The organism is Microvirga sp. HS2 (assembly GCF_055792805.1).
The window spans coordinates 1-44723 of record NZ_JBVVAJ010000037.1 but is presented as its reverse complement, the minus strand read 5'-3'; the positions used below and the strand labels follow the sequence as shown (position 1 = coordinate 44723).

General features: G+C 58.7%; 37 protein-coding genes and 5 pseudogenes. 34 read left to right on the top strand and 8 right to left on the bottom strand.

Annotated elements, in window-relative coordinates; genetic code table 11:
- Positions 1-507: 507 nt before the first annotated feature.
- Positions 508-729 (bottom strand): annotated as a pseudogene (locus ACS5Q0_RS22950) (IS6 family transposase); the annotation flags it as partial.
- A 74-nt stretch (positions 730-803) separates the two neighbouring features.
- Here ACS5Q0_RS22950 and ACS5Q0_RS22945 point away from each other — a divergent pair.
- The 4 genes and pseudogenes from ACS5Q0_RS22945 to ACS5Q0_RS22930 all read left to right on the top strand — a co-directional run bounded on the left by ACS5Q0_RS22945 (position 804) and on the right by ACS5Q0_RS22930 (position 5065).
- Complete coding sequence (locus ACS5Q0_RS22945; RefSeq protein WP_473128968.1) at positions 804-2234, top strand: NAD(P)(+) transhydrogenase (Re/Si-specific) subunit beta; 1431 nt, start codon at positions 804-806, stop codon at positions 2232-2234.
- A gap of 283 nt (positions 2235-2517) precedes the next feature.
- Positions 2518-3369, top strand: a complete 852-nt coding sequence (locus ACS5Q0_RS22940) for a sulfite exporter TauE/SafE family protein (protein ID WP_473128967.1) — start codon at positions 2518-2520, stop codon at positions 3367-3369.
- A 133-nt stretch (positions 3370-3502) separates the two neighbouring features.
- Positions 3503-4202, top strand: a pseudogene (locus ACS5Q0_RS22935) (IS6 family transposase).
- 419 nt (positions 4203-4621) lie between these two features.
- Positions 4622-5065, top strand: coding sequence for a hypothetical protein (locus ACS5Q0_RS22930; protein ID WP_473128966.1), 444 nt, complete (start codon positions 4622-4624; stop codon positions 5063-5065).
- A 15-nt stretch (positions 5066-5080) separates the two neighbouring features.
- Here the strand turns inward: ACS5Q0_RS22930 and ACS5Q0_RS22925 are convergent, their stop codons facing one another.
- Positions 5081-5389 carry a hypothetical protein gene (locus ACS5Q0_RS22925; protein WP_473128965.1) on the bottom strand — a complete coding sequence of 103 codons (309 nt, stop codon included), beginning with the start codon at positions 5387-5389 and terminating at the stop codon, positions 5081-5083.
- A gap of 6 nt (positions 5390-5395) precedes the next feature.
- On the opposite strand from ACS5Q0_RS22925, the gene ACS5Q0_RS22920 reads away from it, so the two are divergent.
- On the top strand, positions 5396-6805 hold the full coding sequence (locus tag ACS5Q0_RS22920) for an amidohydrolase (protein ID WP_473128964.1): 1410 nt from the start codon (positions 5396-5398) through the stop codon (positions 6803-6805).
- Between the two features lie 108 nt (positions 6806-6913).
- The gene (locus ACS5Q0_RS22915) at positions 6914-8425 is read left to right on the top strand and encodes an amidohydrolase family protein (protein ID WP_473128963.1); all 1512 of its coding nucleotides are present in this window, start codon (positions 6914-6916) and stop codon (positions 8423-8425) included.
- 108 nt (positions 8426-8533) lie between these two features.
- Here ACS5Q0_RS22915 and ACS5Q0_RS22910 read toward each other — a convergent pair whose 3' ends face one another.
- The 3 genes and pseudogenes from ACS5Q0_RS22910 to ACS5Q0_RS22900 all read right to left on the bottom strand — a co-directional run bounded on the left by ACS5Q0_RS22910 (position 8534) and on the right by ACS5Q0_RS22900 (position 12181).
- Complete coding sequence (locus ACS5Q0_RS22910; protein ID WP_473128972.1) at positions 8534-9229, bottom strand: IS6 family transposase; 696 nt, start codon at positions 9227-9229, stop codon at positions 8534-8536.
- 444 nt (positions 9230-9673) lie between these two features.
- A pseudogene (locus ACS5Q0_RS22905) lies at positions 9674-10495 on the bottom strand (IS110 family RNA-guided transposase); the annotation flags it as partial.
- Positions 10496-10501: 6 nt separating this feature from the next.
- The gene (locus tag ACS5Q0_RS22900) at positions 10502-12181 is read right to left on the bottom strand and encodes an IS1182 family transposase (protein ID WP_473128962.1); all 1680 of its coding nucleotides are present in this window, start codon (positions 12179-12181) and stop codon (positions 10502-10504) included.
- Between the two features lie 104 nt (positions 12182-12285).
- Between ACS5Q0_RS22900 and ACS5Q0_RS22895 the strand changes: the two are divergent.
- Positions 12286-12375 (top strand): annotated as a pseudogene (locus ACS5Q0_RS22895) (IS5-like element ISMex42 family transposase); the annotation flags it as partial.
- A gap of 84 nt (positions 12376-12459) precedes the next feature.
- Here ACS5Q0_RS22895 and ACS5Q0_RS22890 read toward each other — a convergent pair.
- Positions 12460-14658 (bottom strand): malate synthase G, encoded by a 2199-nt coding sequence (locus ACS5Q0_RS22890; protein ID WP_473128961.1) that lies wholly within the window; start codon positions 14656-14658, stop codon positions 12460-12462.
- 118 nt (positions 14659-14776) lie between these two features.
- Here ACS5Q0_RS22890 and ACS5Q0_RS22885 point away from each other — a divergent pair, with 118 nt between their 5' ends.
- On the top strand, positions 14777-15676 hold the full coding sequence (locus ACS5Q0_RS22885) for a LysR family transcriptional regulator (protein ID WP_473128960.1): 900 nt from the start codon (positions 14777-14779) through the stop codon (positions 15674-15676).
- 622 nt (positions 15677-16298) lie between these two features.
- Complete coding sequence (locus tag ACS5Q0_RS22880) at positions 16299-17000, top strand: GntR family transcriptional regulator (protein WP_473128959.1); 702 nt, start codon at positions 16299-16301, stop codon at positions 16998-17000.
- 186 nt (positions 17001-17186) lie between these two features.
- Here ACS5Q0_RS22880 and ACS5Q0_RS22875 read toward each other — a convergent pair.
- Positions 17187-17321: pseudogene (locus ACS5Q0_RS22875) on the bottom strand (integrase core domain-containing protein); the annotation flags it as partial.
- Positions 17322-17779: 458 nt separating this feature from the next.
- On the opposite strand from ACS5Q0_RS22875, the gene ACS5Q0_RS22870 reads away from it, so the two are divergent.
- From ACS5Q0_RS22870 to ACS5Q0_RS22780, 19 genes are all read left to right on the top strand, one after another.
- Positions 17780-18706: an allantoinase PuuE gene (locus ACS5Q0_RS22870; protein WP_473128958.1), complete on the top strand. Its 927-nt coding sequence runs from the start codon at positions 17780-17782 to the stop codon at positions 18704-18706.
- Positions 18618-19157, top strand: coding sequence for an ureidoglycolate lyase (locus ACS5Q0_RS22865; RefSeq protein ID WP_473128957.1), 540 nt, complete (start codon positions 18618-18620; stop codon positions 19155-19157). Before ACS5Q0_RS22870 ends, ACS5Q0_RS22865 begins: the two co-directional genes overlap by 89 nt.
- An 84-nt stretch (positions 19158-19241) precedes the next feature.
- Positions 19242-20831 (top strand): ABC transporter substrate-binding protein, encoded by a 1590-nt coding sequence (locus ACS5Q0_RS22860; protein WP_473128956.1) that lies wholly within the window; start codon positions 19242-19244, stop codon positions 20829-20831.
- 124 nt (positions 20832-20955) lie between these two features.
- The gene (locus ACS5Q0_RS22855; protein ID WP_473128955.1) at positions 20956-22002 is read left to right on the top strand and encodes an ABC transporter permease; all 1047 of its coding nucleotides are present in this window, start codon (positions 20956-20958) and stop codon (positions 22000-22002) included.
- Positions 21999-22880, top strand: a complete 882-nt coding sequence (locus ACS5Q0_RS22850; protein WP_473128954.1) for an ABC transporter permease — start codon at positions 21999-22001, stop codon at positions 22878-22880. The genes ACS5Q0_RS22855 and ACS5Q0_RS22850 overlap by 4 nt, the downstream gene beginning before the upstream one ends.
- Positions 22877-24541, top strand: coding sequence for an ATP-binding cassette domain-containing protein (locus ACS5Q0_RS22845; protein ID WP_473128953.1), 1665 nt, complete (start codon positions 22877-22879; stop codon positions 24539-24541). Before ACS5Q0_RS22850 ends, ACS5Q0_RS22845 begins: the two co-directional genes overlap by 4 nt.
- Entirely contained in the window at positions 24541-25458 is a 918-nt protein-coding gene (locus ACS5Q0_RS22840) for an NAD-dependent epimerase/dehydratase family protein (protein ID WP_473128952.1), read from the top strand. The genes ACS5Q0_RS22845 and ACS5Q0_RS22840 overlap by 1 nt, the downstream gene beginning before the upstream one ends.
- A 25-nt stretch (positions 25459-25483) precedes the next feature.
- Entirely contained in the window at positions 25484-26239 is a 756-nt protein-coding gene (locus ACS5Q0_RS22835) for an SDR family NAD(P)-dependent oxidoreductase (RefSeq protein ID WP_473128951.1), read from the top strand.
- Positions 26240-26265: 26 nt separating this feature from the next.
- The gene (gene hydA, locus ACS5Q0_RS22830) at positions 26266-27678 is read left to right on the top strand and encodes a dihydropyrimidinase (RefSeq protein WP_473128950.1); all 1413 of its coding nucleotides are present in this window, start codon (positions 26266-26268) and stop codon (positions 27676-27678) included.
- Positions 27679-28201: 523 nt separating this feature from the next.
- Positions 28202-29467: a glycerate kinase type-2 family protein gene (locus ACS5Q0_RS22825; protein ID WP_473128949.1), complete on the top strand. Its 1266-nt coding sequence runs from the start codon at positions 28202-28204 to the stop codon at positions 29465-29467.
- A gap of 117 nt (positions 29468-29584) precedes the next feature.
- Positions 29585-30559, top strand: a complete 975-nt coding sequence (locus ACS5Q0_RS22820) for a D-2-hydroxyacid dehydrogenase (RefSeq protein WP_473128971.1) — start codon at positions 29585-29587, stop codon at positions 30557-30559.
- A gap of 247 nt (positions 30560-30806) precedes the next feature.
- Positions 30807-31499, top strand: a complete 693-nt coding sequence (locus ACS5Q0_RS22815) for an IS6 family transposase (protein WP_473128970.1) — start codon at positions 30807-30809, stop codon at positions 31497-31499.
- Positions 31500-32793: 1294 nt separating this feature from the next.
- Positions 32794-32967, top strand: coding sequence for a hypothetical protein (locus tag ACS5Q0_RS22810; RefSeq protein ID WP_473128948.1), 174 nt, complete (start codon positions 32794-32796; stop codon positions 32965-32967).
- Between the two features lie 2 nt (positions 32968-32969).
- A complete protein-coding gene (gene repC / locus ACS5Q0_RS22805; protein ID WP_473128947.1) occupies positions 32970-33947 on the top strand; it encodes a plasmid replication protein RepC in 978 nt (325 codons plus the stop codon).
- 320 nt (positions 33948-34267) lie between these two features.
- Complete coding sequence (locus ACS5Q0_RS22800; RefSeq protein ID WP_473128946.1) at positions 34268-34516, top strand: WGR domain-containing protein; 249 nt, start codon at positions 34268-34270, stop codon at positions 34514-34516.
- A gap of 370 nt (positions 34517-34886) precedes the next feature.
- Positions 34887-35063 carry a hypothetical protein gene (locus ACS5Q0_RS22795; protein ID WP_473128945.1) on the top strand — a complete coding sequence of 59 codons (177 nt, stop codon included), beginning with the start codon at positions 34887-34889 and terminating at the stop codon, positions 35061-35063.
- A 16-nt stretch (positions 35064-35079) separates the two neighbouring features.
- Positions 35080-35241 (top strand): hypothetical protein, encoded by a 162-nt coding sequence (locus tag ACS5Q0_RS22790; protein ID WP_473128944.1) that lies wholly within the window; start codon positions 35080-35082, stop codon positions 35239-35241.
- A gap of 26 nt (positions 35242-35267) precedes the next feature.
- Positions 35268-37049: a relaxase/mobilization nuclease domain-containing protein gene (locus ACS5Q0_RS22785; RefSeq protein WP_473128969.1), complete on the top strand. Its 1782-nt coding sequence runs from the start codon at positions 35268-35270 to the stop codon at positions 37047-37049.
- 234 nt (positions 37050-37283) lie between these two features.
- A complete protein-coding gene (locus ACS5Q0_RS22780; RefSeq protein ID WP_473128943.1) occupies positions 37284-37982 on the top strand; it encodes an IS6 family transposase in 699 nt (232 codons plus the stop codon).
- Positions 37983-38071: 89 nt separating this feature from the next.
- On the opposite strand, the gene ACS5Q0_RS22775 is transcribed toward ACS5Q0_RS22780, so the two are convergent.
- A complete protein-coding gene (locus ACS5Q0_RS22775; RefSeq protein ID WP_473128942.1) occupies positions 38072-39010 on the bottom strand; it encodes a LysR family transcriptional regulator in 939 nt (312 codons plus the stop codon).
- 215 nt (positions 39011-39225) lie between these two features.
- Between ACS5Q0_RS22775 and ACS5Q0_RS22770 the strand changes: the two genes are divergently transcribed.
- From ACS5Q0_RS22770 to ACS5Q0_RS22745, 6 genes are all read left to right on the top strand, one after another.
- Entirely contained in the window at positions 39226-40350 is a 1125-nt protein-coding gene (locus tag ACS5Q0_RS22770; RefSeq protein WP_473128941.1) for an ABC transporter ATP-binding protein, read from the top strand.
- Between the two features lie 81 nt (positions 40351-40431).
- Complete coding sequence (locus tag ACS5Q0_RS22765; protein ID WP_473128940.1) at positions 40432-41415, top strand: ABC transporter substrate-binding protein; 984 nt, start codon at positions 40432-40434, stop codon at positions 41413-41415.
- A 75-nt stretch (positions 41416-41490) separates the two neighbouring features.
- Complete coding sequence (locus ACS5Q0_RS22760; protein ID WP_473128939.1) at positions 41491-42420, top strand: ABC transporter permease; 930 nt, start codon at positions 41491-41493, stop codon at positions 42418-42420.
- Entirely contained in the window at positions 42417-43223 is an 807-nt protein-coding gene (locus tag ACS5Q0_RS22755; protein WP_473128938.1) for an ABC transporter permease, read from the top strand. The genes ACS5Q0_RS22760 and ACS5Q0_RS22755 overlap by 4 nt, the downstream gene beginning before the upstream one ends.
- Positions 43224-43381: 158 nt before the next feature.
- On the top strand, positions 43382-43813 hold the full coding sequence (locus tag ACS5Q0_RS22750) for an ester cyclase (RefSeq protein WP_473128937.1): 432 nt from the start codon (positions 43382-43384) through the stop codon (positions 43811-43813).
- 191 nt (positions 43814-44004) lie between these two features.
- Positions 44005-44397, top strand: a complete 393-nt coding sequence (locus ACS5Q0_RS22745; RefSeq protein WP_473128936.1) for a hypothetical protein — start codon at positions 44005-44007, stop codon at positions 44395-44397.
- The last annotated feature ends 326 nt before the right edge of the window (positions 44398-44723 follow it).

Sequence of the window (44723 nt, the reverse complement as noted above, 5' to 3'; positions counted from 1 at the left end):
GCGGCGGAACACTGCAGCCCCTTCGGTCCAGTCCCATTACAGAACCTTCCTCCCTACTACGGGCTGCTCCGCCCCTGTGCCCCGCATCGGTACTCGGGTCCTTGCGGTTTTTGCCGCTTGGACGTCTCCCTTGGCAGCGGGACGACAGGTTCTCACGTTCCGTACAAGAGCCTGATCCGGCTTCACGCCGCCTACATGCCGGATGTCGCTCGGGCGGTCTTCAGGACAGCCCCCGAACTGATCCCGGGGCCTCGACGACTTCCCGGTTTTGACATCACCTTTGGCATTTCGACACGTCATCAGCGGTTCGCTTTCGCTCGCCTCTCCGGATTGTACCTGACGGGACTTCAGCCCCGCCTTTGGCTGCAACGCTCACCACGGTCGCTCTTGACGGCCGCAGCTTGCAGGGGTTTGAGGCCGACACCTGACTGCAGACCTCGAGGGGCCAACCCTCATCTCTTGTACAGCTCCACATCTCCTCCTTCAGAAATGTGTTCGTGACACACCGTCGAGATGCCACCTTCTGGTGACCGGGCGCCTGCGCCGATTGAACTGCTCCAGCAGGAGCGGGGCATAGTGGACGGTCCAGCGATGAATGGTCGTGTGGTCAACGGAGATGCCGCGCTCAGCCATCATCTCCTCGAGATCCCGCAGACTAAGGCTATAAGCGAAATACCATCTTACGCACAGCAAGATCACTGAGCGGTCGAAATGACGTCCTTTGAACATCGTGCACCTCCGGAGCTGACCGGAGGCATAGACCGAACGCAGTTACTGATGGGTTTGCAACAAATCCTCTCCCGATGAGCTTTGGTCTTGTCTCCGCCGCCTATGTGGCGGCCGCCATCCTGTTCATCCTCTCCCTCGGTGGCCTGTCGGGCCAGGAGAGCGCCAAACGCGCCGTCTGGTACGGCATGGCCGGCATGGCGCTCGCCGTGGCCGCGACCGTGCTCGGTCCCGGCGTCGGCAACTACGCGGTCATCGCTGTCATGCTGGTGATCGGCTCCTGCCTGGGCTGGTACGTGGCCAAGAAGGTCGAGATGACCGCGATGCCGCAGCTGGTGGCAGCATTGCACTCCTTCGTCGGTCTCGCGGCCGTGTTCATCGGCTTCAACGCCGACCTCGAGCTCACCCGCGTGCTCGCCCTCGACGAGGCCTCGCGGCAGGCGCTCACCGGCTTTGCCGGAGTGCTGGCGCACAAAACCGGCGTGGAGATCGCGATCCTGCGGGTGGAGGTGTTTCTGGGCGTGTTCATCGGGGCGGTGACGTTTACCGGCTCGGTGATTGCGTTTAGCAAGCTCGCCGGCAAGGTTGATGGCAAGGCTCGCAAGCTGCCTGGCGGCCATGGGTTGAATGCAGTGGCCGTCTTGGCTTCGCTCGTCCTGCTGGTGCTGTACGTCAACGGTGCTGGTATCTGGGCTTTGGTGGCGATGACCCTGCTGGCGTTCTTCATCGGCTACCACCTGATCATGGGCATCGGCGGCGCCGACATGCCGGTGGTGGTGTCGATGCTCAACTCCTACTCCGGCTGGGCCGCCGCCGCGATCGGCTTCACCCTCGGCAATGACCTGCTGATCGTCACCGGTGCTCTGGTCGGCTCCTCGGGTGCGATCCTGTCGTACATCATGTGCAAGGCCATGAACCGCAGCTTCATCTCCGTGATCCTGGGCGGGTTTGGCGCCACCACGGGTCCGGTGATGGCGATTGCCGGCGAGCAGATCGCCATCGATGCCGATGGCGTGGCCACAGCCCTGGAGGAGGCCGATAGTGTCGTGATCGTGCCCGGCTATGGCATGGCCGTGGCGCAGGCGCAGCAATCGGTGTCGGAGCTGACGCGCCGACTCCGGGCCAAGGGCAAGAGCGTGCGCTTTGCCATCCATCCGGTGGCCGGCCGCCTGCCGGGGCACATGAACGTGCTCCTGGCTGAGGCCAAGGTGCCCTACGACATCGTGCTGGAGATGGACGAGATCAACGACGACTTCGCTGACACCGACGTGGTGATCGTGATTGGCTCGAACGACATCGTGAACCCGGCCGCCCAGGAGGATCCGAACAGCCCGATCGCCGGCATGCCGGTGCTGGAGGTGTGGAAGGCCAAGCAGGTGTTCGTCTCAAAGCGCGGGCAGGGCACCGGCTATTCCGGGATCGAGAACCCGCTGTTCTACAAGGAGAACACGCGCATGTTCTACGGCGACGCCAAAACCAGCATCGATCAACTCGTGCAGGTGATCTGAAGCTCACCGTCGAAAGGATCGTCTTGATGATTCTTCTCCGCCGATCCAATGCGCCATCGCTTAAGATCCTGTTGCTGCCGGGGTAGGGTGATCGCGCCTCCTATGTGACCGGTGCGAGCATCCGGGCTATCGGTGGCCCCGTCCGCTCCGCGTAACAGGTACAATAAAGAGTTGCTGCTCGGCTCCATGCCGAGCACAAATAGTGTGCTGTTTACTCAGGCCTCCACTCGTATCCGTAACCTGCCGTACCCCCAAGAACGCGGTTTATTTGACGAGAAGTCCAGTGTTCGACATTAGTTTGTACAACTTGGCCTGGCTCGTGGTCGCGCTGCTCGCGGCCGGCGCTCTCACCGGGCTCCTCGCGGGCGTATTCGGCGTCGGCGGCGGCGCGGTCGCGGTGCCGATCCTCTATGAGCTGTTCCGGATGCTCGGGGTGCCGGACGAGGTGCGGATGCCGCTCTGCGTCGGCACGTCCCTCGCCATCATCATTCCCACCTCCATCCGCTCCTTCAATGCGCACCGCGCCAAGGGCGCGGTCGACATGTCGATCCTGAGGGTGTGGGCCGTGCCCGTCGTGCTGGGGGTCGTGGCCGGCAGCTTCATCGCGCGGTTCGCGCCGGCCGAGCTGTTCAAGGGCGTGTTCGTGGTGGTGGCGGGCATCTCCGCCATTCGCCTGCTCTTCGGCAAGGATACCTGGCGGCTCGGCCTCGACATGCCCGCCAAGCCGGTCATGGTGGCCTATGGCGGGCTCATCGGCGTGCTCTCCGCGCTCATGGGGATCGGCGGCGGACAGCTCTCCAACCTGTTCATGACCTTCTACAACCGGCCTATCCATCAGGCGGTGGCGACCTCGTCCGGCCTCGGTGTCCTGATCTCGATTCCCGGTGCGATCGGCTATGTCTATGCGGGCTGGCCGCACATGGCGGATTACCCGAACGTCGTCGCCTTCCAGCCGCCCCTGGCGCTGGGCTACATATCGCTGATCGGTCTTCTTCTCTTCATTCCCACCAGCACCTGGATGGCGCCCGTGGGCGCGCGGCTCGCTCATCGCCTTTCGAAGCGCCGGCTCGAAGTCGCCTTCGGCATCTTCCTGGTGCTGGTCTGCGCCAGATTCGCTGGTAGCTTAATGTCTTGAGGGTTCTGTCGTAAATCCTGACTGAAGTTGAAGGGCAGTAACGAACTTCGCTCAGCTTCATACTGCGAGCAGTTTGATCGGCACTGTTAGGGGAGGTGCTGACAGATAAGATTGATGCGCGGTAGCATACGGAATGCAGCTCGTCTCTTCTGCTTGTCACAAACTTCCACCCGAGAGCATCCGGCACGCTGTCTAGCTGCACATGCGATTCACCATCAGCCACCCAGATGTTGCGGAGCTCCTGTCCGAACGCGGGCTGGAGATTTCGTGCGAGACCGTCCGATGGCGGGTCCTCAAGTTCGGATCTGCCTTCGTCCGCAACTTACATCGGCTACGGCCTCGTCCGACAGACACTTGGCAATATTTGGACGAGATTGTCGTCTCCGTTCAGGGGCAGTGCATGTATCTCTGGCGAGCCATTGATAGCAATGGGCGAGATCCTGGACATTCTCATACAGTCTGGGGGAGATAAAGCAGCCGCCCTAAAACCTATGCGCACACTGGTGAGGAAGCAGGGTTTCGCAGCAAAAGTGCTCGTGACCGATAAACTGCCGTCCTATCGAGCAGCACTCCGGGAACTCGCTTTGACAGCTCACCATGAGCAAGGCTTGCGCAAGAACAAAAGGATAGAGAACTCGCATGAGGTGATGCGACGACGCGAGCGGAAGATGGAGGGCTTCAAATGATCCGGACTGGACCAGCGTCTCCCCTCAGTCCATGCCTCGGACTACAAAACCTTCAGCCATCAACTCTACCTCATTTCCCGCCGCACCCTACGCCTCTTCAGAGCTGCAGCAGCGGAGCAGTGGACGAATGCAGCTGCTGCCGCTTGAAGAGGGCTGAGCTCCTAGCTTCTCGGCAAGTTCAACCCGTTCTCATGATAAGGCCCCCTCAGAGAGCGGGTGATATGCGTCCTCCGAAGTGAAGTCTAAACGGGGATCGAGCCTTTCTGAATGAGTTCAGAGAGAAGCGCGACTGCTCCCGCCGTCCAGACCTTCCAGGCCAGCTCTGTATGTATGTCCAGCCATGCAAGTCGGACATGAGCAGAGAACACTCATGTTGTATTTCTCAGAATCTACGATCGCAGCTTGACATTGCTTTGCTTAAAGCTTCAAATATCTCGAAAGACAGAAAATATTGGGGCTGGGGCAGTTCGAGATACCGATTTACAAGTGCAGCCGAAACCCAATTCGGGCAGGTCGGGCGCTTGGAGAACTGGACACGTGCAATTAAGGGATCAGGAGGTCTCACCATGTTGCGCTCAACCAAGATTTTCTGCCATGAGGTTGTGCCTCAACTCGATCGCCGCGCCGTTCTGGCCGGGCTCGCAGGTCTCATCACTCTCACCCCTCTCGCCAGCGCCCATGCAAAGGACGAACTGCCTCTGGCCAACCTTGTTGGACCCGATGGGCAGGCTTCCGAACTCGCACGATCTATGACAGGCCAGACAGTCAGGATCCGGGGCTATCTGGCACCAAGCCTCGATGGACGTGAGTTCGCCCTCTCCGAATCCTCGCCAGGTGCCTGCCAGCTCTGCGGCGCGATCCATGATCCGGGTGCGACGATCACAATCCGTTCCGCTTCCACCGAAGGCGCTCTGCCGATCTTCGAACCTGTCCTCGTTGAGGGCCAACTCGCGGTGACCGGGCCAGCCGCTACAGTAGTCCTGTTAGACGCCAAGACGCGCACGCTCTGAGCCTGCACAGTTCTCCTACTCGAGAGACCAGGAACGTCCATCATGATCAGCATTCGTGCGCGTCACCTCTTGACCGCCAGCTTTCTGCTTGCCGGCTCCCTGCTCGCTGGATCGGCCTGGGCACAGCCTGCCGATCTTATCCTTCACAATGGCAAGATCGTCACCGTCGACAAGAACTTCACCACCACCGAGGCTGTGGCTGTCCGCGGCGATCGCTTTGTTGCCGTTGGCGATAATGCAACCGTGCTCAAGGAGGCCGGTCCCAATACCCAGATCATCGATCTCGACGGGCGCACCGTCGTGCCGGGCCTGATTGATACTCATCTCCACATGTCGATGGCGGCCTTGAACCGGCCCGCCGTTAAGCTGTTGGAGGCTCGCTCGGTTGACGACGTGAGGAAGCTGATTGCCGAGCGCGTCGCCCAGACGCCGCCGGGCCAGTGGGTGATCGCCTCATCCGGTTGGCATGAGAGCCTGCTCAAAGAAGGACGCCTCCCGACCCGCTATGAGCTCGATGAGGTCTCGCCCAACAATCCAGTGTTTATCCCCCGCGGCGGACACGTTGTCACCGTCAACAGCAAGGCCCTTGAGCTTGCTGGGATCAAAAAAGACACTCCTGATCCGAAGGGCGGGGTGATCGTCCGGGATCCAGCGACCGGTGAGGCCACTGGCGTCCTTCTTGAGACGGCTGCGTACTTCGCTCGCCGTGCTCTCCCGCCGCCTCCCTCGCCCGCCGAGCACACACGCCTTCTCAGGGAGGCCATGCGAGAGCTCAACAGCTATGGTCTTGTCTCTGTCGTCGAGCCCGGAATTGATGAGCGCACCATCCAGATCTATGCGCACCTGCGCGACGCTGGCGCGATGACAATCCGCACGGATCTTCTCTATCGTGCCCTCACCAAGGAGCAGGTGCAGAAAGGTCTCGCACAAGCCTCACTTCGCTCCGATGACATGCTTCGGTTTGCTGGAATCAAGTATCCGCTCGATGGCGGCGTTGAGGGAGCACGCCTTTATGAGCCCTATCAGATTGTGCCGGGGGAACAGCCGGACCCCAACTATCGCGGCGTCCTCCTTCTGCCGCCAGGAGGAGAGGATGAATACGTCGAGGGCCTTAAACTCGCCGCTGCGGCCAAAGTCCAGGTCCAGACCCACGCCGTGGGTGACGAGACGATCGACGTCATCGTGCGCTCCTATGAGCGGGTTAATTCCGAGATGCCGATCAAGGACCTGCGCTGGACGATCATGCATGTCTTCCTCCCAACCGAGAGCGCGCTCAAGAAGATGAATGAGTTCGGCATCATGGCGACCGCACAGGACCACGCGGTGCTTCTCGGGCACAACCAGCGGCGGTGGTGGGGCGACAAACGATCAGGCTATGCCATCCCAATCCGTGCAATGCTCGATGCAGGTGTGCATGTCGGCGGTGGAACCGATGGCCCGGTTGTTCCTGTGGATCCGTTCCTGTCGATGTGGTGGATGGCAACCCGTGGTACGCTCAATGGGTATCAGCTTGGGCCAGAACAGGCGATCACAGCCCGGGAAGCACTTCAGCTCTACACCATCAACAACGCCATCGTCATGGGTGTGGAGAAGGACAGGGGCTCCATAGAAAGTGGCAAGCTCGCAGATCTGGCCGTTCTGTCCCAAGATATCCTCTCCGTACCGCCACAAGAGATCCGGGACACCAAGGCTTTGATGACTATAGTGGGCGGAGACATCGTCTACCGGTCAGGGATCTAAAGGCTAGAGGCACCCTCGCGGCCTGGCGAATCCAGCGCGGTCATGGCCCGGCAATGAGCCAGACCGCCTTTCAGATAACGTTTGGTCAAAATAATGGGAGGACGAGCGATGGCAGACATCTCACGTAAGCGCGGGAAAGCCGGCCCAGGGAACATCGGCCGCCGTGATCTCCTGCGCGGCGCAGCCGCAATTGGTGTCGCCGCAACCGGGATCGTATCTGCGGGTTCGGCAACCCGGGCCCAAGGCTCTACAGTCGGCCGCGGAGACCCAAGCCGTCCACTCCTCATCCGGGGCGGTCATATCCTCTCGATGGACACGGCCGTCGGGGATTGGGCTCAAGGTGACGTGCTCATCCGGGACGGCCGGATCGTCGATGTCGGCTCGAGACTGGATGCACCCGGCGCCGAGATCATCGATGCCTCGGATACGATCGTCATGCCCGGGTTCGTCGATACGCATTCCCATCTCTGGAATGCGTTCTTGCGCGGTTCTGTGAGGGGCGACGACAGAATCCGCGGGTACTTTCCCACCACCAATAGGGCAGCTCCATTATGCACGCCTGATGATGCCTACACATCAGCTCGGCTCGCGAGCATGGAGGCCGCTCTCTCAGGCGTCACCTGCATCAACAACTTCTCGCACAACACCCGCTCCGTGGCGCATGCCGAAGCCGAAATCCGCGCATCGATGGACGTCGGCACGCGAACTCGTTTTTCCTACGGAACGCCTGGTCGAGGAGAAAAGCTCGATCGTGATGGTGTCGCCAAAGTGAAAGAGCAATGGGGCTCGGAGACCGGTCTCTTAAAACTCGGCGTGAATCTTCAACTTCCTCCAGCGGAAGTCCTCATGTCAGGTGGTGAGGATGCCAACTTTGTAGAGGAGATTGAGTTTGCGCGAGCGCACGGTCTGCCGATCTCACTGCACTATGGCAACACCGCACACGGGCTCGTCAGCTTTCTCGACCGGCGCGGTCTGCTTGGTCCGGACATTCTGATGATCCACACCCAAGGGTTCACGCCCGAAGAGCGGGCCACCATGGTCGCCAGAAACGTGCAGTTCTCGATGTCGCCAGCCATTGAGATCCCGTATTCAACTGTCCGGAACGGCTACATCCAGTTCGCGGAGCTGGAGCAGCTGGGGGCGAACCTCAGTCTCTCTGTAGACGCTTCTAGTGCCTCGGCAAACTACGATTTCTTCACCGCTATGCGTGCATTGCAGTGGTCGCATAAGCAGCGGTCGGACGTGGACAGGACGCTGGAACCAAAGCGGATCGTCGAAATCGCGACAATTGGCGGGGCGACAGCTCTTCAGCTCGATCAGGAAATCGGATCGTTAACATCGGGTAAGCGGGCTGACATCATTCTCATCCGAAAGACCGACATCAACATGGTGCCGGTGATCGACCCCTACTACTCCCTCGTATATTCGGGAGGACCAGGGAACGTGAAGACTGTCATTATCGACGGCAGCATCGTGATCCGTGACGGGAAACATAAAACACTGGACATTTCCGAGGTGGCCAGGGCAGCCGACCAGGCGGGTCGCGCGATGCACGCGAAGCTGGAACAAATTATCGAAAGCGGCAAGGAAGACAGCGCCGGCATGAATAGAAAGGGCTGACAGATCGCCAGTGAGAGGCGCAGGGAAGACGTCGTGCTCTCGTCTGCGCACTGGTTGCGTCGCAAATTTGGAGCAGAGACGCGAAGATGGCCGACGCTCCGTTACAGGTCAGGCGGCAAGCAAATCGAACTGCTCTGCCAGTGAAGGCTGCGGACTGCAGGTATACTTCGCCTGTCCTTTCCGCATCATGTGTACCATCTCAATGCCATCCAAGATCGCCCGAGCGGACGCCATCGATTTGAATCCGAGCATCGGTCGAACCCGCCGCTTAATAGCGCGATGATCCTGTTCGATACGATTGTTGAGGTAGCGACTCTGCCGGATTCGGATTGGCTTCAGTCCGCGTCTTGACCGATCCTGGAGCCGGTCAGTGGTATCGCAAGATAGGATCGCCTCGTTCGTTTGGCTGCCATCGATCACGATCTGCCCGGGCCGGCCGTGGCGCTTGAGCGCCTTGCGCAGGAAATGCTTGGCCGCGGTGAGATTGCGCCGCTCGCTGAACCAGAACTCGACCGTATCGCCATTGCTGTCGATGGCGCGGTAGAGATACGTCCAACACCCGCGGGCATTGATATAAGTTTCGTCGATATGCCACCTGCCGATGACCGAGCGCTTGCGCCGATTGAACCGCTCCAGCGATTCGGGCGAGTAACGAACAACCCAGCGATGCACCAACGCGTGGTCGACCGAGACACCCGGCTCCGCCATCATCTCCTCCAGATTACGGAGGCTGAGATTGTAGTCCAGATACCATCGGACGCAGAGCAGGATCACGGATCGATCAAAATGCCCGCCCTTGAATATCACGCACCTCCAGAGCCTCCGGATGCGTATACCGAACTGAGTTACCGGTAGGTTTGCGACATGTGTGGACGCCCAGCAAAACGCAAGAGAAATCTTCAGGTTTGATGAAGCGCGTGGTCAGATGCGGACATGTGTGCGGCCTCACATGGGGATTTGTGAGTCAACGTTTTTCAAATCAGGTCATCCGTCGATCTCCAGCGTCCGTTTTGGATCTCAGGTCTAAGCCCTTGCATGATCTGGACCGCTCCCAGTCCAGTTCAACCTCACATTCGGTCGCCGCTCAGGTCGGCTGCACCACGATCCCGCTTGCGGCGGAGAGGGCTCAGGAGGACGCGACCCTTCTTTGCTACGGCGTTTTCAGGCCAAGCCGCACATCGGTTCGTCCACCTGGATCCACCGGGATCAATCACACCCGGAAGATTGGAGTAAGGGGAGCACCGGGAGCTAGGCTGTCTTTATGGCCGCGCCCTCAATCGCAACCCCGGCGGTGACATACTTCCACAGCGCGATCAGGAGCTTTCGGGCCAGAGCCACGATCATCGTTTTCCGACCGCCGCTGCCCTGGAGCTTCACACGCGCTTGGAACCATTGGGTCAGCCGGGAGTGCGGCTGATGGCGGATCCAGAGCCAGGCCAGCTGGATCATGGTCGTTCGCAGCCGTGGATTGCCCGCTTTCGAAATGCCTTGCTCATGGCTGATAGACCCACTCCGCCACGGCGTGGGAGCCAATCCGGCATAAGCGGCGACCTGCTTGCGACTGGAAAACGTCCGGAACAACCCCTCCGACCAGAGCACATGGGCAAACTCCGCCCCGAAGCCCTTCAACTCCATCAACATTGCCGTCGCGGTGGGAGCCTCACGGCTCTGCTGCGTCGGAGACAGCACGACATCCCGCTCAGCCTCTACGGCGCTGATCTGTTCAAGGGTCAGTTCAAGGCGATCCAACTCGCGGCTGATCTGAGCCTTCAGCTGCTTGGGCAAGGGGCGGCCATCTCCGCTCCGCAGATCGTCAAGGCGGGTGCGGCGGTTACGATGCAGAGGTTTGTAGTCGCGGATACCCTGCGCGAATAGCAGCCCCTTGATGCGATTGACGTGTTGAACCCGTTCGGCAATGAGGGTCTGGCGCTCCCGACCAACGCGGCGGCGGTCCTCCTCCTCAGGTGTGGGGGCGTGGACCATGGCACAGACGCGCGGCTCACCGCGCTTGTAGGCCAGCAAGGTGCGCACCAGGGCCTTGGAGTTGCTTCGCTTTTGATACTGCTGGCGAATTCATCATGCTGGGACGGGAGCCATCATGAGCCTGGTAAAGGCGGATTGCCGGGTTCGTGCGAGCGGCGTGCCAGCGAACCAGGCCCCTAATCGGATGAGGTTCATGGCCGCCGCCGTCAGTACGTGTTGCAGATGTGTTTTGGCGAGGCCGAGATAGCGCGAGCGCCGCAGATGCAGGACCCGGACGCCCGCTGAGATCGTGCCCTCGATGCCAGCCCGCCACTGATATTCTCGTGCGAAGTTTGGCTGTGCTTCACGATCCCGAGCCGCCTCCAGCGTCTCGTGTTCCTCGCGTGGTCGGAGCGTGAGCAGGCGCCGCCCGCTTCGGGTATACTGTGTCTTCAAGGGACAAGGTCGACAATCTGTTGTCGAGAAGCGGACTTTGAACGCGGTTCGCCCCTGATGGTAGTCGGGGCTCCAGCTCTTGCTCTGATGCCCGGCCGGGCAGGTCGCGACTTCCCGCTCCCAATCGAGGAGGAAGTCCTGCACCGTGAAGCCTTCTCCTGAACGGGCCTGCCACTGATAATCCTTGGGAGCCGGCCCTAAAAGCGTGACGCCTTTCTTCCTGCTGCCCACAAGCTGGTCGGCCGCGACATAGCCGGCATCGGCCAGATGAGTCTCGGGCAACAGGCCCTTGGCTTCGAGCGCCGCATGGATGTCTTCGAGAGCGTCGCGATCAACGACAGGGGCCGGCGTGGTCTCCACATGCGTGATCAGGTGCGGTCCGCCCTCGTCGCATGCCTCGGTCAGATGCACTTTGTAGCCAATCCAGATCGTTGATTGCTTCCTGGCGTAGTGCACCTCCGGATCATAGGGCGAGGCGAGCATCAGCAAGGAGGGTGGAAACCCCTCCTGGTCAGTCCGCCACCGCATCCGAAGTGGCGCCTCAGTCCCTGTGGCCGGAGCATTGTCGATCAGGCAGAAATTCTGGAGCCACGCCTGCCGCAGCAACTCAACGGCCGGGATCTGCCGCAGCCATATCGGCGCGTCAGGAGCCATGATGGCCGCAAGCAACTGATCACCATCGCGACCGATCTGCTCGGCATGGGCCCGCCGCTTGGCCTCGCCTTGCGGCACTTCATGATCGCCAGCTCGCCGGTCATATCGCTCCAGCCAGGCAGGTTCGGCTTGAGCGCGCAGCCACTCGGGAGCCACTGTCGCCAAGACATTCAGGGCAGCCCGCAGCGTCTCGGTCACACATTCGAGGCGGTTCAGGAAGCGGACGGCACCGAGCACATGGGTGGAGTCGGTGCGCTGCCGGCCCCGGGCCTTGAGTAGCTTCAGGTCACGGCACAGCGTCAGGAGAGTGTCGAGCAGATGCTCCTCCGCGCCGCCTGCCACGAGACGGCCGCGGAACTCGCTGAGAACCGAAGCGTCGAAGCCAGGATCGGTCAGCTCCAACCCCAGCAGGTACTTCCAGTCGATGCGACCGCGGACAGCATCGGCCACCCGCCGGTCGGAGAGGTTCTCGGCGAACTGGAGCAGAGTCACCAGCGCCAGCCGCCACGGGCATTCCGCCGGTTGTCCGCGTTGGGCGAAGAGCGGCGCGAACTGAGCGTCGGTGAAGATCGTTCGAAGATGGTTGCGCAGGCACAGATAGGGATTGCCCTGGGGAAAGGCTGCACGGGCGACGGTCGCGGTCGAAGTCGGAACATCACCACTCACGGTTGGGCGGAGCGACATGGAACCCTCCAGATCTGGACCCAAGCCCCTGCAGCCCCAACGCTGACCGCGCCTCAACCGCTCCACCGGATAATGAATTCGCCAGCAGTATCTGTTCCGAAGCAAGACCAGTTGCAACCCGCTACGAGAAGACGGCCTCATCGTTCATGGGCATACTCTGTCTCGCCGCTGCTCTCGACTGGCTCAAGACCTAACAGGCCGTAGGTCTAGGTCACCAAGCTCTGCCGCGCTTGTTGAGGTCCTGCCGGTGGTCAAGGCGGTAAAGTCGCAATCGGGTCCTACGTCACGCCCGCCGCCTTCGCCTCGCGGCGGCGCTCGTGGAGAATCCATTCGGTATAGCCGTTGGGCTGCGCCGCGCCCTTGAACACCAGATCGCAGGCCGCCTGGAAGGCCGGGCCGTCAAAGCCGGGCGCCATCGGCCGGTAGAGCGGATCGCCCGCATTCTGCCGGTCCACCACTTCCGCCATGCGGCGCAGGGTCTCCATCACCTGATCCTGGGTCGTGATGCCGTGGCGCAGCCAGTTGGCGACGTGCTGGCTGGAGATCCGCAAGGTCGCGCGGTCTTCCATCAGGCCCACATCGTGAATGTCCGGCACCTTCGAGCAGCCGACCCCCTGGTCGATCCAGCGCACCACATAGCCGAGAATGCCCTGGCAATTGTTGTCGAGTTCCTGCTGCACCGCGTCAGGCGCCCAGTTCGACTGGGACACCGGAATGGTGAGGATGTCGGACAGCTTGGCGGGCGCGCGCGACTTCAGTTCGGCCTGACGCTCCTGCACGTCCACCTGATGATAGTGCAGCGCATGCAACGTCGCGGCGGTCGGCGACGGCACCCAGGCCGTGTTCGCTCCCGCCCGCGGATGGCCGATCTTCTGCGCCATCATATCCGCCATCCGGTCGGGCGCCGCCCACATGCCCTTGCCGATCTGCGCATGGCCAGGCAGACCGCAGGCCAGGCCCACGTCCACGTTGTTGTCCTCGTAGGCCTTGATCCACGCGGTCGACTTCATGTCGTTCTTGCGGATCATCGGGCCAGCCTCCATCGAGGTGTGAATCTCGTCGCCCGTGCGGTCGAGGAAGCCCGTATTGATGAAGAAGATCCGCTCGCTGGCTGCCCCGATGCAGGCCTTGAGGTTCACCGTGGTGCGGCGCTCCTCGTCCATGATTCCCATCTTGAGGGTATTGCGGGCAAGCCCCAGCATGTCCTCGACGGCGGCGAACAGGTCGCTGGCGAAGGCCACCTCGTCCGGCCCGTGCATCTTGGGCTTGACGATGTAGATCGAGCCCGTGCGGCTGTTGCGGAACGCGCCCGTCCCCTTGAGATCGTGAATCGCGATCAGCGCGGTGACCGCCGCATCGAGAATCGTCTCGGGAATGTCCTGCCCCGCCTCGTCCAGAACCGCATCGGTGAACATGTGGTGGCCCACGTTGCGCACCAGCATGAGGCTGCGGCCATGCAGGCGCACCTCGCCGCCGTTGGGAGCGGTGTAGACGCGGTCCGGATGGAGCTTGCGCTCGATCACGCGCCCACCCTTCTCGAAGCTCTCGATGAGGTCGCCCTTCATCAGCCCGAGCCAGGTGCGGTAGACCTGCACCTTGTCCTCCGCGTCCACGGCAGCGACGCTGTCCTCCAGATCCATGATGGTGGAGATGGCCGATTCGATCACGAGATCGGCGACACCTGCCGCATCCTCGGCTCCGATGGGATTCGAGCGGTCGATCTGGATGTCGAGATGCAGGTTGTTGTGGCGCAGGAGAACGGACGAGGGATTGGCCGCGTCACCCTGATAGCCGGCCAGCTGGGCCGGGTCCTTCAGTCCAGTCTCGCTGCCGTCCCGGAGCTTCACCACGAGAGCGCCGCCGCGAAGCGCATAGCCCGCAGCATCCTTGTGGCTGCCATTGGCGAGGGGCGCGGCCTGATCGAGCAGCTCACGGGCGTAGGCGACCACCTTGGCTCCGCGCACCTTGTTGTAACCGCCCGAACGCGTGGCGCCGCCCTCCTCGGGAATCGCGTCCGTGCCGTAGAGGGCATCGTACAGGCTGCCCCAGCGGGCGTTGGCGGCGTTGAGCGCATAGCGGGCATTGGAGACCGGCACCACGAGCTGCGGCCCGGCGATGCGGGCGATCTCGTCGTCTACGTTCTGCGTCCTGACGGAGAAATCCTCCGGCTCTGGCAGCACATAGCCGATCTCGCGCAGGAAGCGCTCGTACCCGGCCGGGTCGAAGGGCTGTCCGGCGCGGGCGCGGTGATAGTCATCGATCTGCGCCTGGAGCTTGTCACGGATGGCCAGGAGCTCGCGGTCGCGCGGCGCGAAGTCCCTGACGAGGTCGGCCAGGCCTGTCCAGAAGGCCTCGGCCCCAATGCCTGTGCCGGGCAGGGCCTCCTGTTCAATGAAGCCGTGGAGCGGGCGAGCCACCGAAAGATCAGCGAGCGGGTTGTAGGACGGTGAGCTGTTGAGGGGCGATTGATGACTCATTGTTGTCTCCGGCACCCAACTTCCAAGCACAGGTTGGTTTTTCCACGTCATTGCTACCCTGCCAGTCTTGTGAAATGAATGGACAAAGACCCGAAACACTTTCTCCGCAAAATTGACAATGCACGATCAAAGCGATCTGGAGATTTATGAGAGCGTTGTCCGCACCCAGAGCATGACCCTGGCCGGCCGGGAACTCGGGCTGTCGACAGCCGTCGTTTCGAAGCGCCTCAAACGGCTGGAGAACCGGTTAGGAGCCCAGCTTCTCCACCGCACGACCCGCCACGTTGCCCCAACAGAGACCGGGCGAGAGTTCTATCTGCGCATCGCACCCATCGTAGACTCGATCCGCGATGCCGAAGCTGCCGCTTCACAGGGAATGCGGCTGCCCCGCGGAACACTTCGCCTTTCGGCGCCGACCTCGTTTGGCAGAATGCATGTGGCGCCGCATCTATGCGATTTTGTCAGAGGCCATCCCGGCCTGAATATCGATCTTGAGCTTTCGGACGAGTTCGTGGACATCCTAGCTGGACAATACGACTTAGCCATCCGGATTGGTGAGCTCAAGGACTCCCGGCTCATTGCACGACGGCTGGCGCCGGTCCGGCGTGTGCTCTGCGCTGCGCCCACCTATCTGGACCAGGCAGGACGTCCCGCAACGATCGGTGACCTTACCCAACACATTTGCCTAGCCACCAAACACCAGAGCCCTCTGCGTCTGCAGGGACCGGAGGGAGCGGTTTCGATTCCCGTGAAGGGGCCTCTCCAGACCAATTCGAGCGAAGTTGTGCGCGAAGCAGTAATTGCGGGACTGGGTATTGCTCTTCGATCCACTTGGGATGTCGGGTCAGAGCTGGCATCCGGTGCCCTGGAGGTGGTGCTCCCCGAGTATCATGCCTCGGCGAAGGTGGGTGTTTATGCGATTTATCCCCAAGCGGAGTTCATTCCAATAAAGGTAAAGTCATTCGTCGACTTCCTGCATAGGCTCTACCGAAGACCGTACTGGGAGGAGGCAGAGTGACTGATACCTTTCAACCCTTCTTCAGCGGATCTTGAGAGCTTCCTCAAGACGGCCCGAAGGCGGCGAGACCGCGGGCTGGCCCGCCTCAACAGCATGTACGGCTTGCTACGTTGAGAACCCGCTGTGGGGCAATGGATATGCCGGCTGCCTTGGTGTCAACAACACGGAACGCAACCGATGGAACGCACGGCCCATGCTCCGCGACGAGTTCGCTACATAGGTGTCCATCTCCTTATTAACGATGTAGTTCATATCTGAGGCGAGCTGAGGCTGTCGGGTGCTTCTCCAGCAGCAATGGCCGATCGTTCCACCACGTCGTTGACGGTACCTTTCAAAGGGTTACCGGCACATTGAGAAAGCCCTTAAGCAGCTTGGCAACAGTATAGCTACCACGTGTGGCCATCTGCGACTGAACCCGGGCAGCCTCCCAATCCATCGAGGGGTCCTCATTTTCGACTGCAAATGTAACGACGCGCGTGTGATTCCGCGAGAAATTAGCTATGATATTTTGCTTGTTATGTGTATTATGATCACATTACATATTTGCATGCGGCTGAGCATTAATACATTGTGATCTATGGAATCCTTACCTAAACGAACGATGGGCGCACTTGAGACATCTATGACAGTCAAGGAAATGAACATAAGGACGCGAGGGAAGCATCCGATTGAGGATCTCATTTACGACCGTTTTATCGATGCGATTACCGATAAGCATCTCCGCCCTGGAGAACACCTTAACGAGGTGAAGCTTGCTGAAGCCTATGGAGTGCCCCGATCACGAGTCCGGCGAGTTCTTGAGCGCCTTCGCGACGAGGACGTTGTGGTCTTCGAGCTTAACCGTGGAGCTTTCGTTTGCCGTCCGACAGTTGAGGATGCCCACCATGTTCTTGAGGCGCGTCGCGAACTCGAGTGTATTGTCGTTAGATTAGCTTGCCAGCGCGCGACTCCAAATGACATCGCGCGTTTGCGCCTTCATCTGGAGGAGGAGCGCAAAGCATACCTCGAGCGCGATCCCAGATCGTACCGTATAGCGGGTAATTTCCACTTTCTGATTGCAGAAATAGCTGGCAATCCAGTGTTTGAGAGAATGCTGTCTGTCCTCATCCGTCGGGGCATCCTAATCCAATCGGTGTATGAGCGAAATAATCGCGTTCTCTGCCTAACGCATGAGCATTCAACCCTAGTTGAGCATATTGCAAATAACCGTCCGGACGAAGCCGCTGCAGAAATGGCTCATCACTTCGAGCATATTATTTCCAGTCTCGAGCTGTCTGAGAATCGGCGCCTAGAGGTCGATGTCTACGAATTTCTTCAGACTTGAGGCCCACTCGGCGGCTTCCCAGGCGCTACCGATCAGAATTGGTGCGATCTCTACCAGCCGTCGAGGGCGGTCCGTCCACTCAATACATTCCTAGGGCTTTGACGGAGCTGCGATGCCAAATGATCACGAGCTTACGCATTGCGTAACAGGTACATTCACGAGGCCGGCGAGTAGCCTCTGTAGATCCTACTGCATGATTGTGGACGTGGGAAGTTGTTGTGCGACAACTTCCAGTATGACGGGTGTGGGCGGCCGGTAGCCTAAAGATGACTGTGGCTGCACGCGATTGTAGTACTCTCGCCAGGCGCCGATGATCACCTGAGCCCCCTCGAAGCTCTATAAGACCTCCAGCCTCAAGCGCTGGTCCCGGAACTCGGCTCCGAGATCGTAGCCCCCTTTCAGGCGAGCGCGAAAGTCTTGCCTTGGGCGAAGTGCACCCCGATCGGGTGCAACTTGGCGATGGCCTGCTCCGAACCGAACCTCTTCTTCGGCATTGGTAACTCCTTGATTCTAGATCCATTCTCTCAATCAGCCTGGTCCCATTTCACTCAGTCAAGTCACTTTGGCATATCCAAATCGCTCTCTTATCCCACTCAATAGCGATGCCGTGGTGACGAAAAGGCCTTTTGGCAGATGTGGGCGTGGTCTTCAGAGTAGGCGGACAACAAGGCATATAGACTTAAGAATATAAGCGTTGAGGATGGCTTGACGGGAACCAAATCATGAGAGCACACTCAAAGTGCACGCAATTTTGCGCACAATTTTGATGAAGGTGTGAAATGCCGCTACTATCACCGTCTTGGCCGGAACGCGATCTTGTCGGGTACGGAGAGAGACCGCCGACCGGACTATGGCCAAACGGCGCACGCCTCGCAATCAATGTGGTCGTTAACTACGAGGAAGGCTCCGAGCGCTCTTTCGCGATGGGGGATCCAGATCAAGAGCCGATGACAGAATGGGGCAGCTATGCTTTTCCAAAAGACATCCGGAACCTCGCGATGGAATCCATGTACGAGTACGGTTCACGGGTTGGTGTCTGGAGAATCCTTAATTCCTTATCCGACGCCCAAATTCCTGCAACTTTCTTCGCTTGCGCTGTCGCCTTTGAGCAAAATCCAGCAGTGGCCCGTGCCGTAGTCAAGGCAGGCCACGAAGTCTGTAGCCATGGCTACCGATGGGAGGAAGTTTTCCGTCTGACGGAAGAAGAGGAGCGGAGGCATATTCAGCTCGCCGTCGAGTCATTCGAGAAAACGTGCGGTACGCGCCCCATCGGATGGTACTGCCGATATGGAGCCAGCGTTCGGACTCGCCGTCTCATCGCAGAGGAAGGCGGCTTCCTCTATGATTCCGACGCCTACAACGATGATGTTCCTTACTTCCAAATGGTGGAAGGCCAGCGACGCCTTATTGTTCCCTATACCTGTGACGTCAACGATATCCGCTTCTGGAACTCGCCGGGTCTGTCCCAAGCCGAAGACTTTTTCGCATACATGAAAGAGACTTTTGAAGTTCTCTACGCGGAATCGGCCAAAGGACCGCGCATGATGTCGATTGGTCTACATCCGCGCATGATCGGGCGGCCCGGCCGCATTCGATCCCTCAAGCGCTTCTTCGATTATGCAAGGCAGTATACCGACGTCTGGTTCGCGACACGGGCCGATATCGCGAGAGCTTGGATCCAGCGGGAAGGGGCCAACGATGCATGAGGTAGTTACCGAGCCCATCAGTGTGGACAAGTTCCAAGCATTTGGGGACGTGATTTTCGATGCACCGTCTAGTGTGACACCACGGAATGGTCGGCCGGGTGCCGCAGCAGTTCTTGAACTACTTACCGCAAAAGGACCTTCGAACGGAGATCGCCACATCGTGGCATTAATGGAACGCCACCAGCATTCAACGCAAGCGTTCTTTCCCCTTCAGGTCAGCTCCTATCTTGTCGTGGTTGCGACAGGGACCAAGGATGGGAGACCGGATCTTTCGACGCTGCACGCGTTCCGCGTGCCGGGAACCGCCATCATACAATACCACGCTGACACTTGGCACATTCCAATGACTACTCTCGGAGGAACGGGTCTGTTCGCTATGCACATCCACAGGGATGGATCGGCCGGCGATTGTGAATTCATTGAAATTTCCCCAGTCGAAATACGGCTGTAGTGCGACGTTCCCAACTACGTTGGGCAACACCACCGGCGGCAAGCCGGCTTATCTGAGATCCAACTCTCAACAGGAGACACTGTGATGAGCTTAAAGAGATGGTCACTTACGCTTTCCGCCCTTGGTGTCGCAATTCTGACGACGACATCTACCGTCTCGGCGCAAAGCGCCAGCGAGACATTGATTGTGGCTGGACCACGGACACCGGAGTCTCTGGATCAAGAATATCCTCCGACGGAAGCCGGGCACGAGGCGCGCCGCAATATCTTCGAGCGACTCCTGGTTTATGGCATGAAAAAGGATGACAGCGGCGCCATGCTCGAGGATTTCTCTAAAATCGAAGGCGCATTGGCGGAAAGCTACGAACTCTCCCCTGATAACAAGTCCATCACTTTTCATCTTCGCAAAGGCGTCAAAAGCGCGGCCGGCAACGAGATGACGGCGAACGACGTCATGTGGACCTTTGAACGCGGCTGGAACATGAAAGCCACCTTCCACTGGTACATGACACAGATCTTGAAGATTGAAAGTTTCGACGCGTTCCAGAAGATCGACGACTATACGGTAAAGGTGACAATTCCCAATCCTTCGCTGCTTCTGGCTCGTCTTTGGGTTAACAACGACCTCGGCATCATTGACTCCGCTGAAGCAAAAAAGCATGTGACGCCTGACGATCCATGGGCGGGACGGTTCCTCTCGACTGACTCGGCGTCCTTTGCGCCTTACCATATCACTCGGTTCGCTCCGGGACAGGAAGTGATCTACGAAGCGAACCCCAACTACTACCGCGGTGCAGCCAAGCTGAAGAAGGTTATCTTCCGCGAAATGCCGACCTCCTCCAATCGGCTTGCGGCTCTCCAAGCGGGATCTATCGATGTAGCGGAATGGCTTACACCACGTGAGATCGCACTGGCATCCAAGGTCCCGTCGATTAAGGTCTGGCAGGTCTTCGGCAACTACACGCACCGCCTGGAAATGAACAATACCGTGCCTCCATTCTCTAAAGTCGAGGTCCGCCAAGCCTTGAATTATCTGGTGCCTCGCCGCGAGATCGAGTCGAGCGTCTACATGAACACTGCTCGGCCTACCAAGAGCGTAGTATCGGAGATCTATCCAGCCTACACCGAAGAAAAGTTCACCTATGAGGATAATGCCAGCAAGGCGAAGGAACTCTTGGCAAAGGCCGGCTATCCCGAAGGTTTCAAGACTGAGCTCGGTTATCGCACAGGAGAGCCCATTGAGGAGCAGATCGCCGTCATCCTGAAGACAGCTTTCGCACGAGCGGGCGTCCAAGTGGACCTTGTCAAACTGCCGGCCTCAAGTCTCGTGGAGCGCTACACCAAAGGCACGATGCCAATGTACTTCATCCGTGATATGGCGATCGTTCCGGATGCGGCCTACGTTGCAAACCTCTTCATTAACAGCAAGTCGATGGTCAACTTCGCAAAGTACAATAACGAAGAAGTCGATAAGTTAATCAACAATGCACTGACATCCACCGACGAGGCCTCTCGGGTGGCTGATATGAAACGCGTCCAGGACATTGTCATTCAGGAAGCACCCTGGGTATTCCTCTTCAATCCAGGGTATCAGCTTGCCGTCGGTTCCAAGGTAAGTGGCTTCTCCTGGTATACGCCAAACAGCAACAACTGGTACGATTTCAGCAAAAAGTAACCGAACGCGTGGTGCATCTCACCCTGCACAATTCGTTTGCCCGAACGCGGGATTAGGGGCGCAAGCGCCCCGATCCAACCTATAACGTCGCTTATTCATCCATTCTCGATCGTGGAGATCATACATGATCACAGCAGTTCGACGGGGGTGGCAGACGCTCCCGCGAAGCCTTCAGATCATTCTGTCGCGCCTCGCGCTCGTCGTCCCTCAAATGTTTGGTGTCCTTTTCGTCACCTTTTTTTTAATCCGACTGCTGCCTGGCGATCCCGCAACTCTGCTCCTTGGCAATATGGCGACACCGGAGGCTGTGGCACAATTGCGTGATCGATTAGGTCTTAATGACAGCATCTGGGCACAGTTCGTGGCCTATTGCAGCAACGTTCTGCGAGGCGACCTCGGCATCTCAATCTTCACTTCTAATCCGGTAACGGTCGACCTTATGGACCGCGCGCCCGCCACACTTGAACTCATCTTCTATGCGATGATCCTCACTGTGGTCCTTGGCGTCCTAATTGCAATCATCTCGGTCGTCCGTGCCGGTGGCGCTGTCGACATCGGTTCGCGGATCTATGGTCTCGCCGCAGGCGCAATTCCCGATTTCTGGATCGGGCTCATTCTGATCTACGTCTTCTTTACACTCCTCGGATGGGCCGCCGCCCCATTCGGCCGCATCGATGCACTACTCTCCGCGCCACCTTACGTCACCGGATTCTACACTGTCGATGCGCTCTTGGCTGGTGATCTGGAGACCTTTATGTCCGCAGCGGGACGGCTACTTCTGCCGGTGATCACGATAGCTACGGTCAACGCCGGTGCCTTGATGAAGATGACACAGAGCATCTTTTCCAGCGTTTGGCGGAGCGATTTTGTTCGGCATGCTCGCGCCTGCGGCGTTCCGGAAAACGTCATCGTACGAGCTGCGCTTCGCAACAGCCTGCCGCCGATCATTACGATCGTAGGCTTCCTCGTCGGCTTTCTCCTTGGCGCAGCCGTTCTCGTCGAAACTATTTTCTCGTGGGGCGGGCTTGGACAGTATGCAGTTCAGGCAGTCATGAGCAGCGACTATCCTGCACTGCAGGGTTTCATTCTGGTAGCTGCCGCCTTCATCCTGATTGTCTACCTCATCGTGGACATCCTCTATGAACTCGCCGATCCGAGGATAAAGATATGATCCGTCTGCCCCACGCACTCCGTCGACCGGCAGCAGTTGTTGGTCTGGCACTGCTCGTCCTGCAAATTGTCTTGATTGTTTTGGCGCCTACACTCAGTCCCTATTCGCCGGTGGAGGCTGACCCGCTCTCGGCCCTACAACCGCCCTCGCTGGCGCACTGGTTTGGAACAGACATCACAGGCATGGATGTCCTGTCGCGAGTCATTTTCGCGACACGGATCAACCTCCTGATCAGCGTCTCGTCAGTCGTCCTTGCGTTCGCGGTCGGCGTCCCGCTCGGCCTCCTCATAGGATATTATCGCGGCTTTGCCTCGAATCTTGCAATGCGGATCTTCGACTTCGTGCAGGCCTTCCCGATCTTTGTCTTAGGGATGGCGCTGGTGTCCGTCATGGGCCAGGAGATTTGGAACGTTGCGATCGTATTGGCGATCCTCTTCATTCCAATCTTTGCCCGTCTGATCCGTGCTGAGGTCCTCTCATTGCGCGAACGTCCGTTCGTCGCGGCTGCCCGCTGTAGTGGAGCGAATGATTTCGATATCATGTTCCGTCACCTCCTTCCCAATGCCTTGATGCCGGCTATGGTGCAGGTCTCCATCTCAATCGGCATGGCAATCCTTCTTACCGCAGGTCTTTCCTTCATCGGTGCAGGAGTTCGTATGCCGACGCCGGAGTGGGGGCTGATGGTATCGTCAGGGGCGCAGCAGATGATCCTGGGCGTCTGGTGGGTCTCCCTCTTTCCTGGCCTTGCCATTGTAGTCGCCGTGTTGTGCTTCGCGCTTCTCGGCGACGCAATCCGTGATCTCCTGGATCCCATGAAGGCCGGGAGAAAAACCGACGCGACTGTCCCAGCTCTCCCCGTTTCTGGAGAAGCCCGATGAGTGATTGCATGCCAATGTCACACGAAGCTCTACTCCGAGTTCGGGATCTGTCCGTCGTTTTCGAGGCGCAGGAGAGCGAGAAATTAGTTCTTCAACATGTCTCGTTCGACCTTGCTCCCAACGAAATCCTCGGCATTGTCGGGGAAACCGGCGCCGGTAAGTCTGTTCTGGCGAGAGCCATGATTGATCTCCTTCCTCCGGGCGCGCGTCGTACTCACGGCCATATCGCTTTAGAAGGCCGGTCTCTCGACGAGATGAGTGTGAAGGAGCGGCGCGCCTTACGCGGAGGCCAAATCGCACTTATCGGCACAAACGCAAAGGCGTTGCTCGATCCTGTCGAGACTGTCGGCAATCAGATTGTCCGGGTACTTCGAGCCCATCGTCGGATCTCGAAGACGGATGCCTGGAAGAAGACGATTCAGCTTCTAACGGATGTTGGGATCGTCAATCCGGAACAACGGGCACGCGCTTACCCACACGAGCTATCGGGCGGAATGGCACAGCGTGTTGTGATCGCAATGGCACTGATCACAGAGCCGAAGATTGTTCTAGCCGACGATGCCACACTGGGCTTGGATGCTACCGTTGCCGTTCAGGTCCTCGATATGCTCGTGGCGCGCTCACGAGAGAGAGGTGTGTCTGTCGTCCTCATCACGCATGATCTTGGCATTATCGCTCATTACTGCAATCGTGTGGCAATCATGCAGAGCGGTAAGATCGTCGAAATGCGTGATGTTTCGAGCTTCCTTCAGAAGCCGGAGACGCGATATAGCCAGGAATTGTTGGACGCTGCGAAGGCAAGACCGGTTCCCTCGGTGAGATTGGAAGGGTCCAGAGGGAAGCCCCTTCTCGAAGTTTCGGATCTCGTTAAGGTGTTTCCAGGCAGCCGGCCTGGAGAGACAGTGCGGGCTGTTGATGGCGTCTCCTTTTCAGTGAAGCGCGGCGAAACGTTGGCACTTGTTGGCGAGAGCGGCTCGGGCAAGACGACTATTGGTCAGTGCCTAGTTCGCCTTCTGCAGGCGACGGGTGGTAGCATCGTCTTTGACGGGCGGGATGTTACGCAATGGTCGGAAGGGCAATTCAGGCCCCTGCGCCGGCGAATCCAGATGGTATTTCAGGAACCCTATGTCGCACTGAATCCACGCTGGCGGGTGCGCCACCTTGTCGGGGAGCCACTCCGCATGCTGGAAAAAACGTCCTCTGCCGCGCGTCTCCGGCGTATTCATCATGTGCTGGATCTCGTGAACCTGCCATCACACTATGTAGACCTGTTTCCGCACGAACTCACCGCCGGAGAGCAGAAACGTATCGGTATGGCTCGTGCCCTCGTCACTGAGCCAGATTTCGTGATCTTCGATGAACCCACGACCGCGCTTGATATTCGTGTCCGTGGTCAGATCATCGATCTCGTGCGTGATTTGCAGAGCCGGATGCAGCTCTCAGCTCTGTTTATCACCCACGATCTCAACTCCGTCCGCTCGCTTGCGCACAATGTCGCCGTCATGAACCGGGGAAGGATTGTGGAAACCGGTATGATGGAGGATGTCTTTTCGGCTCCGAAAGATCCTTACACGGCAAAGCTTTTGGCAGCTGAGCTCCCCATCGAACATGAGGCTTCAATCCGGAATGTAACACCAACGCTGCGGCAGGGAGCACTTTAGTGAAGGATAGACCCATTTTAGTTACGGGGGCGTCCGGCTTAATCGGTCAGAAGGTGCTCTCTCGGCTAGCGGCTGAAGGGCGTAAGGCAGTTGGAATTGATCTAGCCGCCAAACCGGGAAATCTTCCCGTCTTAGTCGCGGACCTTGGAGACGTCCATCGCCTTCATGCTATCGCCGAGCAGGAACACATAGGCTCTGTAATCCACTGTGGTGCCGTATCGGGTCCAATGGTGATGATTGACAATCCCTATGGGATTGTGCGGGCTAACGTGGTGGGTACCGCAAATGTCATTGAACTTTCGCGGGTCCGCCGAATGCGGCGCGTCGTGTTCTGCTCCTCCACCAGCGTCTATGGCCCTACGCCTGAGCCGGTGGAAAGCTCGGGGGTGGTAGAGACCTCAATGCTTCGCCCTTCCCGTGTCTATGGAGCGACCAAGGTTGCTGCCGAGCAACTCTTGGCTGGCTACCGTCAGCAGCATGGCCTCGATGCAGTCGCCATTCGTCTCTCCTGGGTCTACGGCCCCGGAAGGACCACGGACTGTGTTATCCGCACCATGATCGAGAACGCACTAGCGGGCCGGCCAACGCGCTTGGCTTTCGGGCGTGACTTTCCGCGGCAGTTTATCCACGTTGAGGACGCCGCTGATGCGCTGTTGAAGGCGCATGATGCCGATATTTGTCCGGCCCCGGTCTATACCGCGACCGGAGATCGTTTCCTGACAATCGGAGAAGTTGCGGATATCGTAAAGACGGTCCTTCCCGGTGCCGACATTTCGGTCTCACCAGGACCGGATCCTGTCGACGACTTCCAGCACCGGTTTGATACGACGGCCATCGCGCGAGATCTCGGCTTTCGCCCTCGGTACACACTCGAGGCCGGGATCAAAGCTTACGCGATCTGGCTAGCAGCTTGCTGAAATCGAATCTATTTAGGAGATGATGATGAAAGACTTCAATCTTGCTGGACGCACTGCACTTGTCACAGGTGGTAGCCGCGGCATTGGTGCGGCCATTGTCGAACTTTTTGCGATCCATGGCGCGAAGGTTGGCTACTGCCAATATGGTGACGATAAGAACGCCGTGGCGCTAGCAAGTCGAATGGATGAAAAGAGAATTTCGGTTGCTCACACTATCTGCGATGTATCTAAGGAGGCAGATGTGGAGGAACTCGCTGCCTGGAGCAGAAATACACTTGGTCACGTCGATATCCTGGTCAACTGCGCCGGGATCGGAGGCGACCTGCTGTTCGAGGATGTCACGGTCGAGGCTTTCGACAGGATGATCGCAGTTCACCTTCGGGGAACATTTCTGGTAACCCGTCAGTTTTATCCGGCCATGGCAGAGCGTAGTTGGGGACGAATTATCAACTTCTCTTCGCAGCTTGCCTACAAGGGCGCACCTGGCCAGTCTCACTATTGCGCTGCTAAGGCCGGTATCGTTGGCTTCACGCGTGCTCTCGCCTATGAGGCGGCTCCTAAAGGCGTGACGGTTAACTCGATCGCGCCTGGCCCGGTCGAGACCGACATGCTAATGGGGTTGACTGACGGGTGGCGGGCGATGAAGCAGGCTCAGCTGCCGATCGCGCGCTTCGGTCACGTAGACGAGATCGCACCAACGGCTCTGCTCCTCGCCTCAGAGGCTGGCTCCTTCTATGTTGGACAGACGCTTTCGCCCAACGGCGGTGATGTGCTGCTCTGACGCGATTGGAGCTAAGGAATTTTCCAATGTATGATCTTGTTATACGTAACGGTCGTGTTGCGACTGCGTCGGACGTATTTCAGGCCGATGTTGCGATCCGTGATGGTCGCATTGTGCTGATTGGCGAGAAGCTGCCCGATGGGCGTGAGACGATCGATGCGGGTGGTTGCTTGGTGTTGCCCGGAGGTATTGACAGTCACGTTCATCTTTCCCAGCCTTCGGGTGAGGGCATCATGATGGCCGACGATTTCGAGAGCGGAACGCGATCGGCGATCTTCGGCGGCAACACCACCATCATGCCCTTTTGCCTTCAGCAGAAGGGCCAGGGTTTGCGCGAAGCCCTGAATGCCTACCACGCCCTCGCGGAGGGAAACTGCTACACAGATGTGTCCTTTCACCTCATCCTATCCGATCCGACGCCAGCGGTCCTCGGCCAGGAATTGCCAGCATTAGTGGCGGATGGCTACACCTCGTTTAAGGTCTTCATGACATACGAGGGATTGCGCCTGAATGATGCTGAGATCTTGAAGACCATGGACGTTGCCCGACGCACCGGAGCCCTGGTTATGGTGCACTGTGAAAACGAAGATGCTATCCGGTATCTGATCGGCCGGAAAGAGGTAGAGGGCGATGTTGCCCCGCGCGCGCACGCCACTACTCGGCCGGTGACCGTGGAACGGGAAGCGACGCACCGCGCCTTGTCACTCGCCGAGATTGTAGACGTGCCCGTTGTTATCGTCCATGTATCGAGCGGTCCGACAATCGAGGAGATAGCACGGGCGCGGAGCCGGGGCCTGAAGGTCATTGGCGAGACGTGTCCACAATATCTTATGCTCACGGCCGATGATCTCGATGGCATGGACTGGGAAGGGGCAAAATTCGTCTGCTCACCCCCACCGCGCGATGCCGCGAGCCAAGCGGATTGCTGGCGCGGTCTCGAAACCGGGGTCTTCGACCTCTTCTCCTCCGACCATTGCCCATTCCGCTACAACGATCCGGCCGGCAAGCTGAACCCGAAGGGGCGCACAAGCTTCCGGCATATCCCGAATGGCATCCCCGGTGTTGAGACCCGGCTACCGATTTTGTTCTCAGAAGGGGTGATGAAGGGACGTATCGACCTGCCTCGTTTCGTTGCACTGACGTCTACAAACCACGCGAAGACCTACGGTCTAGATACGAAAGGACGAATTGCGGTCGGAATGGATGCCGATATCGCGATTTGGGATCCGAACATCCGCCGCACCATCCGCCACGCTGAATTGCACGATGGAGCTGACTATTCTCCTTACGAGGGCCTCGAAGTTCAAGGATGGCCCACAACTGTTGTTCTCGGCGGGAAGGTAGTAGTGCGCAACGGAGAACTCACCGAGGCAGAACCTACTGGGGTTTATCGCAGTCGGAGTCTTCCGAATCTTACCGGTAGTCACCGACAGGCTTAACGAGGCTTTCCACCTTCTGGTGGTGTTGACGGTCCGCGCTCATCGAACTGGTCCAGTGGGTGGACTAATTTTCAGGAGGCTAGCCATCAACTCGAGATGCACTGATAGCAAGGATGCATTGATCCGCGTGAGTGAGCTGCCGGCGGCCTTCGCGCCCTCGGTAAAAGCGATCAGGCCACCTGGATTGATCGCTGCGGGGAGAGCAAGAAAGCCATGACCGCTACCGTTGCATCCTTCATCTATCGAATTCCTAATGTCTTCGAGCTCAGGGGGAATTCGCTTTCCAGGCTTCCTTCGCCCGTGAAGAGCCTAGGTTGCACCAGTGTTCATTTAGTTCGAGATCCGGATACCGCTAATGCCGTTTTGTTCGATGGTGGCGTCGGCGCACTCTCTAGTGCAATCAGTCCTTTCGCAGTGACAGATGGGGAGAGCGATCCGGATGTCCACTTCGTTAAACGGCGCACTGATGACATCGTTTTTGCAGTGTCGCGGGTGGGCTCCTCCTGTGGCTGGAGATGATGAGATGATTGACTTAGATCCGCGATCGTTCCTGCTCGCTTGCTTCGACCGAGCCGTGAAATCCTGCCGCCCGGCGGACATCATGGCTTCCTTCCTGCCGGCTCCCCCGGTAGGAAGGACAATTGTCGTCGGCGCCGGCAAGGCTGCAGCTTCCATGGCGGCAGCTCTCGAAAAGCTCTGGACTGGGCCGCTCGAGGGCATGGTCGTGACGCGGCATGGCCATGGTGCGGAATGCGAGCGCATTCGCGTCATTGAGGCGGGTCACCCGAACCCTGACGAGGCAGGCGGAAGAGCGGCGAGCGAAATGCTCCGGCTGGTTCAAGGGCTCGGGCCGGACGATCTGGTGCTGTGTCTTCTGTCCGGGGGCGGATCATCCCTGCTCATGCTCCCGCCGTCTGGCGTGGCCCTTGCAGAGGTGAAGACGGTCAACTCGGCCCTCCTGCGAAGTGGCGCTCCGATCCACGACATGAACCGGGTTCGCTCGGTCGTATCGCAACTCGGCGGCGGGCGCTTGGCGGTTCGGGCATGGCCTGCGCCTGTCGTCACTCTCGCAATCTCGGACGTGCCCGGAGACGATCTGGCGACGATTGCGTCAGGACCGACTGTCGCGCCAACATCCTCGCCAGCCATGGCGCTTGAGGTTCTGGAACGTTACGGCGCCAAGATCCCCGAGAGCCTCTTGGCTTATCTAAGATCGGATCGGGCGCATCCTCCATCGCCTCAGCATCCCGCGTTCTCGGCAGCTGACTTCCGACTGATAGCGTCCGGCACATTCGCCCTTAAGACTGCGGCGAAAGTTGCTCAGGATGCCGACATCGAAACGCTGATCCTCGGCGATGCCATCGAAGGAGAGGCGAGGGAGGTCGGAAAGGTGCTGGCAGGCATCGCCCGCTCCATTCGCCAGGGGCAAACGACAATACGGTGTCCCTGCCTCGTTCTATCAGGAGGCGAGACCAGTGTCACCGTGACGACACAGGGTCGGGGCGGCCGGAATACGGAGTTCCTCCTCTCGTTTGCGCTTGCCATCGATCGCGTGGATGGCATCGCAGCCATTGCGTGCGACACGGACGGCATCGATGGTTCCGAGGGCAACGCGGGGGCCCTTGCGGACGGCACCACGGTGGAGCGCGCCCGTGCGGTGGGGGTCGATGCGCGCGAGCGGCTTGCAGGAAACGACGCCTATAGCGTTTTTGAGGCCACCCGGGACCTTGTTGTCACAGGTCCTACCCTCACGAACGTGAACGATTTCAGAGCAATCCTAATCCTGTGACCGAACGTGGGCGCTGCGATCGATCTGTCTACGCGATCGTTCCCCGCCTCGCCTATGTCGCGCAACGCGCTTTCACCTCCACACAGAGAACATCATTCAAGAGAGGTCGGCATGAGCATGCCCCATCATCACTCCCGGGTTGTCTTTCTTGACACGGGAACCTTTCCCAGCGGCATCACTATTCGCGATCTCAGTTTTCCGCATGAGTTCGTCTTTCACGAAAGAACATCGGCTTATGAAGTGGCCTGCCGGATTGCAGAAGCCGACATAGTCGTCACGAACAAGGTGCCTTTGCGGCGCGAGGCCTTGAGCCAGGCGCCAAGACTGAAGTTCATCGCTGTTGCTGCCACTGGTTACGACGTTGTCGATCTAGACGCCTGCAAGGACTTCGACGTGACGGTGTCCAATATCCGGAACTACGCCATCAACACCGTTCCGGAACATACCTTTGCGCTCATTCTCGCCCTGCGCCGCAGCATTACCGCATACCATCGCTCGGTGGCCGCGGGTGATTGGCAGAAGTCGGGGCAGTTCTGCTATTTTGACTATCCGATCAACGATTTGTCGGGTTCCACATTGGGAATCATCGGCGACGGCGTGCTTGGCCGGGCGGTTGCCGATCTCGGCCGTGCCTTCGGTATGCGCGTGCTGTTCTCGACATACAAGGGCGTGTCCGGCATGGGGCCTCTCTACACCCCGTTCGAGGATGTGCTTCGACAAAGCGACATCATCACGCTTCATGCGCCTCTGACGCCCTCAACACGTAACATGATCGGCGCTGCGGAATTCGCATTGATGGAGCAGCGTCCTCTGTTGATCAACACGGCGCGCGGAGGCCTCGTGGACGAGAATGCTTTGTCTGAGGCGCTGATCGGCGGGCAAATCGCCGGAGCAGGGTTTGATGTCGTGACCGCCGAGCCGCCGCCCGCCGACCATCCGTTCATGCGCCTTCTCGATCGGCCGAACTTTATTCTGACGCCGCATGTTGCTTGGGCCAGTCGTGAGGCGATTCAAGGACTCGTGGATCAGTTAATCGAGAATATTGAGCTGTTTCAGCAGGGTATACCACGCAATATCGTTAACGCAGCTTAGGACAACTGATTGTAAACAAGTGCTTAATCCTGGGGTTTGATGGTGCAATCTTTTCGACTGAGTGGAAGGAAGCACTTAAAGGCACTGTTGCAGCAACTTGAAAGGGCATAACGAAACCGGTCGAACGGGTCACTCTGGCATCAAGGGCACTGTCACGGGAACAGCTGACGGACCACAGCGGGAAGTGTCGCAAACGGTTCAGTAACTCAGTTCGGTCTACGCCTTCGGCAAGCTCCGGAGGTGCATGATGTTCAAAGGCCGCCATTTCGATCGTTCGGTGATCCTGCTCTGCGTCCGCTGGTATCTGGCTTACAGCCTCAGCCTCCGGAACTTGGAAGAGATGATGGCCGAGCGGGGCATCTCCATCGATCACGCAACCATCCATCGCTGGACCGTGCATTACGCACCGCAGTTGCTGGAGCAGTTCAATCGGCGCAAGCGAGCCGTCAGCCGGAAATGGCACATGGACGAGACTTACATCAAAGTTCGAGGTCAATGGAAATACCTCTACCGTGCCATCGACAGCAACACGATCGAGTTCTGGTTCAGCGAGAAGCGTAATTTGATCGCCGCTAAACGGTTTTTGCGCAAGGCGCTCAAGCGGCACGGACGGCCTGAGCGGATCGTGATTGATGGTAGTCAGACCAACAGGGAAGCCATCTTGTCCTGTGATACGACAGATCGGCTCCAGGATCGATCAAAGCACGAACTGAAGCCGATCGGCATCCGACAAAGTGCCTATCTGAATAATCGCATCGAGCAGGACCATCGGGCCATCAAGCGGCGGGTCCGGCCGATGCTTGGCTTCAAGTCAACAGCATCCGCTCGGGTGATCTTGAGCGGTATCGAGATGGTTCACATGATGCGCAAAGGACAGGCGAAGTACGCCTGCAATCGATCGGCATCCTTGGCCGAGCAGTTCGAGCTGCTCGCCGCATAACCGAATACGAACCGTGCTCGGATCTTTCTGTCCGCAGCCAGAAATTGCGACAGAGCCGGCCTGTTTTACCCGGACTGCGCCACGAACCCCATTCAGGGTCAGCACCTCGACTATCACTGGAATGGCACAACCGTTGATCTCTATCGTAATGCCAACACCGGCCAGGTCTTCCGAATTGTGTAAAACACGACAAAATCAGCTTTGAGCTGCTCCACTCTCATAAGTGGCAGAGATCCCGGACATGAGCGATGGCGGACATCTGGGAACTCGCAGCTCCTGTCAGGCTAACCCAAATATTCACTGGGCTTTGGGGTTCCGCCCGTAATCGTTAACCATATTCACGCAGCCGTTCTCGAATCATAAGACAGAGACGCGAATCGAACTTCAGGACGAATACTGCGCGACTTCGAATCTAGTGCGTAACTTGGAATCGCTCGGAACCGGGCTTTTACATACGAATTGATTCGGCCCTTTCAGCTAAATGATTCTGGCTAAAGAAGTTTCCCACTGCTGAATCGGTCTATTGTGAATGGATTCTTGACGCGCGACTCCACAGCCGCCTCAGAATCGGTCAACACTCGTATCGCTACGAGTATCATGGACGATCGAAATGGCTGATGCAGCAAGTCGCAAGCGAGCCCAACGTCTCCGTCAGACCCGTCGGGAAAGGGGGGACCGCGAAATGAATGTCTGGGTCTCTCACCTGGTTGGAACTGCAATTGACGAGGCTGTCGCTAGCGGCCGCTATCCCTCACGCCAAGTCGCCATCGCCCATGCCCTTGAAGCCACCTTTGTTCGGAAGGAGCCAAACACGGTGACGTAAACCAGGCAAAGCAAAAGGCCCACGAAGCTGGAAACTTCGAGGGCCTTTGGAGCTACCGAGGGATCGGCAACAGGAAAGATTCAGCCCCTTCCTTATGTCATCCCGACATTCCGAAGTCAATGAACATCGGTTTCGGTGGACGCTCTCGCTTTGCCCTGACGAAGAATGCGTCTGAGCTTCCAGCGCTGTCCTCGAGACAGCGCCAGTGGGTCAGACCAGATGAGATCGCAACAGAGGAGAAGCGCCACGGCGTGACGACGTAGGAAAAGCAACGGCCCCCGAAGCGCCAACTTCGGAGGCCGTGGAAATCAGTGGGACTTAGAAGACCCGAACAACTTCAAAGTCCCATACAGCGAATCCGGTGTCAACGGGGAAACGCCAATTTCTCCGGACAGCTGAGCTTTGCCTATCGCCTCAAGAGCCCCACTGCTTTTGAGAACGGACACGCTTGGCCTGAACAAGGTCAACACCATGACAGTGCATCAATCGACAACCCCCTTCGGCCGGCGGCCCCTGTCGCTAGCCATGGTCGCTGCGCGAGCGATCTCAGAGGCCGGGCCGAAGGACGCCCTGGCCGAGAAATGGAAGGTCTTCGACAACCTTCGGGAGGCCAAGGCCGCTCTCGGCATCTCGGATCCGACCTGATCGTGTTCCCGTCCAACAAGGCCCTGACGTTCCGGGCCAACGGCATGTCGCCGGCGACCCTGCGGCGCCACCTGGCGGCTCTCGTTCAGGCCGGCATGGTGATCCGGCGCGATAGCCCCAATGGGAAGAGGTACGCCCGGAAAGGGGAGGGGGGCTCGATCGAGCAGGCTTTTGGCTTCGACCTCTCACCACTCGTGGCTCGGGCCGCGGAGTTCGAGAGCCTCGCTGAGGCGGCTCGGGCCGAAAGGAAGGCGCGATATCTTTTGCGGGAAGAAATTAGGGTGCTTCGTCGCGACATCGGCAAAACCATTGCCTTCGCGATTGAGGAGGATTTGGCCGGCCCGTGGAACGATCTCCTGGTGCGGTTTGATGCCGTCAACGAGACGCCGCCCCGCAACGCCGAAACACCGGTTCTGGAAGCGATCGCAGCCGATTTGCGGACTCTTTGGGCCGATGTGGACAATACACTGAAAACTCAGCTTGAAACTCAGAATATGAGCGCCAGTGAGTCTCATTATGAGCGTCACTATCAAAATTCAAAACCAAACCCTCTTTTAGATTCTGAACAGAGCTTCCAGAAGAAGCTGGAAGAAACTTCGGCGCCAGACCCTGAAACCAGGAAGCCTCCCATTCGCGCTTTCTCCCTGAGTTTGGTGTTGCAGGCCTGTCCCGATATCGCGATGTACACGAAGGGAGGGCAGGGGATCTCCACCTGGCGCGAACTCATCACTGCGGCCGGTGTCGTGAGAGGGTCCTTGGGGATCAGTTCATCAGCTTGGGAGGACGCTTGTGTCGTCATGGGCGAGGAAGACGCCGCGATCGTGATTGCCGCGATCCTTCAGCGGTCCGAGATGATCGTGAGCGCTGGGGGCTACCTGCGAAATCTCACAGAGCGAGCGCGAGAAGGTAAATTCTCCGTCGGGCCCATGGTCATGGCTCTTCTTCGCGTCGCTGCCACGGATGGGAGGAAATCAGCATGACGCACCTGCCGCGACTCGGGAGAGGGCGGCTGAGACACGCGCAAGTCATCTGTAGAACGGCTCTCCCTTGTTCAGGGGCTTATAGACCTCCATAAGGAACTCAACTCGTGCTGAACGAGGTTGTTGCCGAGCAATCGATACCCTTTGCCAGAGGGCGGGCAGGGCTATGGGACTGTTCCAGTCGGTAGAGGTCGGGTTCGGCTTTTAGAGCAGGAAGCAGGCGCAACGGTACGATCCATCACAATCGTGAATCGGTCAGCCTGTGAAGGATTCCAGTCTTTCATTGGACCTAGAGGCAGCGGATCACGACACTTGGGCCTATGTCCGAAAAGCTCAACGTCCTCGTCTTGGAGCGCTGTGACACATCACAGAACGTTTCACGCTTTTACGTCTTGCGCATCGAGCCGTCGCTCTTCGGTGACCCGACCTTGGTCCGGGAGTGGGGCCGAATTGGCCAGCGTGGACGCCAGCGGATCGAAGTCCATCAAACAGAAGACAGGGCGGCGGAAGCCCTCGAATCCTGGCTCCGCCGCAAGCAACGCCGCGGCTACCGAGTCCGCCGCCTGTAGATCAAAATCGTCTCCGTCTAGGTCGTGATGACCTGCAGGCGACCTCGTGGCGACCTGACGCTAGATCAAAATGACCTACCGGCAGGTCATCGTGATCTACCGGGAAAGCCACAAGTGAAAATTTGCAACACTCCTGCCGCTTGTTGGGATCTTAAAAGGCTCGCGCATGGTGCCGCGTTCCGGCCGGGCTCGCAGGTTCCGCTGCGGGAAGTTCGGATCGATGCGCGGTGATCGTTTGTTTTATGCCTCCTCTCACCCGATCCTCCGCCTATGGGAGCTCTCATCCCGTTAGCCAGGAATGGGCTGTGCTACGCCCGCAGCTGGTGAGGAGGGAGCTTCCGTCTCAAGAGGCCTTGCGAACGGAGCCACCATGACGAACAAGCCTAAGATCCAATTGTCAAAAATCACCTCGTTCCGCCTCTCCAAGGAGGAGAATGCGATTGCTCGTCAAGCGGCTGAGGCGCGCGGCCAGGGCCTGTCGACCTTTGCCCGCGCCGCAACCTTGCGAGCGGCCCGCCTCCCGGCGCCGGCGGCGTGGCCCGGGTGACAGGACGCTGGCGCTCTTGCTTAGCGAGATGGGCCGGATTGGAGGCCTGCTGAAGGTCCTCACGCTTCAAGCGAAGGACGGCAAGGCCGACATGGCGGCCGTCGATGCGGTGCGGAGCGAGTTTGAGGCGCTGCGGAACTGGGTCCTTGATGCCGTGACCGAGGAGGAGGCCGCTTGACCCCCTCCCAGCTCATCATTGAAACGGTGGCGCACGGGCGGACCTGCCGCGACACGGAGCATTTGTACGCCCACCTCTTCAAGGAGGAGGGTCAGACAGTCCGCGTCGTCGCGATGGAGAACGTTGCGGCCAGCACCGCCCAAGAGGCATTCCGGATCATGGAACGGATGCGGGATGGACCGAAGAAGGCCGAGATCGCCTTCCACCACATGCCGATCAGCCCGTCCCGGCGGCTTGCGGAGGAACAGCGGGATCAAGTGGTGCAGCGGATCCTGGAGGCCCTTCGGGCGGAGGAGCATCCGTGGGTCCTCTTGGAGCACGACGGGAAGAAGCGGTCGATCGCTGACGCTGCCGATCACCACTTTCACTTGGTGCTGGGCCATGTTGGACCGGACTTGAAGGCCCTCGACACACGGGGATCCTACGCCAGACTGGAGGCCGTGGCGCGTTCACTCGAGCTCGACTGGGGGGTGCAAGTTCTCACCCCCACACGGCGCCACAAGGCTGTAGCGGCAGCGGCCTGCAGCCTGGGTCGGGAGGACGTCGCCGCAGCTGTGAAGGCGATGATGCCGAAGCATCCTGAGGACCTGCCTCGCGCAGCCATGTCGAGCCGGACCCGCGCGAGGGCCGCACGCAATGGCATTGATCTGCCACGGGAGCGGGTGAGGATCGCCGCGGCGTACAGCAGCGCCAATGCGGAAAGGACCGCTCGCGCCGCCATCGAGGCTCTCGGCTTCAGCCTTGTCAGAGGGGCGAAGGAGGATGTCTGGCTGGTGATGAAGGATGATATCCCGCTGGGTGCGCTCGACCGGCTTGCCCGCGCAAAAAGGAAAGAAGTCGCAGCTCGCCTGGATGGCATTCAGCATGCCGATGACGTGGATTCATCGCCTGCTGCGGCCATTCTGATCGAACCGGCTCTCTTGGATCAGACCGGGCCGGATCTTGATCAGCATGACGTCGAAGCGCGTCATAGCCAGCTGATTGACCCTTCCGCCGGTGATCCGGTGAGGTCCGGTCCTTCAGGTAAGAGGCATCCCGCAGATGCCGAGGCTCCGACGACCTGCTTATCTCCCATCCAGGCGAGTGCCGAGGAAATCCAAGAGGCTGGCTTTCACGCAGGGGCGGAACGTGAGGCTGTCGAAAGCGGCTCCCCCATGACTATGATACCGTCCGACTTGCCGGAAACGAGCGATCAGCATGCCGTGGCAATTGGTGACCTTCGTCGCCAAGTCCGCGAGCGAGTGAGGGGCATGCAGGAAGTTCTCCGGAGGGCTCAGGAGCCGCACCCTGTTCCGGCGGCACTCTTTATGGCGCAGGCCGAATTAGAGACTGCCCGCAAGGCTCGCGATCGAGCCAACCGGACTGTGACCCAACTTGAAGAAGAGCTTGGGCTGCTCCGAGACGGGAAGCCGGTTGTCTTCTGGGCCCGGTTCAGAGGCGCTGGCCGGCAGCATCTGGTGGCGATTGAAGAGGCTGAATCGGCGCTGGCCGAAGCTCAGAGAAACCATGCTGAGGCAGAGCAGAGGTTGCATGACAGGAGCCAAAGGGTGAAGAAGCTGAAGCAAGCTGTCGAGCGCGATAATGCTCCGCATCATCGCGAACGGGAGGCCGCTGTCGAGGCCGCGAAGGCGGCGCTGGTGTGGCTGCGGGACGCCGAGCAGGCTCTCGAGAGCAATCCTGCACTCGCGAGGATGAACTGGGATGCCCTCGAGTGCGCCGTCGCTCAGATGCGGTTGGACATGGTTCAGTCCAACCCTGATGGACAATCCTGCGATTTGGGGGATGGTCACCCTAGCATGAGGTTCTGACACCGAAGTTGCTGCAACACCTTGTACATCAATCGGGACACCTTAAACTGATCGTTTGAAAACAATCGGTGAGGGCCTGTGGACAGGGCTTGCCTTGGAGAACTAAGGCTTCTGAGCGAGAATGGGGGCGGCAGCCATCAGGAAAGCTGCCAGCCCCCTCTCTTATAAGGATCCGTTGCAAACCCTTCAGTAACTCAGTTCGGTCTACGCCTCCGGCACGTTCCGGAGGTACATATGTTCAAAGGCCGCCATTTCGACCGCTCGGTGATCCTGTTGTGCGTCCGGTGGTATCTGGCTTACAGCCTGAGCCTGCGGGACTTTGAGGAGATGATGGCGGAACGCGGCGTCTCCGTTGACCACACGACCATTCATCGCTGGACCGTCCACTATGCTCCACTGCTGCTGGAGCAGTTCAATCGGCAAAAGCGAACTGTCAGCGGCAAATGGCATGTGGACGAGACCTACATCAAGGTTCGTGGGCGGTGGATGTACTTGTACCGTGCGATCGGCAGTAGCGGCAACACGGTTGAATTCTGGTTCAGCGAGCGCCGAAACCTCACGGCCGCCAAGCGCTTCCTGCACAAGGCTATGAAGCGGCATGGTCGGCCTGAGCGGATTGCCATCGACGGCAGCCAGACCAACCGCGAAGCGATCCTGTTGTGTGACACCGCCGATCGGCTTCAGGATCGGTCGAGGCGCAAGCTGAAACCGATCCGCATCCGGCAAAGTGCCTACTTGAACAATCGCATCGAACAGGATCACCGCGCCATCAAGAGGCGGGTGCGGCCGATGCTCGGATTCAAGTCGATGGCATCCGCTCGGGTGATCTTGGGCGGCATCGAGATGGTTCACATGATGCGCAAACAACAGGCGAAGTACGCTTGCAATCGGCAGCCGTCGCTCGCAGAGCAGTTCGAGCGGCTCGTCGCATGAGCGCTTCATAGATCACTCTAGCATCTCTTTATCCATTGCCCAAGATTGCGCCAGAACCGCACGACAAGGTCGCAATTACATTTTGATGCCTAGCAACTCGGTGGGCGGGCCTGCTCCTGCGACTCAGGGTCGGGATCTGCCCGGCAGCAACGTTCAAGCCACGACCGGAACACACGCAAGGGCACGTCGCCCTCCTTGCGCTTGGGCCAAACCAGCCAATACGCCTCGCGCAACGGCACCGCCTGCTCGAAGACCGGCACAAGGCGCCCCTCAGATATTTCGTTTTGGGCGAGATAGTCAGGTAACAACGCGATGCCAAGGCCTGCGATCGCCGCCTGTATCATGATGGAAAACTGATCCATCAGCATTCCGGTGGTTGCCACCGGCTTTGCGCCTTGGCCACGAAACCAGTCGGCCCAGGCATTGGGAAGCGAATCGAGCTGCAGCATCGGAACCCCCTCCAGATCCTCCAGACGTTCCAGGCGATGCGTTTCCACAAACGCGGGCGAGGCGCAGGCCGTTACTTTCTCTTCGAAAAGCTTGAGGTAGTTAACCCCCTCCCAGTCGTCCAGGCCACAATAGATGGCGGCGTCGAAGACTTCTCCATCAAAGTCCAGTCTGCCTATCCGCGTCGCCATGTTCACCAGGATTCCAGGGTTCTCGCCCATAAAGCGTCCTAAGCGAGGACCGAGCCAGCGCGATGCGAAGGTCGGGGGAACCGCAAGCGTCAGCGTTCCGCCGTCAGGATTGGCCACCAGCGACATGCTGGCCCGGTGAATGATATCAAGAGCACGGGCAACTTCGCGCTGATAAGTGAGTGCGGTGGCGGTCGGGATCAGGCGCCGGCGGTCGCGTGCGAACAGTTTTCGATCCAGTTGCTCTTCAAGCGTCAGGATCAACCTGCTGACCGTACTTTGCGTCAGGTTGAGTTCCGATGCAGCCGCCGTGACTGAGCCATGCCTGACAACCGCGTCCAGGGCGAGGAGCAAGCTTGTCGAGGGAAGAAACCGTCGCTGTCGCATCATCATTCATTTTCTACATGCTTTCATTCAGAAAACACGTTTTTTTTTACTCGTACTCGCCTATTAACATCGAAATATGAATGCATTTGTTCCGTTTGCTGACCAGAGACCACCGCCGCGGGCAAGGCAAGCGCGGCCCGCCCGGCTAAAGGGCTCTAGTAGTGGGCGGAGAGCGAAAACTAAAGCCGGGCGTGAAGGTTCCGGTCGGGAGGGCATGCAGAGTGATCAATAGCAGACTCAAATCCGCCAATTCCGAGTCCGCCCGAATCCCGCAGGGAGCCAATGTCTCTCTAAGCTCCCTTGTCAAACGGTACGGGAAATCTCCGACGCCGGCGGTCCAGAACGTCAGCCTGGAAATCAAGTCGGGTGAGTTCGTTACGCTTCTGGGGCCGAGCGGTTCTGGCAAGACCACGACCCTGATGATGATCGCCGGGTTTGAAACCGTGACGTCTGGCGAAATCGTGGTTGACGGCAAGCCGATAACCGATCTGGCGGCCCACAAGCGCGACATCGGCGTCGTATTTCAGAGCTATGCCCTGTTCCCGCATATGACGGTGCGGCAGAATATCGAGTTCCCATTGAAAATGCGGCGCTGGAATGCCGGCGATATCGCCCGTGCCGTGGCGGCGTCGCTGAAGCTGGTCCGGCTTGAAGAATATGGCGACCGGTTTCCCTCACAACTCAGCGGTGGCCAGCAGCAGCGTGTGGCGCTAGCGAGGGCGACGGTCTTTACGCCGAAGCTGCTGTTGATGGACGAGCCCTTGAGCGCGCTGGACCGACAGTTGCGGCAGGCTATGCAGATCGAGATCAAGCGAATTCAGCGCTCGCTCGGCATCACCGTCGTCGCGGTGACGCACGACCAGGAAGAAGCATTGACGATGTCCGATCTCGTCGTCGTCATGAACGATGGCAAGATCGTTCAGACAGGAACAGCGAACGAGATCTACGAGAGGCCAGAGACCGATTTCGTCGCGAACTTCGTCGGCGAAACCAATCTCCTGTCGGGCGTGGTGGTCGAGCAGCGGAATGACGGCTCGGTGGTCAGGACCAATGACGGCATCATATTGACGACCGCGGCCAGACTTACGATCGACAGCAGGGCCACTTTGTCGATCCGCCCTGAACATATCAGCGTTTGCAATAATCAGTCGGCACCCGGCTCGGAAAACCGGTTCCAGGCCAATGTACTGGAGTGGGTCTATAGTGGGGCAACCACAAGAGGAATTCTGGAGCTGGGAGACACGCATCTGATTGCGCGTGTTCCGGGGGCGGAAGCATTGCGGGCCGGGAAGGTGGAGGTTTGCGTGGACCCTGCCCGCGTCATTGCTGTTCGAAAGGAAAATTGAGCAGCTGGACAGCAACATTTTACGTGTTCGAAAAAGGGAGAGCAGAGCATGATACGTTATCTGAGAGGGGCAGTCGCCCTTATGGCCCTGAGCGCCGCGTCGCCGGCGCCTGCCGAAGACCTGGTTGTGGCGGCGACAGGCGGTGCCTTTGAGGAGACGCTCAAGAAGGCCTATGTCACGCCGTTCCAAGAGGCGACCGGACTCAAGGTCGTGATGGCAAGCCAAGACAGCACCGTCGGGCCGCTCAAGGCGCAGGTGGAGGCCGGCAATGTCAAATGGGATGTCGTCTTTCTAGCACCTATCGACAGCGAGGTCGCCAAGGTGGACGGCCTCCTGCAGCCGATCGACTATAACGTCGTCAAAGCCGAGGGGCTGCGCGAGGGCGCGGCGAAGCCGGAGCGGCTCGCCGCCCTTTACTCGGCGTCCGTCGTCGCCTGGAATTCCGGAGCGTTTAAGGGTGTCGAAGGACCGAAGGCGCTGTTCGATCTCAAAAACTATCCGGGCAAGCGTGCGATTAGATCAAGCACCCCCTATGGCATCTTGGAGATCGCCCTGCTGGCCGACGGCGTGAGCGCGGAGGATCTCTACCCTCTGGACCTCGACCGTGCCTTCGCCAAGCTCGATGAGATCAAGGACGAGATCATCTTCTATACCGCCAATGAGCAAGGGGTTCAGCTTCTAGCCTCTGGCCAGGCCCAGATCGGCGTCATCCCGAACGGGCGCGCCTTCAAGGCCAGTTCAGATGGTCTCAACATAAGCTACACCTTCAATGGCGGCGTCAATTTCATTGATTACTGGGTGGTCCCGAAGGGTGCGAAAAACCCGGAAAATGCAATGAAGTTCCTGAATTTCGTCACGCAGGCGAAGGGGCAGGAAGCTGTCGGCAAGGTAATGGGCTATGGCGGCAGTAACCCAGCTGCGGATGAAACCTATTCGCCCGACCACCTGAAGCACATGCCGACCGCGCCCGAGAATTTGAAGGGCCTCATTACGCTGGATTCTGACTGGTGGTCGAAGAACCTGAAGTCGGTGTTCTCACGCTGGCAAGCCTGGATCGTCCAGTAGCAAACGCCCCATCGCCGGGCCCGGACCGCCTGCCGCAGGGTCTTCCCGACGGCAGTCCGGGTCTGGTCGCTGACCATGAACGGCGCTGAAGAAAAGGGTTCCGACATGAAAACTCAAAATCTTTCAAAGCCGATTGGGCGCTACCCAGATTTCAGGAAGTATCTCGGCAGGGCGTCCGCATCGCCATGGATACTGCTGGCGCCGATCTTCGTGCTCTATGCGCTGGTTCTGGTGTACCCGCTGCTGTGGTTGCTCACCAAAAGCTTCATGACGGCATCCGGCTTCGGTTTGCAGAACTATGCGCAGGTTTTTGAGACGTCGGTTTTCGCCAACGTCGTCTACAGGTCTTTCGTCATCGCCCTCGAAGTGACGGCCCTGTGCGTTCTGCTCGGCTACCCTCTGGCCTTTGTCATCCACCATGCGCCGCCGAAGCTGCGCGTCATCATGACGGCGGCGGTCGTGTCTCCCGTGCTGGTCGGTGCGCTGATCCGGTCTTTTGCGTGGATTGCGATCCTCGAAAACCGTGGCGTTATAAACTCCACCTTCATCGCTTCCGGCATCGTGGATATGCCGGTGCCACTCGTCTACAACAGGGTCGGGCTGATGATAGGCATGGTCAATGTCATGCTGCCATTCTGCGTCCTGCCGATGATTGCGAGCATGAAAAGCGTCGACCCGCGTCTCGTTCCCGCCGCAAAGAGCCTCGGCGCTTCGCCGCTGCGCAGCTTCCTGCGCGTCTTTCTGCCGCTCAGCATGCAGGGGGTCAGCGCGGGCGCGCTGCTGACTTTCCTCCTATCTCTGGGCTTCTACATCACCCCGGCGCTTCTGGGCGGGCGAAAGGACTCGATGATCGCCCAGATTATCCAAGTGCAGGTGATGAATCTTGGGGAGTTCAACACTGCCGCCGCGATGGGCTGGCTTCTCATGGTCGTCACCATTCTCCTTCTGCTGGTTTATGGGCGGTTCTTCAGTCTCAACACCCTGTTCGGGAGCAGCGCAAGATGAACAGAAAATCGCTGAACGTCTCGTGGATCCTGCTATATTCCTATGCAGGCATCGCCGTCATCTTCACGCTGCTGCCAGTGCTGATGATATTCCCCTTCGCATTCAATTCCGCGCCATATCTTGCATTCCCACCGCAAGGTTTTTCCCTGCAGTGGTTTGCGGCGTTCTTTCGCGAGCCGACGTGGCTCAACGCCGCCATCAAGAGCTTTGAAATCGCCGTGGCGACGACAATCGTGTCGGTGATATGTGGAACGTTGGCTGCCTTCGCAGTGGTGCGAAAGAAGATGCGGTACGGCAACACGATTTCGATTTTCCTGCTGTTTCCGATGATCGGGCCGCACATCACCTTTGCGATCGGCATATTCGGCATATTCTCGCGCCTGAACCTTACGGGAACGACCGCCGGCCTTGCTCTGGCGCATAGCGCGATGGCCGTTCCATTCGTCTATATCAATGTTGCCTCGCGTCTTTCGACTTTCGATGCATCGCTGGAGCGAGCCGCCCAAAGTCTCGGCGCCTCGCAGGTGCAGTGTTTCCTGCGCATTACCGCGCCCATCATCGCTCCGGCGATCATTGCGGGCGGTGTATTTGCTTTCATCATCTCGTGGGATGAATTCATCATCACGTATTTTGTCGCTGACACCAGCACGCAGACTTTGCCTTTGCGGTTCTTCTCCGGAATCCAGTACGGCGTCGACGTAACGGCCGCCGCTGCTGCGGTTCTGGTTCTCTTCGCCCTGGCGCTAGGCGTCGTCCTGTATCGCCTGACCACCATCTGGATAATCCGGGGCAAGCGGGGTTAGCCAGCGATGCAACTTCAAGACTGAAGACCTTGCCGTTCCTGAACGGAACGAACACCGGAAAAAGTTCCGCAAAGAACCGCTTGTCAGGATTCTGCCTGCAACAAGAACGGACACTCTTCACTACACAATATAACCAACAGAAAGGTAAATAGAGTATCATGAATGCTGATAATAACATTCAGACCGTACTCAATTCGATAGATGTGATCTTCAACAAGGGACAATTGGATAGAATCCCCGAGTTTTATTCGCCGGAGTTCCGGTCGCATCAGGGCGGCGGCTACGGGATAATGTTGTGGGAGCCCGGGTGGGACGGACTGCACAAGCACGTATCGGAGATCAGGAAGATGTGGCCTGATTATCACGAGGAGATCGAACTCATCTTCAGTGCGGGCGAGCTTGTCACGGTGCGGATGAATCTCACTGGAACCAGTCTGGGTGACGGGGCGCTGCCGCATACCGGCAAGTCATTCAAGGTGAAGGACATGATGATCTGCCGTGTCGTCGATAACAGGCTGGTCGAACAATGGGGCCTGACCGACAATTATTCGAGGTTGATTCAGCTGGGCTATATTAATCCAGTTGTATAGGCGCGACGCAGGCTGGGTAGCGCGGCATGTCCTGCCGCGTTACCCAGCCGGACAAGCAAAAACTGGCTAGTGCTGCAGTGGTGAAGGCTGCGTCGACATCATCCTGGCTCGTCTGCAAGGAGGCGACAGGCACTAGACCTATTTCTGCACTGCGCTCTTGAACATTCTCACTACCTGCCGAGGTCAAGATCATGAAGTTGAATCATTTCTCCAACCGGGTCGAAGACGCGCATTTCGACATTGTCGTGGAAATGCTGAAGACTCAACTTGAATTCATTGAACTTCGCCGCACCGAAAGGTCCATTTGGTTGCGACAGGCTGGGGCAAATATTGATCTGCAATTCTCACGCAGCAATGTCGTCCACCGCGACGCGGACAAGCGAGGATCGCAAGTGGCGTTCCTAAGCAAGACACCCCGCGCGGATCTTGAACGACTCGCGGCCTGGGTACGTAGCAAGGGACTGGACGCGACACTGGGTCAGTGGTCCGACAGGGAATTCTTCTTGGATGTTCCAGCAGCCTTCATTGATTTCGTGATAGAGGCGATGACGCCCGATATGGCCGAGTACGACACTTCCATCTAGGTGTCTGATCCCAGGGTTTGATGGTGCATTCTTGTCTAACCGAAAACTCTCACGTTCACTGGTCCAACTTCGTGGGAGGGGACCACTCGCTACCCACCTCCACCGCCTACAAGCCATGGCGGCATGGATAGTCGCGGCAAACGTGCTCGCCTGAGGCTAGCGAAAGCAGGGCTTATCGCGGTCTCCTCAGGTTACCGTGACATTGATCCGCCCCCATGGAGGGGTCCGGTTGGAATGTTAATGGAGTGATGGCCTTTCCGCCAGCACGGATGACGCAGTTGGTTGAGGGTTGGGCGCTGCTCGCACCGACATGGCCGGGACGAACA

Excerpts from the sequence above, each read along its gene's own strand:
- ACS5Q0_RS22850 (WP_473128954.1), top strand. The coding sequence starts at position 21,999 with ATGATCCGTCTGCCCCACGCACTCCGTCGACCGGCAGCAGTTGTTGGT.
- ACS5Q0_RS22800 (WP_473128946.1), top strand. The coding sequence starts at position 34,268 with ATGTCCGAAAAGCTCAACGTCCTCGTCTTGGAGCGCTGTGACACATCA.
- ACS5Q0_RS22880 (WP_473128959.1), top strand. The coding sequence starts at position 16,299 with ATGACAGTCAAGGAAATGAACATAAGGACGCGAGGGAAGCATCCGATT.
- ACS5Q0_RS22780 (WP_473128943.1), top strand. The coding sequence starts at position 37,284 with ATGTTCAAAGGCCGCCATTTCGACCGCTCGGTGATCCTGTTGTGCGTC.
- ACS5Q0_RS22920 (WP_473128964.1), top strand. The coding sequence starts at position 5,396 with ATGTCGATGGCGGCCTTGAACCGGCCCGCCGTTAAGCTGTTGGAGGCT.
- ACS5Q0_RS22845 (WP_473128953.1), top strand. The coding sequence starts at position 22,877 with ATGAGTGATTGCATGCCAATGTCACACGAAGCTCTACTCCGAGTTCGG.
- ACS5Q0_RS22925 (WP_473128965.1), bottom strand. The coding sequence starts at position 5,389 with ATGAGTATCAATCAGGCCCGGCACGACGGTGCGCCCGTCGAGATCGAT.
- ACS5Q0_RS22825 (WP_473128949.1), top strand. The coding sequence starts at position 28,202 with ATGATTGACTTAGATCCGCGATCGTTCCTGCTCGCTTGCTTCGACCGA.
- ACS5Q0_RS22750 (WP_473128937.1), top strand. The coding sequence starts at position 43,382 with ATGAATGCTGATAATAACATTCAGACCGTACTCAATTCGATAGATGTG.
- ACS5Q0_RS22945 (WP_473128968.1), top strand. The coding sequence starts at position 804 with ATGAGCTTTGGTCTTGTCTCCGCCGCCTATGTGGCGGCCGCCATCCTG.
- ACS5Q0_RS22865 (WP_473128957.1), top strand. The coding sequence starts at position 18,618 with ATGCAAGGCAGTATACCGACGTCTGGTTCGCGACACGGGCCGATATCG.
- ACS5Q0_RS22760 (WP_473128939.1), top strand. The coding sequence starts at position 41,491 with ATGAACGGCGCTGAAGAAAAGGGTTCCGACATGAAAACTCAAAATCTT.
- ACS5Q0_RS22810 (WP_473128948.1), top strand. The coding sequence starts at position 32,794 with ATGACAGTGCATCAATCGACAACCCCCTTCGGCCGGCGGCCCCTGTCG.
- ACS5Q0_RS22815 (WP_473128970.1), top strand. The coding sequence starts at position 30,807 with ATGTTCAAAGGCCGCCATTTCGATCGTTCGGTGATCCTGCTCTGCGTC.
- hydA (WP_473128950.1), top strand. The coding sequence starts at position 26,266 with ATGTATGATCTTGTTATACGTAACGGTCGTGTTGCGACTGCGTCGGAC.
- ACS5Q0_RS22915 (WP_473128963.1), top strand. The coding sequence starts at position 6,914 with ATGGCAGACATCTCACGTAAGCGCGGGAAAGCCGGCCCAGGGAACATC.
- ACS5Q0_RS22775 (WP_473128942.1), bottom strand. The coding sequence starts at position 39,010 with ATGATGATGCGACAGCGACGGTTTCTTCCCTCGACAAGCTTGCTCCTC.
- ACS5Q0_RS22820 (WP_473128971.1), top strand. The coding sequence starts at position 29,585 with ATGCCCCATCATCACTCCCGGGTTGTCTTTCTTGACACGGGAACCTTT.
- ACS5Q0_RS22855 (WP_473128955.1), top strand. The coding sequence starts at position 20,956 with ATGATCACAGCAGTTCGACGGGGGTGGCAGACGCTCCCGCGAAGCCTT.
- ACS5Q0_RS22765 (WP_473128940.1), top strand. The coding sequence starts at position 40,432 with ATGGCCCTGAGCGCCGCGTCGCCGGCGCCTGCCGAAGACCTGGTTGTG.
- ACS5Q0_RS22795 (WP_473128945.1), top strand. The coding sequence starts at position 34,887 with ATGACGAACAAGCCTAAGATCCAATTGTCAAAAATCACCTCGTTCCGC.
- ACS5Q0_RS22745 (WP_473128936.1), top strand. The coding sequence starts at position 44,005 with ATGAAGTTGAATCATTTCTCCAACCGGGTCGAAGACGCGCATTTCGAC.
- ACS5Q0_RS22900 (WP_473128962.1), bottom strand. The coding sequence starts at position 12,181 with ATGTCGCTCCGCCCAACCGTGAGTGGTGATGTTCCGACTTCGACCGCG.
- ACS5Q0_RS22870 (WP_473128958.1), top strand. The coding sequence starts at position 17,780 with ATGCCGCTACTATCACCGTCTTGGCCGGAACGCGATCTTGTCGGGTAC.
- ACS5Q0_RS22860 (WP_473128956.1), top strand. The coding sequence starts at position 19,242 with ATGAGCTTAAAGAGATGGTCACTTACGCTTTCCGCCCTTGGTGTCGCA.
- ACS5Q0_RS22890 (WP_473128961.1), bottom strand. The coding sequence starts at position 14,658 with ATGAGTCATCAATCGCCCCTCAACAGCTCACCGTCCTACAACCCGCTC.
- ACS5Q0_RS22835 (WP_473128951.1), top strand. The coding sequence starts at position 25,484 with ATGAAAGACTTCAATCTTGCTGGACGCACTGCACTTGTCACAGGTGGT.
- ACS5Q0_RS22930 (WP_473128966.1), top strand. The coding sequence starts at position 4,622 with ATGTTGCGCTCAACCAAGATTTTCTGCCATGAGGTTGTGCCTCAACTC.
- ACS5Q0_RS22885 (WP_473128960.1), top strand. The coding sequence starts at position 14,777 with ATGCACGATCAAAGCGATCTGGAGATTTATGAGAGCGTTGTCCGCACC.
- ACS5Q0_RS22755 (WP_473128938.1), top strand. The coding sequence starts at position 42,417 with ATGAACAGAAAATCGCTGAACGTCTCGTGGATCCTGCTATATTCCTAT.